The organism is Flagellimonas rhodophyticola, from assembly GCF_049332665.1.
Taxonomy (GTDB): Bacteria; Bacteroidota; Bacteroidia; order Flavobacteriales; family Flavobacteriaceae; genus Flagellimonas.
Genome location: NZ_CP186326.1, coordinates 752,230 through 809,122 on the forward strand (window position 1 = coordinate 752,230; position 56,893 = coordinate 809,122).

Below are 56,893 nucleotides of genomic sequence, written 5' to 3' on the forward strand. Positions count from 1 at the left end.
GTAGATTACCATGGTGTTTTCATTCAAACCGTTTTCGTCCATATAGTCTAGCAATCTACCGACATTGTCATCTACAGAGGAAATGCATGCCAAGTAGTCCTGCATATAACGTTGGTACTTCCAGACCATTTTTTCTTCAGAGGTCATGGACGGCCAATTTTCCTCAAAGTCCTTACTTATAGCGTCTAAAAAAGGCTTGTATTGGGCTTTTTGCTCCTCAGTGGCTCGATTGTATATATTAGTAAATGCATTGACCAAATCTGGCACCTCTGGAGTCACATCACCCATATTGGCAATTGTTTCCGGCCAGACCTTAGTATCATAAACATACTTCATATGGGTCAACAAATTCATTTCTGCGATTTTGGCCGCTGATCCTCTATTGTTATAATCATCAAAAAGAGTGGCAGGTAAAGGGAATTCTTTCCCATAAAACTCCTTGAATTTTTCTGGAGTTGGCCACCAGGGGCGATGGGGTGCCTTATGCAAATACATCAACATAAAAGGCTTGTCGGGATTTCGTTTTTTGTCCAACCAGTTCAACGTAAGGTTGGTTATAATATCAGTGGCATAACCAGTAATTGTGGTGTCACCTCGTTGGGAAATAAAATCAGGATTGATATAATTTCCTTGTCCGGGTAGGATCATAAAATCATCAACCCCCTTAGGGTTGTTACCAAAGTGAAGTTTGCCAAACATGGCAGTTTCATAACCCGCTTTTTGAAACAATTGGGGGAAAGTCACTTGCGTAGTGTCAAAAGGCATAAGATTATCCACCTTGCCATTGATATGGGTATGCTTCCCGGTTAAAATGGTAGCTCGTGATGGCGCGCAAATGGAATTAGTGACACTTGCATTTGTAAAAACGATGCCTTCCTTCCCAATTCTATCAATATTTGGGGTTTGGATTAGGTGGTCACTGTAGGCACTGATAGCTTGATAGGCATGATCATCGGACATTATAAAAATAATGTTCGGTTTTTCCTTAGGAGTATCTTGCTCTTCTTTTTTCTTTTCTGCACAAGAAACAAATAGAATCGAAAATAGAATTAAACAAATTGATTTTGATTGGAAGTTCATTTATCGAATGGTTTGAAATTAAAAGGTACAAATTGTTTGTTAGACACCATAACTAAGGGCTTTTCCGTAACTTGCGTGCACCTTAGCGATGATTTTATAACAAGGAGTCTCTATTGAACCCACTTAAACGGCTTTTTAAACAGACTTTTATCTATGGCTTGGCAACAGTCTTGCCTAGGGTGATTTCTTTTTTCTTACTTCCACTGTACACTTCTGTCTTTGTAAATGCTGCTGGATATGGCCAGTATACCAATATATATGCTTGGATAGCAATTTTCAATGTGTTTTTGGCCTATGGGATGGAAACTACTTTTTTCAGATTCTACCATAAAGGAGAAAATAAGAGAACAATTATTTCCACCTCCTTGATTTCATTGCTGGGATCTTCATTGCTCTTTTTGGTGTTGGCATTGTCTTTAAAAGAGACCCTGGCGAGCATTACCAACATCAATGCGGATTACATAAAATTCACCACATATATTTTGGTTTTAGATGCCTTGGTCATTATTCCTTTCGCTTTACTAAGAGCACAGGAAAAGCCCATGAAATATGCCGTTTTAAAAAGCATCAATGTCATTATAAATCTGTCTTTCAATGTTTTTTTCTTGCTAATACTTCCCAAAATAGCCCAAGAAAACCCAGAAGGATTCTTTACTGGCATTTATCAGGAAGGTTGGGAAATCCAATACATTTTTGTTTCCAATATCATCGCAAGTGGAATCACATTACTCTTATTGCTGCCCACCTATTTTAAAGTATCCTATAAATTTGATGCCAAAGTTTGGAAGCAGATGCTGAAATATGCTGGACCTGTTATGATAGCAGGGATTGCATTCACAATTAATGAGGTGCTCGATAAAATTTTATTGACCGAAATATTACCATCCAATATTGCCGAGTCTGAAGTGGGTAAGTATGGAGCATGTTACAAGTTGGCCCTTTTTATGACCTTGTTCGGAACTGCTTTTAGAATGGGTGTGGAGCCGTTTTTCTTTAGTCATGCCAAAACTGAAAAACCGCAAAAGACCTATGCGCAGATTACGAATTACTTTGTAATTATTGGTTCTGTTATTTTACTGGGCGTGGTCGTTTTTGTTGATGTACTGGGAAAGCTTTTGATTCGGAACGAAGTTTATTGGGAGGCGCTTCACGTAGTGCCGATTATCTTATTAGGCAGTTTTTGCTTAGGAATTTATCACAACCTTTCTGTATGGTATAAAGTTACTGACCAAACTAAATTTGGAGCATATATTTCCTCAATAGGCGCTTTAATTACATTGATTATGAACATCGCTTTGATCCCAAAAATTGGATATATGGCTTCAGCTCTGGCAACATTGGCTGCGTACGGAAGCATGATGCTCATGTCCTATTTTTTTGGAAGAAAGTATTACCCAGTTCCATACAACATGCGTAAGATTATTTTTTATCTATCCATTTCTATTATTTTTTCTGCACTTTCCTTCTACGTTTTTCACAGAAATTTAATAGCTGGCAGCCTCCTACTTTTGTTATTTTTGACATTAGTTTACAAATTGGAAGGAGATAAACTAAAGTCTATATTTCTACAGCGTGAAAATTAAAATCATAAACAAATCGGGGCATCAATTACCCCATTACGAAACTCCTGCTTCTGCAGGAATGGATTTAAGAGCAAACATTAAAGAACCCATAACCATAAAGTCTTTAGAAAGAACTATTGTGCCCACTGGACTTTTCATGGAACTTCCAGTCGGATATGAGGCTCAAGTGCGCCCTCGAAGTGGCCTGGCGGCCAAAAAAGGAATTACCGTTTTGAACGCCCCGGGAACCATTGATGCGGACTATCGTGGAGAAGTAGGGGTTATTCTGGTCAATCTATCTAATGAAGATTTTACCATCGACAACGGGGAACGCATAGCCCAAATGGTGATTGCCAAGCACGAACGCGCAGAATGGGTTCAAACTGAAGTTCTTTCGGAAACCGACAGGGGAGCAGGTGGATTTGGCAGTACTGGAGTACAATAAAACTAAACACTAAATACGTTATACTAAAAAGCTTATGAAGATAATAGTACCCATGGCGGGAAGAGGTTCTCGTTTAAGACCACATACATTAACAGTTCCGAAACCTTTGATTCCGGTTGCTGGAAAACCAATAGTGCACAGATTGGTAAGCGATATTGCCAAAGTTTTGGGAGAACAAATAGAAGAAGTAGCCTTTATTTTGGGCGACCCAGCCTTTTTTGGAGATGATGTGGTGGAAAGCTTAATGCAACTAGCAGAAAGCCTAGGTGCAAAAGGATCCATTTATAGACAAGATGAGCCTTTGGGCACGGGACATGCGATTATGAGTGCCAAGGAATCCTTAAGTGGGCCGGCAGTCATTGCATATGCAGACACTTTGATTCGAGCTGATTTTGATTTGGACAAGTCCGCTGACAGCGTTATTTGGGTCAAACAAGTAGATAGGCCAGAAGCTTTTGGTGTAGTGAATTTAAACGAGCAAAATGAGATTGTTGAGCTAGTAGAAAAGCCACAAGAGTTTGTTTCCGATCTGGCGGTGATAGGAATCTACTATTTTAAGGATGTAGGGGTGCTTAAAAACGAATTGCAGTATGTTTTGGACAACCAAATCATTAACGGTGGAGAATACCAAATCAATGACGGCATAAAACGGATGATGGAAAAAGGCATGAAATTTGTCCCAGGTAAAGTTGATGAATGGATGGATTGCGGAAACAAAAATGTTACGGTGGAAACTAATCAGCGCATGCTCAACTTTTTGGAAAAAGATGGAGAGGGATTGATAGCTGGCTCAGTTAAAAAAGAAAATGCCAACATCATTGAGCCTTGTTTCATAGGCGAAAACGTAGTGTTAAAGAATACTACGGTTGGACCATATGTTTCCGTTGGAGCTGACACCGTATTGGAAAATTCCACTGTAAAGAATAGTTTAATACAGAGTAAGAGCAAAATTACAAATGCCAATTTGGATAATGCCATGATTGGTAACCATGTAGTTTTTGATGGTAATTTTGAGACCATCAGCATAGGGGATTATTCAGTGTTGGAATAGATTAAAATTATACTCCCCAAAAAGGAGAACTTAAATTGAAATGAAAAAGACAATAGGCACATATCTGTTTATACTAATGTTTTCCTTGTGGACTTTTGCGCAAGAAGAGGAACAAAGTGCCGAGGTTTTTTTAGAGGAATACACCGATGAATTTCAAGAGAGTTTCTTCGAAGCGCTTAAGCAAAAGGGAATCCAAAACTACGATAGGGCCATCAAGCTGTTTTTGGAGTGTAAAAAGTTAGATTCTCTTAGCAGTGTAGTCGACTATGAACTTGCCAAAGCCTATTTTCTTGACAAGAAATATATTCAGGCCGAAGAATATGCCATTGAAGCATTAAATGCCGAACCAACGGATTTCTGGTATTTGGAAAACTTGGTAAATATTCTGGAAAAGCAAGGGAGTTCGGCGGAGATCATCCAACAACATATTCCGTTTCAGACGCAGAAATTAAAGGAGAATCTTGCCGTAATTTATTTCAAAAAGAAGAAATATCAGGATGCCTTAAAACTGTTGAGCGATTTAGGGGACTCTAATTTTGCCCTTGAGTTAACCTTGAAAATAAAAGACTCACTTCAACAAGGCAAAAGAGAAACGCAACCCGTAATCGCCAAAGAAACGGCTAAGGCCGAAGACCCTATTGGTCAATACAAGAATCAGATAGAGAGTTTGTTGGCAAAATCCGACTTTGGGCAGATGGAATCCGTGTCGAAAGAAGCTTTGGACTCATATCCGCTGCAACCCTACTTCTATTATGCGTATGGGACTTCTTTAAACAGAAATTCACAATCCGTGAAGGCGGTGGAGGTTTTGGAAAGCGCTCTGGATTATTTGCTTGATGATGATATAATGGCCAATAAGATATTCAAGGAATTGTCAAAAGCGTATACGGCAATAGGAAACACATCCAAAGCGCAAGAATATTTGAATAAAGTTAAGCCCGGTCTGTAATGAAAGCACATAGAATATATAAAATTAAGGCTCCCATATTTTTGCTTTTGATCATGTTGGTTTTTGGTTCATGCAAATCCACTAAATCAATTACTGGTGGTGAAATCGATGAGCGGATGTCGGCTAAACGAATTATAGAAAACCACTATGCCAATCAAATTGATTTTAAAACCTTAAGCGGGAGGATTAAGATTGATTATTCGAATGGAAAGAGCGAGCAAGGTGTTAGCGTCAGCCTGCGTATGGAAAAAGATAAGGTTATATGGATCAGTGCTCCTCTTGGAGTTGTCAAAGCACATATTACACCTGATAGGGTATCCTTTTATAACAAACTGCAAAACGAATATTTTGACGGGGACTTTAGCTATTTAAGTGAACTATTAGGAACCGAATTGGACTTTGATAAAGTTCAAAGCTTGTTGTTAGGTGATGCCATACTGGACCTAAGAGAAAGAAGATATATTTCGGGGACTAATGAAGGAAATTACCAACTAAAACCTAAAAAGGCACATGAACTTTTTAAGATCTTGTTTCAATTAGAACCAAGAAACTTTAAGGTTGCCGCTCAAGAAATTGCACAGCCTGAAGAGAATAGACAGCTAAGCACTAAATATACCTATCAGGATATTTCTGGAAAAGCGCTGCCAGATAAGATAGACATCGTTGCTTTGGAAAATATGGACCGGACAACAATTGGACTTAGCTTTAAGAACATGGAATTGAATAGAAACTTGAATTTCCCTTATAAAATTCCAAAAGGGTACGATGAAATTATATTAAAGTAATATGATAAATAGATTTTCATATTGCCTTTACTATCTGATTTTTATCAGCTTAACAGCTAATCCCATATTTGCCCAAACTAGTGAGCAAAAAGCTTTGGAAGCCAAACGCGAACGTTTGCAAAAAGAAATAAAGGAAATTAACCGATTGCTTTTTACAGAAAAGAAAGAAAAGGGAAATGTTCTGGACCAAATGGATGCTTTGGACCAAAAAATAAATGTCAGGCAAGAGCTAATTCGTGTTACGAATCAACAATCGAATCTTCTCAATAGGCAAATCAACGTTAATATCCGAACTATTAGCAAGCTTCGGGAAGACCTTAGAATCTTGAGGGAGGATTATGCAAATCTGATTCAAAAATCCTATCAAAATAAATCCCAAAGTAGCCGATTGATGTTTTTATTATCTGCCGAAAATTTCTTCCAGGCGTTTAAAAGACTTCAATACATGGAGCAATATGCAAAACATAGAAAAAAGCAAGGGGAGGACATTATCGTAAAGACCGACGAATTAGCTGCTCTGAACAAGGATTTGGTCGCTCAAAGAAAATCCAAAGAACGTTTGTTGTCTGATAATCGTAAGGTCAAAAATGAACTGTTCAAAGAAATTGAATCGCAAAAAGTGCTCTTGAGGAGTATTCGACAAAACGAAACAAAGTATACTGCGGCAATTGAACAAAAAAGAAAAGAGGCCCGAAAAATTGATCGCGAAATAGAGCGATTAATCAAGAGCGCTATAGCAAGCACCAATAAAAGGGCGGGGAAGTCCGGCAGAACCAAATTCGTTTTAACTCCCGAGGCACAATTGGTGGCCAACAACTTTTCGGCAAACAAAGGGAAACTCATTTGGCCAGTTGAAAAAGGTGTTAAGAGTCAAGGATATGGGGTGTATGCAGACAAACTTTATCCCGGAATAAAACATAGAAATAATGGAGTTACCATAGCCACAGATGAAGGTAGCCAGGCCAGAGCTATTTTTGACGGAGAAGTTATTGCTATAATTTCTGTTCCAGGTGGCGGTAGGGGAGTAACAATAAAACATGGGAACTATATAAGCGCATACTATAATTTATCTAAATTGTATGTCAAAAAAGGAGATAAAGTAGCTGCAAAAGAAGTGATTGGAGACATATATACCAGTCGGTTTAATGGAGCAACAAAGCTCAAATTTTATCTGTATCAGGATGCGAATCGACTCAACCCTGAGGAGTGGATTTACCAACTTTAAAATATGAGAAACATAACAGATTTACAAGGAACCTTTGAATTGCACAATGGAGTTCATATGCCTTACTTTGGTTTAGGGGTATACCTTTCTAAGGATGGGAATGAAGTGACCAATGCAGTCAAAGAAGCGCTAAACCACGGATATCGCCATATCGACACTGCATCTATATACAACAATGAGAGTGGTGTGGGTGCTGGAATTAGGGAAAGTGATGTTGACCGGAAGGATGTTTTTGTGGTCAGCAAGGTTTGGAACGGTGATCAAGGTTATGATTCAACGTTAAAAGCTTTTGATGATAGTTTGAATCGATTAGGGCTGGATTATCTAGATCTTTATCTGATTCATTGGCCCAAGGAGAAATCTAAGGACACCTGGAAGGCCATGGAAAGACTTTATAATGAAAATAGGATTCGTGCTATAGGTGTGAGCAATTTTATGCAACACCATTTGGAAGATCTATTGACCGAGGCGAACATTGTTCCTATGGTGAACCAAATGGAATTTCATCCCTATTTGGTGCAGCAGGATCTGATAGATTTTTGTCATGGAAAAGGGATTCAATACGAAGCATGGTCTCCGATGATGCAAGGCAATGTGTTTGATATTCCTCAACTGAAGGATTTAGCCGATAAATACAAAAAGACAGTTGCCCAAATCGTACTTAGATGGGACCTTCAGAAAGGGGTAATTACCATTCCAAAATCGTCCAAAAAAGAACGAATTATTTCCAATGCAGACATTTTTGATTTTGCATTGGATAAGGAAGATGTAAAACTGTTGGATAGCCTAGATAGAGCCCAACGTTTTGGGCCTGACCCAAATAATTTTGACTTCTAAGAAGTAAATAAAGCCTTAAGTTCTGTTGCTTTATTCGGCTCCATTTTACCTGCAAGTACCAAACTGAGTTGTTTTCTTCGAAGAGCTCCAGCAAAACGCTCTTTTTGAAGATCCGTTTCAGGTTCTAGTTGTGGCACTTCTGTAGGGGTGCCCGATTCATCCACAGCTACAAAAGTATAGATGGCTTCGTTTGCCTTGGCGCGCTCTCCAGTAAATCTATCTTCCATCCAAACATCAATATAAATTTCCATTGAAGTTTTAAACGCCCTAGAAACAGAAGCTTCAACAGTGACTACACTGCCCAAGGGTACTGAACGGTTAAAAGCAACATGGTTTACAGAAGCCGTGACAGTAATCCTTCTACTGTGTCTTCTTGCTGCAATACTAGCGGCCCGATCCATGCGAGCTAAAAGCTCACCGCCGAATAAGTTGTTCAAGGGATTGGTCTCACTCGGTAATACCATATCTGTCATTACAGTACGTGATTCGCTTGGATTTTTCGCGCTCATAAGATTTGAATTTTGCGCAAAGATATTGAAGTGGATACTGGTTTTAAAGAAAGAAATACTATTTCTCAGATAGCAACCACGCATCAGGAGATTCGGTGCGCTTTACCCTTCTAAGGAATTTTAGAGCTTCCTTTGGGTTCTCAAAGCTGTCATAAGCCACTTGGTGCAGACCAAATTTATTGGTGCCCAAATAAAAAGCATTAAACCCTTTTTTCTTGAGTTGGGCCACCTTCTTTTCAGCATTTTGTTCAACTCTGAATGCACCAGCGATTACATGATGTTTGCCAAGCTTTTTCTTGGTGATTTTGATGTTCAATGCTGGAAGTTCCAAAGGAGCGCTTTCAAAAAATGTGGCTTCCTGAATTAAGCGCGAAACTTCTTCTTGGGCATCTTGCTGAACCGTTACTTGTTTTTGTTGAAGCTCATCATAAGCTCTATATGAGGTAGAGCCCAATGAAATAGCAAGTAAGATAACAGCGGCATACTTTAGCCAAGGTCTGAACGAAGATTCTTCCCGCTTTTCTGGGGTAATAATAAATGGAACCTTTTCCTCAAGTTCTTCTACTTCCTCTTTTAAAACTTCTCGTTGAATCGGGGTGGCGGCAAATGCTGAAAGGCCAAATGAAGAGGTCAAAAAATTGATTTTATTTTCTGGCTCAAACTGAATTCTATGATCTCGGTTGAGAGATAACTTGCCTATACCAAAAAGTTCAATGCTTTCACCCTGTTCAAGTCTTTTCTTCCATGACTCCGCCACATTTTCCACCTCTTCCAAAAGCTCTTCATAGCCAAGATGTTTTTCCTTGGCGATATGTGAAACCAATAAGCCATCATTCTTGGAAAGTTGTGCATTAAAGGAAACAGTTTTGGTTGGTGGAATCAATGTATTGGTCACCGAATCAAGTTCTGCGGATTTTCCATGTGCCAGAAAGGCCCCAAAACCGGGAACTACGACACAATTATAATCGAAGAGTAATTTTTCTATATAGGATTCCATGCGCATTGCCACAAATATTGGAAAAAAACCTGCATCACAAAATAAGAGCTGTCACTTTTTATTAACATTTGAAATTCTGTATTTTGTGAACAACTACAATCCCAAATCGAAATGTCTGAACCTGAAATTATTGCAGCGCTCCGACTGCAGGCTATTCCAAATATTGGAGATATTACCGCCAAGAAATTAATTGCCCATTGTGGGAGTCCAAGTGCAATTTTCAAGGACAAACTACATCACCTCATAAAGATTGGGGGTATTGGGCAAATAACCTTAAAAGGATTATATGACTCTGCGTATTTGGAAGAAGCTGAAGCTGAGTATGAATATATCCAAAACAAGAATATCACACTTTCATATTTTGAAGACCAGGATTATCCCGCATTTCTGAAGCACTGTGTCGATGGACCTATACTGCTTTTTACCCGCGGGAAAATCAACTTGGAGACTAAGAAAATTATTAGTGTGGTGGGGACCAGAAATATTACGAGTTACGGCCGAGGCTTTTGTGAAGACTTTATTGACCAAATAGCTCCATTGGATCCCATTATTGTTAGCGGATTTGCCTATGGAGTGGATATAACGATTCAGAAATTAGCCATGAATAAAGGCCTGCAAACCATTGGTTGTTTGGCACACGGACTAAACCAAACTTATCCGAAAGCTCATAAAAAATATGTCTCAAAGATTGAGGGAAATGGAGGTTTCTTGACAGAATTTTGGAGTACTAGCAATCCGGATCGTGAAAACTTTTTAAAACGAAACCGCATTATCGCCGGACTTAGTAAAGCTACTATTGTTGTTGAATCGGCAGAAAAGGGTGGTAGTTTGGTCACTGCAGATTTGGCCAACGGGTACAACCGAGATGTTTTTGCTGTTCCGGGTAGAACTTCCGATACATATAGCAAGGGATGTAACGACTTAATTAAACACCAAAAAGCACAAATGTTGACTTCAGCAGCAGAATTGATCTATCTTTTAGGATGGGAATTGGAATCAAAAAAAGAAAAAGAAACCATTCAGAAACAACTTTTTCCGCAACTTGATAAAACAGAACAGTCTATCTATTCGTACTTGCAGATGAACGGGAAACAGTTATTGGACACCGTTGCTTTGGAATGTAATTTGCCAATTCACAAAACATCCTCTACACTTTTTACTTTGGAAATGAAGGGAGTGGTTAGACCATTACCGGGTAAACTGTTTGAAGCGATTTAGTATCCAAGTTTACCTCGTACCCTTTCCAAGACGCCATCAGCAATTTTCTTGGCTTTTTCAGCCCCAATGGCCAAGGCCTCATCCACTTCTTGTAAATGGTTCATGTAGTACTCAAATTTTTCACGGGGTTCGGCAAACTTTTCCAGAATTACTTCGTAAAGTGCCTGTTTGGCATGTCCGTAACCATATCCACCAGCAAGATAATTTGCACTCATTTCCTCAATTTGCTCCTGAGAAGCTAAAATCTTGTACAAGGCAAAAACATTATCTCCTTTAGGGTCCTTCGGTTCTTCTATAGGAGTACTGTCCGTGACAATACCCATGAGTTGCTTGCGTAATTTTTTATCAGGTTGAAAAAGGTTGATGATATTACCCTTACTCTTGCTCATTTTTTGTCCATCCGTACCTGGAACGTACATGGTATCTTCCTGTACCTTGGCATCAGGAAGCACAAAAGTTTCACCCAACTGATTGTGGAACCTTGATGCTACATCACGGGTCATTTCCAAGTGCTGTAGTTGATCTTTGCCTACCGGAACAATATTGGCATCGTACAACAAAATATCAGCTGCCATTAGCATTGGATAAGAAAACAAGCCAGAATTTACATCAGCCAATCGATCCGCTTTGTCCTTAAATGAATGTGCAAGGGTAAGTCGTTGGTATGGAAAAAAACAGCTGAGGTACCATGCCAGTTCTGTAACCTGTGGAACATCGCTTTGACGATAGAAAACGGTGTTTTCAACATCAAGTCCAAAAGCCAGCCATGTGGCTGCTGTAGCATAGGTGTTGTTTCTTAATTCTTCGCCATCTTTTATCTGGGTGAGCGAATGCATATCCGCAATGAAAAGAAAGGATTCATTTTTGGGATCCTGAGCCATTTGAATGGCAGGAATAATTGCCCCAAGAATGTTTCCCAAATGGGGGACGCCTGTACTTTGAATTCCAGTTAAAATTCGGGCCATACCTAATTTTGCCCGTAAAAGTAAGCATCCAAGTGGGATAAAAAAAGTAGGATGCCAGTGTTTGATTAAGTGGAAGTTACTTTTTAAAGAGGCCAGCAACAAAGAGCACAACAACAGCTCCAATAACTCCGGTTATCAAGTCTCCTACAATTCCCGAACTAATATGAATGCCCAAAACCCCAAAGAGCCAATTACCCACAACACCTCCGACGATACCTAAAATTATATTGATTAGCGCACCAAAACCACCACCTTTCATAATTTTTCCTGCAAGCCAACCTGCTGCCGCCCCAATCAATAAAGCATATAGTAATCCCATTTTTAAGATTTTATGGTTATTCCAATAAAGATATTCAAAAATTCTACTTTTGGCGCATGCTTTCTGTCTTGAAGAATATAGGATATGTTTTATACCGCATTTGGTTTTACGTGCTGGTAGCCATTCCTATTTTTATTTTCTTCCCCTTTCTGCTATTGACCACTCTTTCCGAAAAAACGTACAAGCAGTTCTTTTGGCTGGCCAGAAATTTGTGGGCTAAAACCATACTTTATGGGATGGGGTGCTTTCCTAGAATTATGCGGGAGCAAAAAATGGTAAAAGGTAAAAGCTATATGCTCGTGGCCAACCACACCAGTATGTTGGATATTATGTTCATGTTGGTAGTAAGCAAAAACCCTTTTGTTTTCGTTGGTAAGAAAGAGTTGGTAAAGATTCCTGTTTTTGGATTTTTCTATAAACGCGTCTGTATTATGGTGGACAGGGAGAGTATTAAAAGTCGGACTGGAGTCTACCGTCGTGCGCAACGTCGATTAGACCAAGGATTGAGCGTGTGTATTTTTCCTGAAGGAGGGGTCCCAGAGGAGCAAGTGGTTTTGGATGCATTCAAAGATGGAGCTTTTAAAATGGCAATAGCGCACAAAATTCCTGTGGTGCCAATCACATTTTTTGACAATAAAAAGCGTTTTTCCTTCACATTTTTAAGCGGTGGTCCTGGAATTATAAGAGCAAAGGTTCATCGTTTTTTTGAAACTGGAATTTTGGGCGAGGAAGACAAATCCACATTGCGCGAAGAGGTTCGTGAAGTTATTTTGAAGGAACTACAGTAATCCCCCCAAAGCAACAAAGTTTTGTTAGTTTGAGTCTATTATGTCTTCGATAAGACCCAATAAAAAAACACCTCGCCGGAGCAAGGTGTCTAAATGATTGCATTAAAGGAGCAATCTTCCTAACCAACTTCTTTTATATACTTAAAAATTGAAACGCACACCACTATAAACACCCACGGAGAATGGTCTAAAAGAACCGGCGGTTTCGGAAAATGTATTTAGTTGATATTTTAAAACAGGCTCTAAACTCAATTGAATTTTTGAAGAAAACTCATAATTAAGCCCAACACCTACGTTGGTGCTAAAATTCACCGAGTTGGCATTATTGGCCTCCCCAACTTCGGTGACCAAATCATTGGATTCCAAAAGCACGGAATTGTCAACAAGAAAAAGAGAACTTACACCACCAATAAGATTGACACCAAACTTTTTATCAATAATTGAATAATCCAACTCCAAAGGAACTTCAATATAACCCAATCGTTGAACCATTTTTCCATCCAAGGAAGGGGTTTCGTTGGCGGCCAATTCCACAAAAGCATCATTCGCTGCAAACTGAGGGGCTTTCTCCTTGCTCTGAACTATTACAGTTCGGGAGGCTTGGCTGTAATCTATATTTTCTATCAAATCATTCGGGGAAGCACTTAATGACGATGAAAAAATCACATCATTGGTATCATAACCATAGTTCACACGGTGCACACCAGAGCGTACTTTCAACTTTTTACCCAATTCATAAGCAACTGTAAGGCCATAACTCAAATTCACATTCCCCGACTTGGAGTTAGCCGCAAAATTTGAGTGGATAGGAGAACCATTTCCTGTAGCACTAAAATAAACAGGGGCAACAGAAGGACCTACAGACCATTTTTGAGATGTATTTTCCGCAATAGCCTCTTCCTCTTGTTCCTTAATTACTTCAAAAATGGATTTCTTTTCTGGAGTACTATCTAAATCTTCATCCTTGCTTATCTCCTCAACCTTATTTTCTTGTTCATCAGCATTGTTTTCGGCAATAGCATCATCGCTTTTTGAAATTTCAAACAGACTCTCTTTTTGTGGAAGATCAACTTCTTTGCTAGTATTTTCTGAAGGAAGTTTGTCCGGATGCTCCGTTTCTAAATTTTTCAATGAAATATCGGTTTCTGCAACTTCCAAAGCTTCATTTTCAGTTTGAAGTTTTGGCTGTTGTTTAATATCGCTAGAGACAATTTCTTGTTCAGTAGTATCAAAAGAATTTAATTTCTTGCTTGAAACTGAATTCTTTTCCTGTCCGATATCTTCGTATGGTTGATTAGGATTGCCTGCCAATTGCTGTTTGGGCCGAAGACTTTGATTTTTAATTAATGCATCATCAGCATCTTTTTCAGAATTAGACTGCTCAACGGGCTCTAATTCGTTTTCATTCGAAGAATCAACGAATTGTTCAGCGTCAGGTGTTGTGAAAATTTCGGACTTTTTAGAATCTTCCGTGTTTGAATTAATGTTAGACGAATCGGTTTCCTGTTGTGTCTCAGTGATAATAATATCATTGTTTTCATTTGAACTCTCAAATGGATTTACCACATAAAACAGCAAGGCCAGCAAAGCTGCAACCCCTCCAAGTCGCCACCATATTGGAATGACCCTTTTCTTTTTCTCTTTTTTGTCCAAGGAGGCTTCAATGGATTTCCAGACGTTATCATCCGGACTTTCCTTAAAATCCTTAAATACTTCTTTGAACAATTGCTCTAAATTCTTTTTCCCCATCATTGATGATTTAAGCAATGTTTATATTTTCTTTTTCAATTTTTTCCCTCAGTATCATTTTGGCCCTTGCCAAATTTGATTTTGAGGTCCCCGTGGATGTTCCCAACATCTCACTAATCTCTTTATGACTGTAGCCATCCAAAACGTAGAGGTTGAATGTTAACCTATACTTGTTGGGCAGCTCTTGTATATATCCCAATAATGCGGAAAGACTTATATCAGCCTGTTCCGTATCAACGTCCAATTCTTCCCCTATGTTCTCGGAAACCACATTTAAGTGTTGCTCCTTTCTATATTTTTGAAGTACGGTATTCACGGTAATCCGCTTGATCCAACCCTCAAAGGAACCATTAAAGTTGAATTGGTCGATTTTATTAAAAATTGTCATAAAACTATCGTGCAGATTATCCTCTGCTTCAGTTTTATTTCGGGAATATTTGAGACACATACCGAAAAGAATACCGGAGTATTTCCGGTATAAATCGGCTTGCGCCTGTCTTTTGCCCTTTTTACAATTATGTATTAATTCTTCAAGATCCAAATGTTGGTCAATTTTGGATTGCTGATGCCTAGTTCACAGGAACCGTATATTCTATATATGTGGCGTTATCTTCATTGTCATTTCCAGAATAAAATCTAAAATGATATTCTCCAGTAAAAATCACATTGAATTGGAGAATAGCGGTCACTTCCTCTACGGCCTGAGTACAGGCTATATCGCCATCGACTATTTCAGTTCCAACTACAACCACATCTCGATCTGTATCTCCGGTTTTGACCACATCAAAACCTTCAAAAAACGTGCAACCATTGGGACGTTGGTAAGTCACCTCAATATCATAAATCTCATTCAATTCAAAAAATGCAGGCATTTGTGCTTCTACAACTCTTAAGGTTGTAAACTGAAAGTTTTGCCCATCATCCAAGTCACATGAGCTTAGAGTGGACCCCATAGCAATCACTGCAAACAAAGCAATCAACTTTTTCATCACTAAAAATCTTTACACCCTAGATGTATGGTAAAGGTAAGGGTTGCGTGAAATTACCCGTTTCTTGAAAAAGTAAGATGTTTGGTAAAAAAGTCCCGTTTAGGCGTTAACGGCAGCGATAGCTTCTTTGATTTTGGCTTCAAGTTCCTCTGATAATTCAGGGTTGTCCGCCAGCAGCGCTTTAACCGCGTCTCGGCCTTGTCCTAGTTTGGTGTCTCCGTAGCTAAACCAAGAACCGCTTTTCTTGACAATTTCGTATGCCACACCTAGATCCAGCACTTCTCCAACCTTGGAAATACCTTCTCCGTACATAATATCAAATTCAGCAGTTTTGAAAGGAGGGGCAACCTTGTTTTTGACAACTTTTACCCTGGTCTTGTTACCTTGTACGGCTCCGTCAGTATCTTTTATCTGGGTAGATCTTCTAATATCTAATCGAACGGAAGCATAAAACTTAAGTGCGTTACCACCGGTTGTTGTTTCAGGATTTCCAAACATCACACCAATTTTCTCTCTCAACTGGTTGATAAAAATAACCGTACAATGAGTTTTGCTAATGGATGCGGTTAATTTTCGTAAAGCCTGTGACATCAATCTTGCATGAAGCCCCATTTTGGAATCACCCATTTCACCTTCAATTTCACTTTTAGGAGTAAGCGCTGCAACAGAATCAACAATTACAATGTCAATTGCACCAGATCGGATAAGATTATCGGCAATTTCCAAAGCTTGTTCCCCATGATCAGGCTGGGAAATAATTAGATTATCAATATCAACGCCTAATTTTTCAGCATAAAATCGATCAAAGGCATGTTCAGCATCAATAAAGGCAGCAATACCGCCATTTTTTTGTGCCTCAGCAATTGCATGTAATGTAAGTGTTGTTTTTCCTGATGATTCTGGCCCATAGATTTCAATGACCCTTCCTCGAGGGTAACCACTAACACCCAAAGCAATATCCAGCCCTAAGGATCCAGAAGGGATTACTTCTACATCTTCAACAACACTATCCCCCAATTTCATGACGGCACCCTTTCCGTAGGTTTTGTCCAATTTATCAAGGGTCAGTTTTAAGGCTTTAAGTTTTGCTTCTTTTTCGTTGCTCATGGTTCTCGTAATTAGGAAGGCTAAATTACCATTTCTTTCTTCATGCGACAATAGCAACGCAACCTTTTTAAATTGATGTATCTAATGGGCAACTGATTCAAAAAACAATATATCGAATCGAGTTTTCGATTCAACACCACACAGCAAGGGAAATTTGCGCTATGAAAAGAAACATGGTGGTTGAAAGGGCCTCTTTTAAAAGAGGCCCTTTCTTATTTGTATCAAAGAATTGTACATTTGTCCTCATTACATTTCAGACTTTTTAAACTTAAAATATTGGTATAGCATGCAACTGTACAATACATTAAGTGCAAAAGAAAGAGCAAAACTTATAGAGGAGGCCGGCAAGGACCGGTTGACCATCTCTTTCTATCAATATGCACACATTGGAAACCCCGAAATTTTTAGAAACCATCTTTTTATCAATTGGAATGAGATGGATGTTCTTGGCCGAATTTATGTGGCCCGCGAAGGTATAAATGCCCAATTATCAGTTCCGGCTGATAACTTTCAGGTGTTTAAAGAACATCTAGATTCCATTTCATTTTTGGAAAATGTACGACTCAATATCGCAATTGAACAGGACAACAAATCATTTTTGAAACTGAAGGTCAAGGTCCGCCGAAAAATAGTAGCAGATGGTTTGGACGATGATACATTTGATGTCACCAACAAAGGCATCCATGTCGGTGCTGAAAAATTCAACGAACTTATTGAAGATCCAGATACGGTTCTTGTGGATATGAGAAACCACTACGAAAGTGAGATCGGTCATTTTAAAAATGCTGTTACCCCAGATGTGGATACGTTCAGGGACTCCTTGGATATCATTGAAGAAGACCTGTCCTCACATAAAGAAGATAAGAAGCTCGTAATGTACTGCACCGGTGGAATCCGATGCGAAAAGGCAAGCGCTTATTACAGGCACAAAGGTTTTAAACATGTGTATCAATTAGAAGGTGGAATCATTGAATATACTAGACAGGTAAAAGCCGAAAATTTGGAGAACAAATTTTTAGGGAAGAATTTTGTTTTTGACCATCGCCGGGGAGAACGCATATCAGAAGATGTCATTGCCAATTGCCATCAATGTGGAAAACCGTGCGACACCCATGTAAACTGTGCTAACGAAGCTTGTCATTTACTTTTTATACAATGTGAAGAATGTTCCGAAGCGATGAATGAGTGCTGTTCTCAAGAATGTAAGGAAATCCATGCATTACCCTACGAAGAGCAAAAGAAGTTGCGCAAGGGCAAACACGCGAGCAATAAAATTTTCAAAAAAGGTCGTTCAGAGGTACTTAAGTACAAAAAGTAACATTTCATGGCTGCCTCAAATTGTGCTATATTTACCACAAGTAATTTTATGAACCCTTTTTAAGAAAATCTAGCACATTTTCTTAAATCAAGATAAAAAATATGGGATGTAGCAGTTGTTCAACCGGCAAGGATGGACAACCGCGGGGTTGCAAGAACAATGGTACTTGTGGCACAGATGGTTGTAATAAGCTAACGGTCTTTGATTGGCTTTCCAATATGTCGTTACCCACCGGTCAAAATCCATTTGATTGTGTTGAGGTACGTTTCAAAAACAGCAGAAAAGAATTTTTTAGAAATGCGGACAATCTCCCATTAGCAATAGGAGATGTGGTTGCCACCCAAGCTAAGTCAGGTCATGATGTAGGTATAGTCACCCTTACCGGGGAGTTGGTCAAGGTGCAAATGAAGCGAAAGAAAGTAGCTCATGACGATGAGGCCTTACCAAAAGTATACAGAAAGGCATCACAGCGCGATATTGACATCTGGCAAAAATGCCGAGACAAAGAACCTGAGATTCAAAAGCGGTCGCGGGAGATAGCCATATCGCTTAAACTCCAAATGAAATTGAGCGATGTGGAATTTCAAGGAGATGGTTCCAAAGCAACTTTCTATTATACGGCCGAAGAAAGAGTGGATTTTAGGCAGTTGATTAAAGATATGGCAAAGGCCTTTAATATCAGGATTGAAATGCGTCAAATAGGATACCGCCAAGAAGCACAGCGTTTGGGAGGAATTGGGTCTTGTGGGCGTGAATTATGTTGCTCTACATGGCTAACTGACTTTAGATCAGTGAGCACGGCATCCGCCAGATACCAGCAATTGGCATTGAATCCACAAAAATTGGCTGGCCAATGCGGAAAACTAAAATGCTGTCTCAACTACGAGTTGGATATGTATTTGGAAGCATTAAAGAATTTTCCACCACAAGACAGTAAACTTAAGACAGAAAAGGGGATAGCTTTTTGTCAAAAAGCGGACATTTTCAAAGAAACTCTATGGTTTTCCTATAAAGACGACCCTGCTTCATGGCACGCATTGGATAAGGACCAGGTCCTGGAAATTTTAGAGATGAACAAGAACAATGAAAAAATTGCCAGTCTAGAAGAATATGCCCAGACCAATGTTAGCGAGGAGAAAATGGCTTTTGAAAATGTAGTAGGTCAAGATAGTCTTACCCGATTTGATCGTCCCAAGAAAAAGAAAGGAAACAAGAAAAGAAGAAAAAACAGACCCAAAAAGCCTTCTAATGCACAATAAACTCCTCCTTCTTTTGGTTGTTATGTGGAGTATGGTTTCATGCAATGATAACTTGGTCTTTTCTGAATTCAAGGCTATGGAAAATGGAAAATGGGACATGGCCAAACCAGTAAATTTTGAATTTTCATCTTTAGACTCAGTGCAGCCACACAACGTATTCATCAATGTCAGAAACGACAATACATTTAAATTCAGCAATCTCTTTTTGATTACCGAACTTGAATACCCAGATGGTGAAACGTTTAAGGATACCCTGGAATACAAAATGGCGGAACCAACAGGTGAGTGGTTGGGCAAAGGCTTAGGGAGCATTAAAGAAAACAAACTTTGGTTTCAAGAAAACATCGTTTTTCCCAATTCAGGCGTATATAAACTGAATATTATCCATGCCATGCGAAATAATGGAGATGTGGACGGGCTCCGTATTCTAGATGGTATTACCGATGTTGGCTTGGAAATAGAAAAAAGTATCCGTTAACAATGGCAAAAACGAAAAAGACAGAACAGAAGAGTTTCTTTGTATTTATAAAGTGGTTTTGGATTCTCTTCGGATCAGGGGTTTTGTTGGCTATGTTGATTTTTCTATTGGCTGCTTGGGGAGCATTTGGGGAAATGCCAACATTTGAGCATCTAGAAAACCCCCAAACAAACTTGGCCACCGAGCTTATTTCTTCGGATGGGGAAACACTAGGTAAATATTTTTTGGATGACAACCGAACTTGGTTGGATTATAAAGATCTTCCTGAAAATTTGGTGAATGCATTGATCGCTACAGAGGATGCTAGATATTATGACCATGCAGGAATAGATGCAAGGGGGACTTTAAGAGCTTTTGCTTTTCTTGGAACCAAAGGTGGCGCCAGTACAATTTCACAGCAGTTGGCAAGGCAGTTGTTTGTTGGAAGAAAAGCTCAAGATTGGAGACGGTATCTTCAAAAAGTTAAAGAATGGGTTATCGCAACCCGATTGGAGCGCAATTATACCAAAGAAGAAATCATAGCCATGTACTTCAACATCTATGATTTTGGGAATAACGCTGATGGAATTCGTTCAGCAGCAAGAGTTTATTTTGGGAAGGAACCCATGGAATTGCGAACAGAAGAAGCAGCCATGTTGGTTGGCATGTTTAAAAACTCTTCCTTTTACAATCCAAGGCCGCATAGAAATCCTGTTGGGACAAAAAACAGAAGAAATGTGGTTTTGTCTCAAATGGCCAAATATGGATATCTCCCTGAAAAGGAAAAAGATTCGCTCCAAAAACTGGAACTGAACCTAAATTATAGTCCAGAATTACATAACGAAGGTCTTGCCACCTATTTCAGAATGTATATGCAGCGTTGGTTGAATGGCTGGGCTAAAAACAATCCAAAACCGGATGGAGAGCGCTATAACATTTATCTAGACGGGCTAAAGGTTTATACCACTGTTGATTCTAGAATGCAGAAAAATGCGGAAGAAGCCGTTCGGAAACACATGAAGAATTTGCAAGCCGAGTTTTTCCATCAAAATACTCCAGAGCGGAATCCAACGGCCCCATTTTTGGATTTAACCAAAGGAGGGATTGATACCATTATGCGTCGTGCCATGAAACAATCTGGAACATGGAAAAGTCTTAAAAGATTGGGTAAATCAGATAAAGAGGCCGAAGAGTTCTTCCATCAGAAAAAAGGAATGACCGTATTTGATTGGAATAGTGATTCTTTTGATAAGGACACTATCATGACACCTATGGATTCTATACGTTACTACAAAACCTTTTTAAGAACTGCAATGATGTCTATGGAGCCGCAAACAGGTCATGTAAAAGCTTGGGTAGGTGGTGTAGACTACAAACATTTTCAATATGATAATGTGCATCAAGGGACAAGACAAGCGGGGTCAACTTTTAAACCCTTTGTTTATGCAGCTGCGATTGATCAGTTGCGTTATTCTCCATGCGATTCTTTACCTGACAACCAGTACTGTATAGAGCCATTAAAGCACGGAAATATGGAGGCATGGTGCCCCAAAAATTCGGATGGAAAATACTCGGGAAAAAACTTGACCCTAAAGCAGGCTTTGGCGAATTCCGTAAATACGGTAACGGCGCAATTGATAGATAAGGTGGGCCCAGGCTCCGTTGTAAACATTGCAAAAGACATGGGAATTTCGAGAGAAATGCTTGAAGTACCTGCGATAGCATTGGGTGTTCCAGAAGTTAATGTCTATGAAATGGTTGGAGCTTTTGGAACCTATGTTAACCAAGGGGTCTATGTAAAACCGGTCACGGTAACCCGTATCGAAGATAAAAATGGCACTGTGCTGTACGAATATGTGCCAGAGACAAAAGATGTACTTAGTAAAGATGTAGCCTATGCCATGGTGAACTTAATGGAAGGTGTTACACAAGGTGGCTCTGGAACAAGATTAAGGCACTCTTTTGCCAAGAACCAGACAGTTTACAAGGATATCATTACTGGATACCCTTATGAATTGAATAATCCAATAGCAGGTAAGACCGGGACAACACAAAATCAAAGTGATGGTTGGTTTATGGGCATGGTGCCTAACCTAGTTACTGGGGTTTGGGTTGGGGGCGAAGAAAGAGCAGCTCACTTTAAAAGTATTTTATACGGTCAAGGAGCATCAATGGCGTTGCCTATTTGGGCCTTGTATATGAAAAAGAATTATGAAAATGAGGAATTGGGAGTATCTAAAGATGCATTTGAAGAGCCTGAGGAAATGTCCATTAATATCGATTGTACCAAAGTTTTAAAAGAGCTTAAAGAAGAACAGGACACCGAAGATGACTTAGAAGAGGACATAGGATTTTAACCAGATTAATGTCTAAAAGAATAAGCCCCAAAGTTGCATTTTGCACTTGGGGCTTTTTTAATTAAATCGTAATTTCAAACAATCAGAAAACACATCAATAAATGATTAAAAAAACAGTTTCCGGTGTAGAAAAAGCGTTGGAAGGAGTTGCGGATGGAATGACCTTTATGCTAGGTGGATTTGGGCTTTGCGGAATTCCGGAAAATGCAATTGCGCAGTTGGTAAAAATGGGAATCACTGACATCACCTGTATTTCAAATAATGCGGGGGTGGATGATTTTGGGTTGGGTCTATTACTTCAAAATCATCAGATAAAGAAAATGATTTCATCCTACGTAGGCGAGAATGACGAATTTGAACGTCAAATGCTAAGCGGGGAGTTGGAAGTTGAACTTACCCCCCAAGGAACTCTAGCAGAAAAGTGTAGAGCTGCACAAGCAGGATTCCCTGCTTTCTATACTCCTGCAGGCTACGGAACTGAAGTGGCCGAAGGAAAAGAAACACGGGAATTTAATGGAAAAATGTATGTGCTTGAACCCGCATATAAAGCCGACTTCTCATTTGTAAAAGCTTGGAAGGGAGACGAAGCTGGGAATTTGATTTTTAAGGGAACCGCAAGAAATTTCAACCCCTGTATGTGCGGAGCAGCTAAAATTACAGTGGCTGAAGTGGAGGAATTGGTACCCGCTGGAACCTTAGATCCAAATGCGATTCACATACCCGGAATATTTGTTCAACGTATTTTCCAGGGTGAGAAATATGAAAAAAGAATAGAACAACGAACCGTAAGACAAAAAGGATAATTTATGCTGGATAAAAACGGAATCGCAAAGCGAATTGCAAAAGAAGTCAAAGATGGGTATTACGTAAACCTGGGGATTGGAATCCCGACTTTGGTCGCCAACTTTGTTCGAAACGATATAAGCGTTGAATTTCAAAGTGAAAATGGGGTATTAGGAATGGGTCCATTTCCATTTGAAGGAGAAGAAGATGCCGATATCATCAACGCCGGAAAACAAACAATAACGACCCTGCCCGGGGCATCTTTTTTTGATTCTGCCACCAGTTTTGGAATGATTCGAGGGCAACATGTTGACCTTACCATCTTAGGTGCTATGGAAGTGGCGGACAACGGGGATATAGCCAATTGGAAGATTCCTGGTAAAATGGTCAAGGGTATGGGAGGAGCAATGGACCTGGTTGCTTCAGCAGAAAATATTATCGTGGCCATGATGCACACCAATAAGGCCGGACAATCGAAATTGTTGAAACAATGCTCGCTGCCATTGACAGGTGTAGGTTGTGTAAAGAAAATAGTTACCAATATGGCCGTTTTAGAAGTAACCGAAGATGGATTTAAACTTCTGGAAAGAGCTCCAGGTGTTTCAGTGGAAGAAATTATTCAAGCAACTGAAGGTAAACTTGAAGTTAGCGGGGATATTCCAGAGATGCAGGTTTAGCAGAATTGTTGACCAATATCGAATCTTGCCACGGATTTTAAGGATAATTGAATAAGAGCTGATAAATGTGTAAAGATTCAGTCAAGCATATATGTTTTTCCTACCTAAATAAATATGCAGAGAAGGATATAGAAAGCATTGAGCAGATGTTTGCCGACAATATTGTTTTGCGTGATTGGAAAATTAGTGTAGTTGGAAAGGAAAAAGCGCTGATGGAAACCCGCAAAAATTTCGAGACGGCGGAATCAATACAAATAGAAATCCTTTCAACCTATGGAAATACTCATACCGTTGCGGCAGAATTGAAAATTACCGTTGATAATATCGAAGAACTTTATGTAGTTGATGTTATTACGGTCAATTCTGAGGGTAAAATCGAAGCCATAAGAGCGTATTTGGGAAGAGGTAATGATTAATCCATATAATCTTAATATTAAAACAGTATGTTATTGAGCTTTGTCCTTCACCATTTAAGGTCTTTTTCTTACAACAAAATCCAATAGTTACACAACAAACATTTTTTAATGTAATCCGTTGTATTTAGTTTTGATATTATAGAATTTTTTCCCAAATTAACACCATTAAAATCAACAACATGGCACCCCAATTTAACCAGTCTTCCTTGGATGATACCGTCCAGGTTTACAGAAACGACTTTTTTACAGGATTTATACTATTGATTAAAAAGCTATTCATGCTTTAATACCTATAAAACCTAACTAAACTGCGAGCCGAACATGATGTTTGGCTCTTTTTTTTTGTTTAATTTGAATGGTTAAACAGAATTATGGAATTAAAGCTTCAACCATGTGTTATCACCGACCTGGAAAAGTTGGTAAAGATTTCCAAGGAAACCTTTATTGATGCTTTTGAAAAGGATAACGACCCCGAGGACTTCGCTTCATACATTCACAAAGCTTTCAACAAAGAACAGCTTCTTTCCGAAATGGAAAACAAGGATACGGAGTTCTACTTTGTTTTTTTTGGCCAAGAACTCATTGGGTATTTAAAACTGAATAAGGCATCGGCCCAAAGCGATATTAAAGATGGCCAATCCCTAGAACTAGAGCGAATATATGTTATGCGGCAATTTCAAGGAAAGGGTGCTGGAAAATGGCTGCTTGATCAAGTAATACAAATAGCAAGAAGGGCAACATTGAGTTACATATGGCTTGGCGTTTGGGAAAAGAACGAAGCCGCCATCCGATTTTACCTTAGACACGGTTTTCAACAGTTTGGAACCCACCCCTATTATATTGGGAAGGACAAACAAACCGATTTTCTTATGCGCTTAGACCTTTAAAAAGGTATTCAAAAACATGGTATCTCCTTGTGCTTGGAGCTTTAATGCAATGGAGTTTTCATATGCGGCATGCATCAAAAGCGAAATAGCCATGGCGTTGGACTTTGTTAAGCTATTCGTCCTGTAAACCACATCGCGTATCGTGGAGAAACTCACGTTGGTTCTCGAGGCTATGTTGGCATAATCGTTCTTGGTGACATTTCTGCGCAAAGTGGTTGAGAGTTGTTCACTGATCGGTTTCCCAAAATCTTCTTTGGAAAAGACTCTATCAACTTTAATAACAAGACCTAAATTTTTGATGGACCCCATATTGATGTTTTTGTTGTTTATCAATTAATGTATCGGGGTCAAATCCTATTTTCTATATTTGGTTTGTAACCCAATTACAGAAAACGGTATTTTTGCTGCGCAGATTCGAATATACGAAAAATAACTACATATTATAAGAAAATTATGCGGGCGATTAAGCAGTTGAGACGTAAAAAAAGTATGAACCAATCCCAATTGGCAGAGGTAGTTGGAGTTAGCCTGCGCACCATCCAGAATTACGAGAAGAAAGATGCAAATATTCCCACTAAAAATCTTGCCAAAATAGCCGCGCATTTTGACATGAGCATTCCCGAACTGTATTTACAAGAAGTTAATGAAGCAGGAGGAACTTATGCTAAGAGAAAAACGTTTATCAGACACGGGTGCGTTTTTTACCCTTTGGATGGGGACAAGTATTTTGTTCAGATACCCTTGGTTTTGGTAGATCGACAAAACAACTACATCGAAAGTTTGGCCGAAAGCCGATTGGGCAATAGCCCTTTTAAATCAGGATTCATTGTTGAATTTTTAGAGGAGGACCCATACAAGGCTTTTGAAATTTCAGGAGACTCTATGAATGATGGTACTATACATTCAATTCCAAACAAAACCATCGTGCTTGGGGTAAAAACCAAGAAGGAAGTCTTTATAAAGGAAATAAATGCCTTTGTAGACAAAACATATATTCTAGTTTGCAAAAACAGGATTATTTGCAAGAAGATAACAGGGTATAATGGATCACAAGATACCATTCAATGTCAAAATTTGAATATCGCCCCAGAATATCAAGATTTTGACCTACCCCTTTCCGATATCTTGGAAGTCTTTAGAATTGTAAAAAAACAGCTGTAGCAATTAGATGCTATTCAATATGCCAGCGGCTTGATCAAGAATATTTTCAGTTTTTGCAAAGCAGAAACGGAGAAACTTTTGATCATAATTAGCACCGCAAAACACAGAAATAGGAATGCTGGCCAGTTTATGCTCCAGAATGAGTCGTTTTGCAAAATCCATGTCTTTCTCTTCTGTAATATCCGAATACTCCAAAAGCTGAAAATATGTTCCTGCCGTGGGTGCTATCCTAAACCGAGAACCCTTGATGGCGTTTAAAAAATAATCCCGTTTTTGTTGGTAGAAATTTCCCAAGCTTAAATAATGTTCTGGATGTTTTAAATATTCCGAAAGCGCAATTTGAATTGCATGGTTTACCGAGAAGACATTAAACTGATGTACTTTTTGAAATTCTTGCATCAGTGATTTGGGTGCCACGCAATATCCCATTTTCCAGCCTGTGACATGAAAAGTCTTTCCAAAAGAAGAACAAATAATGCTTCGACTGGCCAAGTCAGCATATTTGGCAGCGCTCTCATGTTTCTTTTCGTCAAAAACAATATGCTCATAAACCTCATCGCTAAGCAATAAGATGTTACTTCCTTTGAGAATCTCCTGAAGTTGCAGCATATCACTTTCAGACCAAATTGCTCCTGTAGGATTGTGAGGAGTATTGATGACAACCATTTTGGTTTTTGGTCCGATGACCGATTTAAATTTGGCCCAGTTCATTTCAAACGCGGCACCTTCAAGGTCAACCGGAACAACCTTGCCTCCAAAAAGCTCGATGGCTGGTTCATAACTATCATAGGCCGGTTTAATAATCACAACTTCATCTCCTGGATGAACAAAAGCCGAAATGGTGGTAAAAATGGCCTGGGTAGCTCCCGCAGTAACAATAATTTCAGATTCAGGATGATAATACCTTCCGTATAACTGCTCAATTTTCTCCGAGATGATTTCCCGAAGAGCAAACACGCCTTGCATAGGAGCATATTGATTATAGCCCTTTTTAAAAGCCAGATCTACCAATTCTAAAAGCCTTGCGTCAGGCTCAAAATTTGGAAACCCTTGCGAAAGATTTACGGCATTGTGCGCATTGGCCAATTGTCCAATGGTGGTAAATATGGTTGTGCCAATATTGGGCAATTTTGATTCAGTTATATTCATGAACAGTATGTCTTTCTAATGATTCAAGGACCTTTTGCAAGCAAGCATCCAGATTCTTTTTCACATCGCTCTCCCAAAATCGAAATACGGTATAGCCCATTTCCTTTAGGGCTAGATTTACCTCTTGATCCCGTTGAATGTTACGTTCAATTTTTGGAATCCAGAATTCACGGTTGGTCTTAATTTTTTGTTTTCGCTCCTCCCAGTTGTAACCATGCCAGAATTCACCATCGATAAAAATTACCGTTTTATACTTATTCAGAGCGATGTCAGGTTTGCCCATGAGTTTTTTGTAATCGACACGATAGCGATAGCCAGCGGTCCAAAGCGCTTTGCGAAATGCTAGTTCGGGCTTGGTGTTTTTACCACGGATTTTACCCATGATTTTCGAACGCTCTGGGGTTGTATAAAACCCCGACTCCTCATTAAAACGAGGGACTTTGATGCGCTCTTCAGGATATTTTTTTGACATGGTTGAAGATTATCTCCGAGCTTTGTTTACAATTTCAAGTTTGTATCCAACCCCGTGGACATTGATAATATTTATACCATTGTCATCTTTAAACTTCTTTCTAAGTTTTGAAATAAACGTATCCAAGCTTCGACCTACGAAAACACCCTTGTTTTCCCATACTTCTTTAAGAAGAAAATCGCGTTTTACTACCTGGTTTTGGTTGTTGTTCAAGATTTGCAATACCTCAGCTTCTTTAGAAGTCAATTGAATACTTAGGTTGTTTTTAACCAACTCTTTTTGACCTTTGTAGAATTTGTAATCCCCAATAGTTTCAAATGAGAGGGCTTCATGCAACGTGATATCCTGCTTCTTATTGGTCCAATAGAGCAATGACATACCCATTATCCCTAGAAGAATCAAGGCATACCATGAGGCACCAAAATTCAATCCCATTAATGAAACACTTTCCTTGAAAGACACATTTATCGAATAACACTTCAATGGGAGATTTCGTCCTTGGCAAGGGATGATATTTTTTTCTTCGTTGTCGGATACCGAATAGCTATAGGATACTTCTTGGTTGGTACAGTCAATTACTTCTACTAGATATTCATTGGGAAGATTCAAGGCTGTCAAATTCTTGTCGATTGCGCTGACAAGACTATCAGGAGTAATGGACAGTTCTGTCTGAAAAGATAATTGGAAATTGTTCTTAGGAGATTCGGTAACAGGCAACACCAAAGAAGTGGAGTCATTGTTTTGCAGAAGTAATGAGTTCCCTGTATTTCTTAGCGCAACTTTGACCAAACTTGATATGGTTTTATCATTCCCATTACCGGAATAACCGCTTATTAATAAGGAAAGCACTACTAAGAATAGCGCACAAAATAAATAAGTAACAGTTTTCATGTTTATAGACCTCAGGATACGAAAAATTGCACTTTTTTGCACTTCATTTACATTTTATTCACGACTCCGGAGCAAGCCGAGTCTAGATTTGTCCAAAAAACAGGACAATGAAAAAACTCATCATCTTATTGGTAGGCATTGGCGCTATTTCTATAGCGCAAGGACAAGGTACTATAAAAATCGACACAGCAAAAAGTGTGATTAAGTGGAAGGAATCCAATCTCTTTAAGTTTAACCAACATTATGGAACGGTTAACTTCTCGGACGGAGAAATTTCTATGAATGAGAGCGGAATATCTGGAGGAATGTTTGTTGTGGATATGAACAGCATCAAGAATACCGATGGTAAATACAATGAAATGCTGGTTTCCCATCTTAAGCATCAAGATTTTTTCGCTGTTGAGAAATTTCCAGAGGCTAAATTGGAGATTCACCAAATAAGATATGGGGATAATGGGGAGATGGAAATGGATGCTTTGTTAATGATAAAAGGAATTTCCCGATTAATAAAATTCAGTTCCACAATGGAAAAAGGACCCAATAAAGCTGTACTTAAATCAAGATTTATAATTGATAGAACCCGATGGGGAGTAAGTTATGAATCCAAAGGAATTGTTGGAAGCGTCAAAGATGATATCATTTCTGATGCTATTGAATTTGAGGTAATCGTAGTTATTCAACTTCGAGGATGTTGATTGCTGAAAGTTAGAACATTAAAAAAACCCAACCTCCATTTGGCGCTTGGGTTTTTCAACACGTTATTTCCGTTAAGGAATATTATCCTTTTACACTTGCAGAAAGATACTCTCGATTCATTCGAGCAATATTTTCTAGAGAAATACCTTTAGGGCATTCTACCTCACAGGCGCCGGTGTTGGTGCAATTTCCAAAACCTTCCAAGTCCATTTGGCGTACCATGTTCTGTACACGATCAGCTGCTTCTACCTGACCTTGCGGCAACAAAGCAAACTGAGATACCTTTGCCGAAGTAAACAGCATAGCACTCGCATTTTTACAGGCAGCTACGCAGGCACCACAGCCAATACAGGTCGCAGCATCCATTGCAGCATCTGCAACATGTTTTTCAATAGGGATTGCGTTGGCATCCACAGGTCTTCCAGAAGTGTTTACAGAAATGTAGCCTCCTGCCTGCTGTATCCTATCAAAGGCACTGCGATCAACAATTAGATCTTTAATAACAGGAAATGCCTTTGCTCTCCAGGGTTCAATTACAATTTCGTCACCGTCATTAAAGCTACGCATGTGGAGTTGACATACGGTAATCATGGTATCTGGCCCATGGGGTCTACCGTTTATTTGTAATGAGCAAGTACCGCAAATACCTTCACGGCAATCATGGTCAAATTCGATAGGTTCTTCTCCTTTGGAAATCAACTCTTCATTTAAAATGTCCAACATTTCTAAAAAGGACATATCACTTTCCACACCGTTCAGGGTATAATCCACCATTTGACCCTTAGCAGAAGCATCTTTTTGTCTCCAAATCTTTAAGTATAATTTCATAGCTTTTATTTGTAAGAACGTGTTTTTAGTTTGATGTTTTCATAAACCAAATCTTCTTTGTGGAGTTTTGCTGCGCTTGGCTCTCCCATGTATTCCCAAGCAGAGACAAATTTGAAGTTTTCGTCATCACGTAACGCTTCTCCTTCTGGAGTTTGGTATTCTTCTCTAAAGTGTCCGCCACAAGATTCTTTACGTTCCAAAGCATCTTTTGCAAAAAGTTCTCCTAACTCTAAGAAGTCAGCAACCCTTCCTGCTTTTTCAAGCTCTTGGTTTTTACTATCAACACTGCCTGGGATTTTTACATTTTCCCAGAAGTCTTTTCGTAACTCGGCAATCTCCTTTATAGCCTCTTTCAATTCTTTTTCATTACGGGACATTCCGCATTTGTTCCACATGATTTTCCCCAATTTCTTGTGGTAATAATCCACAGAATGGATTCCCGTGCCAGACATAAGTTTTTCCATACGATCCCTTACATCTTTTTCAGCAGCGTCAAACTCTGGAGAATCTGTAGGGATGGCTCCTGTTCTAATATCATCGGATAAATAATCTCCAATGGTATATGGTAACACAAAATAACCATCTGCCAAGCCCTGCATTAAAGCAGAAGCACCTAAACGGTTGGCGCCATGATCACTAAAATTGGCCTCACCGGCAGCATAGCAACCCGGAATTGTAGTTTGAAGGTTATAATCTACCCAAAGCCCACCCATGGTATAATGTACCGCTGGATAAATCATCATAGGGGTTTTGTATGGGTTTGCATCTACTATCTTCTCATACATCTGAAAAAGATTACCATACTTGGCTTCTACTATTTTCTCCCCTAGCTCTCGAATCGTATTGTTATCTGGGTCTTTCATCCCAGAGGTCAGTGCTTTCTCTTTTCCATAACGCATAATTGCCGAAGCAAAATCTAGGAACACTGCCTCTCCGGTTTTATTCACACCAAAACCAGCATCGCATCTTTCCTTTGCTGCTCTTGAAGCAACATCTCGTGGTACCAAGTTTCCAAAAGCAGGATAACGTCTTTCCAGATAATAATCCCTTTCTTCTTCGCTTAATTGGACAGGCTTTAATTTACCCTCTCTAATTGCTATGGCATCTTCTTTTCGTTTAGGAACCCATATACGGCCATCATTTCTAAGAGATTCTGACATCAAAGTCAGTTTGGATTGATGATCTCCAGAAACCGGGATACATGTTGGGTGAATTTGGGTAAAACATGGGTTAGCAAAGAAAGCACCTCTTCGGTGTGCTCGCCAAGCTGCCATTACATTAGCTCCCATGGCATAGGTAGATAGAAAAAATAGGTTTCCGTAACCTCCAGTCGCCAATACCACTGCATGTGCCGAATGTCTTTCAATCTCACCGCTAACTAAGTCTCTGGCAATGATTCCTCTTGCTTTTCCGTCCACAAGAACCAAATCCAGCATTTCATGGCGCGTATGGGATTTTATTTTACCTCTTTGAATTTGTCTGTTCATGGCGCCATAGGCTCCCAAAAGCAATTGTTGACCAGTTTGACCCTTTGCGTAAAAGGTTCTGGAGACCAAAACACCACCAAAAGAACGGTTGTCCAATAGACCGCCATATTCACGGGCAAAAGGAACACCTTGGGCAACACATTGGTCAATAATGTTGGTGGAGACCTCAGCCAAGCGATACACATTGGATTCACGGGAACGATAATCGCCTCCCTTTACGGTATCATAAAACAAACGGTAAACGCTATCCCCATCTCCTTGATAATTTTTTGCTGCATTCACACCTCCTTGAGCTGCAATGGAATGTGCTCTTCTTGGAGAATCTTGATAGCAAAAAGTCTTTACATTATAACCCAGTTCGGCCAAAGTGGCTGCCGCAGAACCTCCTGCCAAACCAGTACCTACAACTATAATATCAATATTACGTTTGTTCGCAGGGTTAACAAGGTCAATTTCATTTTTATGCTTGGCCCATTTATCGGCCAATGGCCCTTGTGGCTCTTTAGAATCCAATATGCCCATAATTAATGTGTTATTGGGTTAAGGTGGTGATACAATGCAATAAAGGCAAAACCTAAAGGAATGATCACTGAAAAGATTTTTGTAAATGTTTTTATTGCAGGAGTATATTTATTGTTCACTCCCATACTTTGGAACGAAGATGAAAAGCCATGCCATAGATGAAGGCTTAACAAACCAAATGATAAAACGTAGAGAATGGTTCTCCAGAAAGGAGCAAACTTAACTACTGTTTCTTCATGGTATCGCGTTGGGTTTTCAGGAAGAACCTCTACGTATTTATAAGCCATTTCGTGCACCCAAAAATCATAGAAATGCAGCACTAAAAAAGCAAGTACCACCAATCCGGAATAAATCATATTTCTTGACACCCAAGGAGCGTTGGCACTACCTTTATATTTTACATAGTTGACTCCTCGTGCGCTTTTGTTCTGAATTTCCAACACAAAACCCATAACAAAATGAACAATAACGCCAGCTATCAGAATTGGCTGCATAATATATTGTATCAACGGGTTATATCCCATAAAATGGGACCAAGAGTTAAAGGTTTCTGGGTCAATTACCGAGGTGATGTTGATGACAAAATGTTGTGTAAGAAAAACAACCAAAAAAAGACCCGAAAGTGCCATCACTACTTTCCGGGCAATCGAAGATTTTATCAATCCACTCATTAGTGCTGGTTTTACCTACAAATTTACGGCACAGGAGAGTTATTAACAAGCTTTGAATATTTTAAAGCGGGTTATTTAGACTGATTTTAAGCAGGCCTAATATGTATAAGACTAATTTCATCAAAAGATTTTTGTTAATAGGTATATTGGCAAATGTTATCTTTTAAAATTTCTATGGTAAGGTCAAATCTGCAAATTTTATCCGATATTACTGCTTAATATTTAACTTGACCTTGTTAGGCATGGACATTGCAATTTTATCGGTTAGTTTAAATGTGCATTCTACTCGGCGCATTGTTGAGGAGGCACAAAATGCAGGTCATTATGTAGAATTGATAGATCATACCAAATGCTCTGTCAAATTAGGTGAAGGGAAACCCCAAATTTATTTGGGAGAAGAAAATGTGACCGACGAGTTCGATGCAATTATCCCAAGAATTGGAGCTAAGGTGACCAGGCATGGAGCAGCCATTGTAAAGCAATTTGAAATGAACAATATATTTAGCACAGCTAGGTCTCTTGGAATTACCCGAGCTAGAAATAAAGTTCGCACTTTACAGATTATGGCTCGGAAAGGAATTCCAATTCCAGAGACACTTTTTTCCATTAATCCAAATAACATTGGTGAGCAGATTGAATTATTGGGAGGCCCCCCAGTAATTATTAAGTTACAGGAGGGTACTCATGGCAGCGGAGTCATTTTGGCGGAAACCAAAAAATCCGCTAAATCGATTATTGACACCTTTTATAAAATGGACACCAGTATTTTACTTCAAAAGTATATTGAAGAGGCGAACGGTGAAGACATCCGAATAATTGTTGTGGGAAATAAAGTCGTAGCAAGCATGAAACGCATCAGCGACATAGATGATTTTAGGTCCAATGTTCACAGGGGAGCAGATACACAAGCAATCAAACCTACAGCCAAAGAACAGTTTATAGCACTAAACGCTACTAAGTATTTGGGACTGGGTGTAGCTGGGGTGGATTTGATGCGTTCAAAAAAAGGTCCAGTTTTGATTGAAGTAAACGCATCACCCGGACTGCAAGGTATTGAGGGTGCTACCGGTATAAATGTAGCCAAGCATATTATTCAATTTGTGGAAAAAAATGGTCGCAGAAGCAGAAAATAAGTCGATAACCATAAATGGCGAAGTCATTACCCCAGGGCAAAATGGCTTGGTTCGTATGAGTATTTCAAGATTGCCCACCGGGACACTTATTGACATTCCTGTACATGTTTTTAATGGAAAAAAGGCTGGTCCTACAGTTTTGGTTCAGGCTGGATTGCATGGTGATGAGATCAACGGTGTTGAAACATTAAGACGAATGCTGCAAGAGAATGTGTTCAACATTAAAAATGGAGCTGTTATCGTCGTTCCAATCTTGAATATTTTTGGCTTTATTCATTTCTCACGCGATGTTCCAGATGGGAAGGATGTCAACCGAAGTTTTCCTGGAACAAGAACGGGTTCACTAGCAAGCAGAATGGCACACACCTACACCTCCGAAATTTTACCACAGGTAGATTTTGGTATTGATTTGCATACAGGTGGAAGTCAACGACACAATTTTCCGCAGATTAGATATTCCGCAGAAGACATTAAGAGTAAAGAATTGGCTGAAATTTTTAACGCACCTTTCTATTTTGCTTCACGACAGATTAATGGTTCTTTTAGAAAAACCACTTTTAAAATGGGAATCCCGACTATTGTTTATGAGGCTGGAGAAAGTATGAGGTTCGATGAAGATTCCATACAAACAGGAATTACAGGTATCCAAAATGTGCTCACCGAATTGGGAATGCTTTCCAAGAAAAAGGTTTCAAGGCAAAAACCATCAGTACACTTAAGCAGAACTCGATGGATTCGAGCTCCGAGGGCTGGCATGTTTGTTCCTGAGGTTAAGAATGGAGAGCAAGTTGCTAAAGGGCAAACATTAGGGTTGGTAACCGACACCTTTGCCAAAAAAAACAAAAAGATAAAGGCACCCTTTGAAGGATATGTGTTTTGCATAAATAATCAAGCAGTGGTCAATCAAGGAGACGCACTGTTCCATATTGGAAGTTTAAAAACTAAATCAAACCAGTGAAAAAATCAATATTTGTTTCGGGAGTGCTTTTTGCTGCTTCCCTTGGATTTTATCTTGGATGCAAATCCAAAGAGAATGAATCAGTAACGCTTTTTGAGGAAAATAGCACCGCATGGTTCATTGATGGAAACTCAAAATGGAATTTTGAGAATAATGAACTAATCGGAGTAGCTGACAGTACTACGGGTTTTGTGATTACCCATGATAAATACCGAAATTTTGAATTAAGTTTGGAATTTAAACCTGACAGCACCATTAATTCTGGGGTGTTTGTGCAGTGTGCTATACCAGAAATGTCTGCCACTGGTTGTCATGAACTCAATATTTGGGATTTACACCCAAATCAGAATTTTAGGACGGGATCCATAACAACCAAAGTAGAACCTTATGAAATCGTGGAAACTTTAAATGTTTGGAACACCTATAAGGCAGTTACACAAGAAGGAAGCATTAAAGTTTTTGTGAACAACATACTTACTTCGAGTATGGAAAAAGATACTTTGTTGGAAGGTCATATTGGACTTCAGGCAATGGGCAATGGAACCATAAAATTCAGGAATATTAAGCTTAAAGAGAAATAGGAAAACAATAGTTTACCTAAACCAATTCCTTTTGCTTTTCAATTTTGGCAAGGCTCCAAGCAACGGCTTCTTCCAAATCTGAAAACTGTTTAATGGAGTTTTGAAAGAACATGCGCTCCAAGACAAGACTAGCAAAACTGCCTTTTGTGTTACCGACAACAGAATAAAAACTAAGTTGATGGCGGTGTTTATAGAACTTGGCCCAATCAGAAGGTACTACATAATACTTATTGATGCGATTTGAGATATACGCAATAGGTTTGTCTTTTCCTATGACCTCGTATGCTGCGTCAATAGCTTTTTTTGCCATATTCCAGTTTAGGGTGACGCCTTCTTTCATCTCAGAAATGACCAGATTGTCAAAAAAGTAGAATTTCCCGAATTCAAATTCTCTTATCTCCCGTATTTTTTTAAATAAATCTATATCCGTAACACGCTTCATAATAGGGGACTGTATTTCAGACAGCAATGGTAAATATATTAATAATCTTGATTTTTTCTTGCAAGGAAAAGCTTGCAGGCGAAAGTAAAGTTCCCGAATTTTTGTACTACAAAACTTATTTTTTTAGTGTCATTTCAAAGATTGGGGTAAAATCATTGTCCACAGTCTGTATCAAAAAGAGGGATTCGGCGTTTTTTTCAGAATTTCTAGTTCCATCACCAAAAAAAGCATCAAAAAGGAAAAATCCGTCTACGTCCAGTGTAAAAGAGTTTTCCCTAGTGAAGCCAGATCGGACTTTTTCAAGATCAAGATTCCAAGTAGCATTTCCCTGATATACGGTGTCATTTCTAACAAAATCAAAATTCACGGTTCTTTTATTGAAAACAAAAGTTCCCAGAATGCCGGTCTCTTCAACAACCTCATTTGAGGAAATACCATTTGCAGGCGACTCTGGATATATGGATTTTATTTCAGAAATGGTCCAAGAGCCTATTAGGGAGTCATATGCTTGTTCTTCATCTTTACTGCAGGATACACTTAACAAAAATGCCAAACTAAGTGCCAAATACTTTTTCATGGAAATGAGAGTTTCATTTATTCAGGCCACTTTGATGAAGATGCCAAATTCCCAATCGGTTGCTTAAAGGTGTTTAAAGTTATTTCTCCATATGCTTTAACTGAATGCCCAAAGCCTTGGTGGACAATTGCACTTCTAAAAGTGATAAAAGTAATGAGATGATCAAAACGATAAGACTTGCCCCAAAAATGATGTTGGCCCAAATATTTTGTTCCACATAGATGAGAAACATGGTAATTACAGCAAATAAAAAACTTATGATTGCAGCGGCTTGCATATTTTTAATAATGCCAAGTCTTTTTTGTAATTGCTCTATTTGTTTTTTTACTGGAGAGGTAGCATCTTCCAAATATTGTTTGTGCAATTGTCGAATTAGGGCAGCAATGGCCAAATAGCGCGCATTGTAAGCCAACATGGTCAATGAAATGGCCGGAAATAAAAGCGCAGGAATACTAAGTGATAATTGCATTTATTCTATTTTAAATTCAATTTTTTCAGTAGCGCCGTTTGCAGTAATCTCAATCATGTAATTTCCTTGGGGCAAATAGGTTTTTCCATTTTTCGCAACCTCCAATTTCATCTTATTCTTTTTGAGGAAATTACTTTTTCCCTTTTTGGAAAAGGCAAGATCATAAGACAATATATTCAATCCTTTATCGGTCTCCATTTCTGTAGCACTTACTACAGTTCCATCTAAAGTTGTCACCTTGGTGGTGCAGGCTCCGGTTTCGGAACAATAGAAAGTGACATCCAAACCAGGTGTAGTCGGTTTGGCCCATGAACTCCATGCGTTACCCCAATTTTTGGAATGTTTGATATTTTCTACATCGAAAACAACCAAATCCTTCGAAGTCACATCCGCTTTTATTTGTTGAAGTGCGGCTATATCGGCTTTATAAATACTTCTTCCATGGGTGCCGACCAACAGGTGTTTTGCCTCAGGCTGAATGACCAAATCATGTATAGCGACATTGGGGATCCCATTTTGAAACAGTTCCCAAGATTCACCTCGATTAAAACTAACATACAAACCATTGTCTGTCCCTACAAACAGCAGATTTTCATTTTCAACATCTTCTACAAGAGCGTTTACCGGAGAGGTTGGAATATTACCAGAGATATTCTTCCAACTTTTTCCATAATCTTCACTTACATATATATAAGGAGTAAAATCGTCCCAGCGATAACCATTCAGGGTCACATAAATCCTTTCCTTTTTATGCTTTGAAGCGACTACTTCACTTACCCATAAATCTTTTGGAAACGAATCAGAAATTTTCTCCCAACTGCCCCCTGCATTTTTTGAAACCTGTACCAATCCGTCGTCACTTCCCGTATAAATCAAACCAAATTTAAATGTGGATTCTGATATTGTGGTTATGGTTCCGTAGGCTACATTTCCTTTTTTACCACCTTGGGTCAAATCATCGGAAATTGCCTCCCAATCATCGCCTTGGTTTAAAGAGCGATGTAATTTGTTGCCTCCTAAATACAAAATATCCTGATTATGTTGGGATAGCAATATTGGCGTCTGCCAATTGAATCTATATGGAGATTCACCTAATTCATGTTTAGGCTGGATGTACTTTTGACTTCCATCCTCAAGATTCAATCGATAGTAATTACCAAACTGAAACCCAGTATAAACAATATTAGAATTTCTGCTATCGATTTGCACTTGCATACCATCTCCACCCATAATCATCTTCCAAGGATTTTTTCCTGTTTGATGCCAATGCCGATTTTCCTCGCTATTATGAGCCCCTTTCCAAACACCATTGTCTTGAAGGCCACCATATACATTATAGGGCTCTTCATGATCTATATTGATTGCGTAAAACTGGCCGACAGTTGGGGAATTATTCTTCATCCAATTATCTCCATCGTCGTAAGAAATATTCACCCCACCATCATTTCCATTGATTAAATGACCTGACTTGTTTGGATTTATCCAAAGTGCATGATGGTCTGCATGCACATTTTCTTTTCCTATGGAAGTAAAGGTATTTCCACCATCTTCCGATTTAATTAAAGGCACTCCTGCCAAGTAAATGTGGTCTTTGTTATTGGGGTCTACCCGAATTTGGGCAAAATAATATCCATAGCTATAGAAAAGATCATCGATATAGTTCTCGTTCATTTTTTTCCATGAGGAACCAGCGTTATCGCTACGATATACTTCCGCCCCAATTACCGGAGTGTCAAACAAAAGGGAATTTGCATTGTCCAAATATTTGGCGAGGTCAACGGGTTTAACGGAACCACTTCTTACCATCTGTTTTACGTTTTCAGCGCGGTACTTTTCCTGGAATCCATTGGTTTTAAGGTAGTCATTCAATTTTTTATCCTCCAGAGAAAGGAAAGCGGCATTGCTCATAGATTTAAAATCTTCCTTGGAAAGACCGTCCTTTTTCGTTTCAGACTTTTTATCCCGTCTAAACTGATTATCATGAACCGCATAAACGGTGTTATCATCAAATACAGCCAACCCTATTCGGCCTACACCTTCTCCAGCAGGAAAACCGCTTTCTTCTGAAGTGACCAAAGTCCAACTTGCTCCTCCATCAACACTTTTATAGATGCCGGAAGAAGCACCATTGCCTGAAAAATTCCAAGCCTTTCTGTCTTTTTCCCACGCAGCTGCATATTGGATATTAAAATTTTTGGGTGAATGAGCAACATCAATAATTCCCGCAGCATCATTCACATGTAAAGTTTGTGTCCAGGTGTTACCTCCATCCATGGTTTTATAGACGCCCCTTTCTTGATTTGGAGAGTACAAATGACCAGTAACCCCAACAACAATATCATCGGGATTATCTGGATTGATCAATATTCTACCAATATGGTGTGAATCGGACAAACCCAGGTTTGTCCATGTCTTTCCATTGTCCGAAGATTTTAAAATACCGATACCGGCATATGAAGAACGAGACGAATTGTTTTCGCCTGTTCCAACCCAGATGGTTTTTGCATTCCAGTCTACGGCAATGTCTCCAATATTTTGTGTGTTCGAATTGTCTAAAATCGGATTAAAAGAAATTCCATTGGAAGTTGTATGCCACAACCCACCTGAAGCATAGGCAACATAAAACTCGGTTGGGTCATTGGGATTTACTTCTAAATCCACCACACGACCACTCATAACAGAAGGACCGATATTTTTTATTGGAATGTTTTTCACCAAAGAAGTTTGGGCCATTTTGGATTTTTGGTCCAAGGCTTTCATCACCTGGTCCGCGGAGGTTGCGACTTGTTGAGCAATTGTGTTTTGGACAACTAAAACGAAGCAGAAAAACAAAAATTTATTCATGGAAATATGGGTTAAATTCTCTTTGTCAAGGTATGAATAACTAGTGGTTAGGACAAACTGATAAAACCGAATAGTTCAATTAAAATGATTGACATAATCCAGATTTGTTAAGATAAATTTTACCACATTCATAAAAAAATGCTTATTTTTTTAGAATTAACCATTTAAACTATAAATATGGAAGAGTATTTACCGTTGATTATTCAACTTGTTTCGGGTGCCCTTGGAGGTAATCTAGCTGCAAAATTATTGCCAAAACTGAATCTTGGAACGCTTGGAAATTCCATTTCCGGAATACTTGGTGGAGGATTGGGAGGATATCTTTTGGGTATGCTCGGTCTAGGCACTGATGGCGGAATGGATGTATCCGGAATTATTGGAAGCATTGCCGGTGGTGGAGTTGGCGGCGGAGTTATTATGGCCATAGTGGGTGCTATAAAAGGAGCAATGTCCAAGTAGTTGGGTTTATACAAAGTATAAAGGAGCCATAATGGCTCCTTTTTTTGTTTGTGGCCGATAATCAAATTTTTACATTTGAAACAAATAGTTTATCTCAATGAAGTATTATCAAATTGACCAACAGCTTTTCATCAAAAACCGTAAAAAATTCATGGCACAAATGAAGCCTAAAAGTATTGCGGTGTTTAATTCCAATGATATTTATCCAATCAGTGCAGATAGTACGATGGCCTTTGAACAGCATCGAGATATTTTTTATTTGAGCGGGGCAGATCAAGAAGAGACCATTTTGTTGCTTTTTCCCGATGCCCTAGATAAAAAGCACCGCGAGATTTTATTTGTTCGTGAGACCAACGAACATATTGCGGTTTGGGAAGGGGCAAAGCTTACCAAAGAACAGGGAACACAAGTTTCTGGCATTGAAACGATATATTGGTTGACAGATTTTGACAAGGTGTTTTTTGATTTAATGACGGAAGCAGAAACTATATATTTCAATACCAACGAGCATTATCGTCAGGCAGTACAGACTCAGACCCGCGAAGATCGGTTTATAGAAAAGTGCAAAAAGGATTATCCTGCCCATCAATGGTCAAAAAGCAATCCCATCCTTCAACAAATCCGAGGAATAAAAGAACCAGAGGAAATAGCCTTGATGCAACAAGCTTGCAATATTACCGAGAAGGGATTTCGAAGAATATTGGGATTCACAAAACCAGGTGTCTGGGAATATGAAATGGAAGCTGAGTTCTTGCATGAATTTGTACGGAATCGATCTAAAGGTTTTGCTTATACCCCCATTATTGCTGCTGGCAACAATGCCAATGTGCTGCACTATATTGAAAACAACCAACAACTAAAGGATGGGGATTTGATTCTTATGGATTTGGCCGCGGAATATGCCAATTACGCCAGCGATATGACCAGAACCATTCCCGCCAATGGACGTTTCACGGATAGACAAAAAGCGGTATACAATGCGGTTCTTCGAGTTAAAAATGAGGCAACCAAAATGTTGGTGCCAGGGGTGATTTGGGCTGAATACCACAAAGAAGTGGGACACATCATGACTTCGGAATTATTGGGACTTGGTTTATTGGATAAGGCCGATGTGCAAAGTGAAAACCCCGATTGGCCCGCATACAAAAAATACTTCATGCATGGGACGAGTCATCATATTGGTTTGGACACACACGATTATGGTGAGCTAAAAACCCCAATGAAACCAAATATGGTTTTCACTGTGGAACCTGGAATTTATATTCCCAATGAAGGCATGGGCATACGTTTGGAAGACGATGTCGTCATACAAGAAAAAGGTGAACCGTTTAATTTAATGAGGAATATTCCAATCGAAGCTGAAGAGATTGAGGAATTGATGAATTCATAATGCACCCTTTAAGACAACATATTCAAGAATTGATTCAACTTACCGATGAGGAATTTGATGTTGTCTTAAGTCATTTCGAACCAATTAGGAAACGCAAACACCAATACATAGTTCAAGAAGGTGATTTTGTGAACAAAGAATATTGGGTAATCAAGGGGTGTTTAAAAAGTTGCTTCTTTGATGATGACGGAAAGGAACATATCCTTCAATTTGGAATGGAGAATTGGTGGATTACTGATTATGAATCTTTCATTAAGAAAACGTCGTCAAAAATTGCAATAGATTGTATTGAAGATTGTGAACTTTTGTTCATCTCTTATGAAAATCGGGAGAAGTTGACGGCCCAAATGCATAAAATGGAACGGTTTTGGGCCAAAAAGAGCAAATATGGCAGAATAGCGCTTCAAAAAAGAATTTTATCCCTTCTAAAAAACTCGGCTAAAGAACGTTATAATCTTCTTTTAGAAGAATATCCTCAACTTTTTCAACGAGTCCCAAAAAAATTGATTGCTGCCTATCTTGGCGTTTCTCGAGAAACATTAAGCCGACTGTCCTCCTAAAATCGAATTGGTTTTTGTGACATATGTCACGCAGAATCTGTGACTTACCTCCTTCATATCCTTACTGAAGTGTTTGAACTTTGTATGGTAATTAAAAATTAAAATATGCCATACGTAAACATTAAAGTTACCGATGAACAGGTGACAACACAGCAGAAAGGACAATTGATAGAAGGAGTAACTCAATTGCTTGTGGATGTTCTAAACAAGAATCCACAAACCATACATATCGTCATTGACGAAGTACCCATGGGAAATTGGGGATATAATGGGAAACAATACACAGGAACAAAAAGAACAACAAAATGAAAAACCTAACAGTAATAATTACTGGTGCCTCAACAGGAATTGGTAAAGAAACGGCCAAATACTTTTTAGATAAAGGGTGTAATTTGGTTATGAACTCTTCAAATGAAGCGAATCTTAAAGCCGCATTTGAAGCTTTGGGCTCTCCCTCAAATGCAATCTATTTTGCTGGTGATGTTAGTAAAAATGAAACCGGAATTCAATTGGCAGCCTTGGCTCTTGAAAAGTTTGGAAGAATTGATGTGTTGATTAACAATGCAGGAATTTTTTCGCCAAAACCTTTTTTAGAAGTCACTGAGAATGACCTTGACCATTTTTGGAAAATTAACCTTTTGGGAACTTACTTTACATCCCAGGCGGTAGTTCCACAAATGATAAAACAGCAGGAAGGCTCCATTATCAACATCGGAACCGTTTTGGTTGATCATGCCATTGGCGGATTTCCTGCAACTGCACCACTTACCAGTAAGGGGGCCATTCATGCTTTAACCCGACAGTTGGCCGCTGAATTTGGAAAGGACAATATTAAAGTGAACACCATTGCTCCCGGTATAATTAGAAGCCCATTACAAGGTAAAATGGGTGTGGAAGATGCAGATAGTTTATCCGGGCTTCATTTGTTGGGTAGGATTGGAGAGGCCAAAGAGGTTGCCGAAGCGGCCTACTATCTGACTACGGCAGATTTTGTAACCGGCGAGACCATAAACATAGCTGGAGGACATACAGTAGGACATTCAATTTAAACACATAAGATGATGTACAAAGAAAATAGAAGAGAAATAGAGCAGCTTATTACTGATTACTTTCAAGGGATTTTCAACGGAGAAGCTGATAAACTAAAAAAGAGCTTTCATGATGACCTTTACCTTTACGGAGATATTAATGGCGAAGATTATCTAAAAAGCAAAGATGAATATATTGAAGGGGTTAAAAGTAGAAAAAGCCCGAAAGAATTGGACGAGGAATTCAAAATGAGGATAATTGGGCTGGATGTTTTAGGGAAGGTTGCCATGGCAAAAGTTCATGTGCCTTTCTCTGGGTACAACTATTATGATTATCTGTCCATGGCCAAAATAAATGATAAATGGATCATTGTAAATAAAATTTTCACGAATGTGAATTAAGGCTTGACTTATTATTTTAGATTATGTTCAAAGCGGTTTGCGTATTAGCAAGCCGCTTTCGGTTTTGCATACTTTTTCCATTTATCATTATACCAAAAAGAAGAAGGGACATTACAGGACTTAGCAAAAAACCTCCTTTCCTTGTTAATTGAAAAAAGCATACCGTAAATCTATATAGCATATTCACCAATTTTGTCTCAATGGCTGAAACGGAATACCCGTAATTTGGGTGTCCTAGAACAATTTTGATTTATGAATCAATAAATCGGGGCGATACAATAACATTCCTAATTTACGCTATGGACTTCCTAATAGAATTGGTTTACTTTTTGTCGAATAATCGTTTTGTATTTCTTATGGTCGCGGTAATGCTAATGCTGTTGATGCGATTTGCGACTAAATTAAAGGAACTTTCAAATTTTAAGAAGAAGGCACTAACTAAAGGGTCCTCGATGTTGCTTTTAATCACATTACTAGTATTCATATTTGGTTCAGATTTCGCGAACAAGCTGATCTATGACCATGGCCAATTTGGAGAAGGAATTGTTATTGAGAAAAATGAAACAGGTGATATGTATAATCAAGAACCTGTGATACGATATGAAGCTTTGATTAAAACTACCAAAGGAAAAACTGTGCAAACAAGTTTTGATAGTGATGATTTCAATTTATACCCCGATTCAGATAATACAAACCGCTATCCCGATATCGGATTACCATTTACGGTAAAACATCTTGAAGGAAATCCGAAAGTGTTCATTATTGTTACCGATGACGATAGTTCTTATGGCGCGAACTTGCGTTGCGCAGACTTATTGAAAAACCTGAAAGCCGCCAAAAGTAAACTGGATTTTAACCCAGACGATGATGCGTTCAAAAAACAGTATCGGGAATACAACGAAGCTTACCTTTCAAGCGGATGCGGTGAGTTGGAAAATAAGGATGCGACAAGTCAATTTTTAAATGGACAAAAAATCACTAATAGTTCTCTGAAAGAATCTACCTTACCCAATAATGATTTTATAGAAGATTTTTTGCTTAAAAAAGCGACTTCAATCAAGAGACCATGGTTCCCAACAAAATGGAATCTGCCTAAAAACACACAGCCTGCTTTTATTTCAGAGGGAATGATAGGCCATCTTTTGCCCAAAATAGTATTAGAAAAGCAATCTTTTCTTACCAGTAAGAAGGAAATATTTCATTTTGCAAAACTGTCGGAAGTGGATATCGACGCTATTGGGAATGGATTTCACAAACCCGAACATTGGGCTTCAAAATTTAACACACCCATTTATTCTTATAAGCTCAGTGGACCAATTTCTTTGCTTTTGATCAAAAAAGATAAAAGTCAACTAGTTGAAATAGATGCTATTGAAGGGAATAGTTTTTTCACTTTTTACCCCCGTCAACATGCTGTCGGCCATCTGGATGAAGCTCTTGTGCCGATTGTTTACAAAGCTGAAGTCCCAGGCAATATTGATTTTGTTACGTATATTTCTCCTAACGCTTTAAAAGCGATTGACATTTCCAAAGTTGTGCTAAACTTGGAGTCTATTTCCTATGGAGACGCAGACTATCCTGGTACTTTAAGTATAACCGAACTAGACTTAAATGGAAATGGGGAATATGATATTATCAGAATCAAAGATGACTTTAAGGATTTAGTCACTCCTGGTGAAGATGGAGGAGAGAGTTTTTCTGGCGATTACATTTTGGTTTATCTTGAAAACGACTGGTATTTGAGTTCTTATCGAGTCACCGGTCTTGATGGAAAAGAGGGATACTAAAATCTACTTCTTCTGACTTGAATTAATGTTTCCTAATACAAAAACCACCAAAGCTGGTAATACCCACCCCATATGGTACTCCCTTAAGGGAATCCAAGAAGCAAAAGAGGCAATTGCATCTCCATGACCAATGCTGCCTATGAAATCAGGGATACTAAAAAATATTGTGGTTCCAATGACCCATTTAAAGATTTTTGGGGATGCATATGCGTTTGGGACAACATTCAACAAAATCAAAACAATGGTAATAGGATAGATAAACATAAGTGCCGGAATGGCCACGGCAATAATATAGCCAACATTAAATTGCCCCATTAATACACCCAGAACACAACCAATGACCGCGGTTATTCGATAAGCCAATTGGGAGTTATTGAAACGACCTTTAATGAAATCTGCAGTTCCTGTTATGATACCCACCGCCGTGGTAAAACAAGCCAAGCTTACCAAAATACTCAATCCTAAATTAGCGGTGTTCCCCAATGTTTTTATGCTGATTCCACTCAAAAGTGAAGTGCGTGAGATATCGACATCAAAAGAATTATGGAACAAAGCACCGGTAAATATAAGACCTGCATAAACAAGGAATAATCCGAGTCCGGCCAACCAGCCTGCCTTTCGAATCAGACTTTTTTTGGTTTCATAAGAAGCCGATGTGTCCTTCAGATTTATTGAAATAATAATAACGCCACCTACAACAACGGCACCAATGGCATCAAAAGTTTGATAACCTTCCAGGATGCCATGTGTAAATGCACTCTCGAATTGTATGGTCCCAAAGTTGAATTCCATATTAAAAATGGTAGCTCCTATTATTAATAGGAGTACAATTAGAATACCTGGCGTAAGGAACTTGCCAATCACATCTAAAATCTTGGAACGGTTTACAACAAAAACATAGACTAGTACAAAGTAAATGATACTTGTTAACAGATATGAAGAATCCCCAATCGGTTGGATAGCCATTTCATGTGTTACTGAAGCCGTTCGTGGTGATGGTAATGCAATGGAAATAGCATAAACCATATAGCAATAAACCAAACTAAATGTTGGAGATACTTTTTTCGCAAAATCAAACATGGTTCCCTGAAGTTTGGCATGCGCCAAAATTCCCAAAATGGGAATTAAAACAGCCGAAAGACAAAACCCAAAAGCTACCAGCCACCATAAATCACCTGATTTAAAACCTAACTGTGGTGGAAGAATAAGGTTTCCTGCGCCAAAGAATAATGAAAAAAGTGCGAAGGCGGTTACGGCGATAGTTTTTTTACTCATAAACTGTTAATAAATTTTTGATAAGATAAATCTAAATACTATATTCCATTCGCGTATTACAACGAGTGAAAACAACTTTTTAACGATTATTGTGCATTTCATCGAAAAATGAGCTTTCGACAAAAGTTTTTGAAATAAAAAGTTATCAACATCCGTTGCTAAAATAGAAGGTCTAATATAAATATTAAGAATATAAAATAGAATTACAGAAAATTAGGCATTTTCGATCCCCAAATCGTACCAATGCTCCACCCAAACAACACCGACTTATGAAATCATCCACTACTATCTCCCATGGCAACAAACTATCTTCCATTTTCTGCAACTTATTCGGACACCATTATGTAGTGTCCAAAAAAGTTACAAAACACATTAAAGAATACAAATGTCTTCATTGTCAAAAACAAGTTACCACTGATGTAAGTGGAAAACTTTCCGCTTTGACACCACAGATGCAAGATATTAACAGCACATTAGAAGATATGTACCGCAAAAGACAGAGCAGACATGTTCAACATGTAGCCTAGTCTGTTTGTGATTCTCTAAAATATTCAAGCTTATCCCGAAGATTAAGAAAGCTGATCGTTCTATTCAGTCGCGTGCCCCAAGACCGTTTAGTAAGAAAGCACTTGTTTTCGGGATTTTTTTATTCTGTGAATGAATTCCAGCCTTGAGCAGTTAAGGCAATTTTAGTATCCCCTCGAGTAATCAAATGAGCTCCTTCTGCTTTATCCGTTATATGTCCAATTACTGTCAAGTTAGGATTGGCCTTTATTTTTGGAAAATCAGATTGTTCTATAGTGAAAAGTAACTCATAATCTTCGCCGCCACTCAAAGCTATGGTAGTCGAATCCATCTTAAACTCTTCGGAGGTGGAAATCACAGTGGGGTCCAATGGTATTTTATCTTCAAAAAGATTGCAACCAACCTCACTTTGCTGACACAGATGCAAAATTTCTGAGGAAAGGCCATCACTAATATCAATCATAGCCGTCGGCTTAACCTCTAATTTTTCAAGCAATTCAACAATGTCTTTTCGAGCTTCCGGTTTCAACTGTCGTTCCACGATATAAGAATAGGGTTCCAAATCTGGCTGACTATTTGGATTTACCTTATACACCTCTTTCTCTCTTTCCAAAACTTGAAGGCCAAGGTAAGCGCCACCAATATCCCCTGTGACTACCAAAAGGTCGTTGGGTTTAGCACCGCTTCTTAATGCGATTTTCTTTTCCTCAACTACTCCAATAGCGGTTATACTGATTAGCATTCCTTTGGTTGAAGAGGTGGTATCTCCACCGACCAAATCGACATTGTACATTTTACAAGCAAGAGCGACTCCAGCATAAAATTCTTCCAGAGCTTCCAAAGGAAAACGATTCGAAACAGCCATGGAAACAGTTATTTGAGTAGCCATGGCATTCATGGCATAAATATCCGATAGATTAACTATTACAGATTTATACCCCAAATGCTTTAACGGCATATAGCTAAGATCAAAATGCACACCTTCAACTAAAAGATCTGTAGAGATTACTGCCTTCTTGTCTTTGAAATCCAAAATAGCAGCATCATCCCCAATCCCATAAACAGAGGAGTCCTGATTCAATTCAAAATTTTGGGTCAGGTGTTGGATCAATCCAAACTCTCCCATGTGTTCCAAGGCTGTCCGTTGAGGACTTTTATCTTCTAGCATTCGGCAAAAATAACTAGGATAATTATAAGTTGTATCTTTAATAAAAACTTAAAATTGCTATACCATGCCAAGATTTGTTTTTCAAATGGTTCTTGCAGCATTCGTATTTCTTGGATGCTCTAGCGATGATGGCACCTCCAATAATCAAGGAAACGGAAATAACAATGGCTCCGGAAACGGGGGTGGAAACTCTGGGATTAATATTGGAACCGGTGATGTCACCCGAAACGCCACCCCTTGTCAAAGTGGAATGGCAGATATTTACCCTTGCAACGGATATGATCTTTTGTTTCAAATGGATTTAGGGGCATTTGGCGGAAACTCTGGCAATGATATTTGGGGGTGGACTGATCCAACAACCAATAACGAATATGCCATAGTAGCTATGGATAATGGCACATCCTTTGTGGATATCACCGACGAAGCAAATCCCGTGTATTTAGGAAAATTACCAACGGCAACAGTTTCAAGCGGTTGGCGGGATGTAAAAGTTTATGGGGATTTTGCTTTGATCGTTGCGGAAGCAAGTAATCATGGCATGCAGATTTTCGACCTTAAAAAATTGCGAAATGTATCTAATCCTCCTCAAGAATTTAGTTCAGATGCGCGATATACAGGAATTGGAAATGCCCATAATGTTGTGGTGAACGAGCTAAATGGTTTTGCATACCCAGTAGGAACAGCCCGAAACGATGCATTTAACGGTGGGGTACATTTTATAGATATTCAAACTGCAACAAGTCCAAACGGGGTCGGAGGTTACGGCACTAACGGATACACCCATGATGCCCAAGTGGTTACCTATAATGGACCAGACGCAGATTATGCTGGACGTGAAATTTTTATAGGGGCCAATGAAAGCTTTATTGCTATTGCAGACATTACGGACAAATCAAATCCTCAGCAGATAAGCACATTTACATACGGTAATATTGGCTATACACACCAAGGATGGTTCACTGAAGATCAGCGCTATTTTATTCTTGGAGACGAATTGGATGAAACAGATTTTGGATTCAATTCCCGCACCTTGGTTTTTGATATGACAGATTTAGATAGCCCGCAATTACATACTACATATATTGGCCCAACAAGTGCGATTGACCATAATGGATATGTGGTTGGAGATGAATTCTTCCTGGCAAACTATACCGCTGGAATGCGGGTGCTGGACATTTCAGACATTGAAAATGAAAATATTACCGAGAAGGCTTTCTTCGATACTTACCCTTCAAGTAATGTTGCACAATTTGATGGAGTTTGGAGTGTTTACCCATTTTTTAGCAGTGGTAAGATTATCGTGAATGACATCAATTCAGGATTATTTGTTCTTCAGAAATCGAATTAGGTCTCGTGTGATGAAAAAATTGCTTAGCATTTTTATATTGATTTTTCTGATATCGTGTAGCAATGACGATAACCAATCTCCTGAGATGGATGAAACAACTTTTTTAGGAGAGGTGGACTGGATCAAGAGCTACGGGGGGTCAGGGGAAGATACTGCTCAGTCCGTAATTCAAACCAGTGACGGGGGTTATGCCGTTCTAGGTTTCAGCAATAGTATTGATGGAGATATTGTTGGGAAAACCACCAACGTAAATGATTATTGGTTGTTAAAACTGAATGCCGAAGGCGACCTTTTATGGAATCAAACTTATGGCGGAAGTAAGGACGACAGAGGACAATCCGTAATTCAAACTTCTGACGGAGGATATGCCATTGTGGGGTATGCGATGAGTGATGATGGCGATGGAAGTAACAATGAAGGCTTTCATGACAATTGGATTCTTCGACTCGACAATAATGGGAATGTTCTATGGGAAAAGAGCTTTGGTTTTTCTGGGCACGACCATTCCTACGATGTAGTGCAAACAGATGATGGCGGATTTTTCTTTTCAGGCTTTTTAGATGTTACTTCGTCCGGGGGAGATGGCAACAATGGTAAAGGAAATTACCTCACACGTCATGGTGTCGGTGAGTTCTGGGGCACAAAACTGGATGCTGATGGAAATCTGGAATGGAGAAGATATTTTGGAGGCACAAACAACGATCGTTCTTATGGAGTTTTGCAGGCTGATGATGGCGGATTTGTTATGGCAGGATCTTCGGAAAGTGACGATTTCGACATTACCGACTCCAAAGGAAGCTATGATTTTTGGGTGGTTAAAGTAAGCAGTACAGGAGAGATGCTTTGGCAAAAATCTTTTGGTGGTTCAGGAATAGACAAAGCTTATAGTATAGCCAAAACCAACGATAACTCTTATGTGATTGCAGGCAACACTTTTAGCACCGACACCGATATTTCAAAGAATAATGGAGAGTCGGACGTTTGGTTGATCAAAATTGATGATAGTGGAAACCTGGCTTGGGAAAAAAACTATGGCGGAACTGCTTTTGATGCTGCCCGAGGATTAAACCTGACTTCAGATGGAGGTTTTGTCATTGCAGGAAATTCTAAAAGTACTGATGGTGATGCGACTGAGAATTCTGGTGAAAATGACCTTTGGATAATTAAAACGGATTCCGAAGGAAACATTGAATATCAAGAAACCTTTGGCGGGTCCGGTTTGGACTATGGTTTTGATGCCATTCAAAACACTGAAGGAAACCTTATTCTAGTTGGGGAAACAGCCAGTGATGACTTCTCGGGGCTTCAATCAAAAGGATTGATAGATTTAGTGATTATCAAAATAAAATAAGCCCCACTCTTTCCATAGATAACCCCTATTGGATTATTCGTTATTATAATGTTAGGAAATGTGGTAAAACCCTACTTATACCATATATTTGTAAGCTATTTAGAATAAATCCAAGTAAGAATGATTAAAGTTTCAGAAACAGCCAGACAAAAAGTGGTAACCATGATGACCGAAGAAGGTTATGATGCTTCTACAGATTTTGTGCGTGTGGGTGTAAAGAGCGGTGGTTGCAGTGGTTTGTCCTATGAATTAAAATTTGATAAATCTACGACAGAAACCGATAAAGTTTTTGAAGATAACGCAGTACGAATCATTGTGGACAAAAAGAGCTTTTTATACCTAGTCGGAACCACTTTGGAATATTCAGGTGGACTGAACGGGAAAGGGTTTGTTTTCAATAACCCTAATGCACAGCGAACTTGCGGATGTGGGGAAAGTTTTTCACTATAAATTGTTAATTGACCTATGGTCATTGATCGATTGAAAGTATGGCTTATACAGAAGAAGAATTAAAAAAAGAACTAGAAACCAAAGAATACGAGTATGGTTTCTATACAGATATTGAATCCGATACGTTTCCAAAGGGATTAAACGAAGATATTGTTCGTGCAATTTCCAAGAAAAAGAACGAACCAGAGTGGATGACGGAGTGGCGTTTGGAGGCGTTTCGTATTTGGGAACAAATGGAAGAACCGGAGTGGGCAAATGTCCATTATGAAAAACCTGATTTTCAAGCAATAAGCTACTATTCTGCTCCAAAATCAGCAGATCCCAATAAATCCTTGGAAGATGTAGACCCCGACTTATTGGAAATGTACCGAAAACTGGGAATTTCTGTAGATGAGCAAAAAAGATTGCAGAATGTAGCCGTTGATATTGTGGTAGATTCTGTTTCAGTAGCAACAACCTTCAAGAAAACATTAGCGGAAAAAGGGATTATCTTCATGCCTATTTCTGAAGCGATTCAAGAACATCCAGAATTGGTCAAGAAGTATATGGGAACCGTAGTTCCAAAAACAGATAACTTCTATGCAGCCTTGAATTCAGCGGTATTTACCGATGGTTCATTCTGCTACATTCCAAAAGGCGTGCGTTGTCCAATGGAGTTATCCACATATTTTAGAATTAATGAAGGAGGTACAGGTCAGTTTGAGCGCACCTTGGTCATTGCAGATGAAAACAGCTATGTCAGCTATTTGGAAGGATGTACCGCACCATCAAGAGATGAAAATCAATTGCATGCGGCAGTGGTAGAACTTATAGCTTTAGATGATGCAGAAATCAAATACTCGACTGTTCAGAATTGGTTCCCTGGAGACAAAGAAGGAAAAGGTGGTGTATATAACTTCGTGACAAAGCGAGGTTTGTGTGAAACAAATTCCAAAATTTCATGGACCCAAGTTGAGACAGGTTCGGCCGTAACTTGGAAATACCCATCTTGTATTTTAAAAGGAGATAACTCTGTAGGGGAGTTTTATTCAATTGCGGTTACCAATAACTTTCAACAAGCAGATACAGGGACCAAAATGGTTCACTTGGGTAAAAACACAAAGAGTACCATTATTTCCAAAGGAATTTCCGCAGGGCAATCCCAAAACAGCTACCGAGGATTGGTACAGGTCAATAGCAGGGCTGAGAATGCTCGAAACTTTTCACAATGTGATTCGTTGTTGATGGGCAATAAATGTGGAGCACATACTTTCCCATACATCGAAGCCAAAAACAAAACAGCCCAGATAGAACATGAGGCGACAACCAGTAAAATTGGTGAAGATCAAATTTTCTATTGCAATCAAAGAGGCATCGATACTGAAAAGGCCATTGCCTTAATTGTAAATGGTTTTAGCAAAGAGGTCTTGAACAAACTTCCCATGGAGTTTGCTGTAGAAGCCCAAAAATTATTGGAAATCAGTCTTGAAGGCTCAGTTGGATAACCATTTCTTTAAACCGAAGAAGATGAAAAAAATAATAGCATCACTTTTAATAATAGGCACTTTTTCATGCAAACAAGCAAAAAAAGAAACTGCCACTGACGAAAAGATAGTTGAGGTTGTTAAGCCCGAAGTCAAGCTGTATACATTTAGCGGTGGAACGGTAGTTGCAAACAGATTGGAACTTTTTTCGCAGGATACTACCTATACAGGTCAATCAAAAGAATTTGCAGATGCATTTTATGTGATTAGTCATCCAAAAGGAAATTTAATGTGGGATGCCGGACTTCCAGAAGGTTTAGTTGGTCAGCCCGAACCATTTACAGCCCCAGGTGGAGCCTTTACTGTTTCTCGAAAAGATTCCGTAGCCAATCAGTTAGCTAGTATTGGTCTTAAGGTTGAAGATATTGATTACATCACTTTTTCGCATACTCATTTCGACCACACCGGACATGGTAATGTGTTTTCAGGCTCTACTTGGATCGTTCAAGAAGCAGAACTCGATTTTGTTGCCAACGAAGAAGCACAAGAAAACAGGGCTGATAACTATAATGCCATTAAGGAATTAAAGAATATCCAAAAAATTAATGGTGATCACGATGTTTTTGGAGATGGAAGTGTTGTCATAAAATCCATGCCGGGGCATACACCAGGTCATCAGGTGTTGTATTTGGATTTAGGTGAGCATGGACCGTTACTTCTTTCAGGAGATATGTACCACTTTTATGAAAACAGGGAGCACCAAAGAGTGCCAATTTTTAATACCGATGTAGAACAGACTAAGGCCAGTATGTTAGCTTTTGAAACCTTTGCAAAAGAAAAAGGAGCAAAAGTGTACTTACAGCATGCCAAAGGTGACTTTGAAAAATTACCAAAAGCACCCAACTATTTAAAATAATATTGAAGAAGAACACAATGTTAGAAATCAAGAATTTACACGCAAGCGTAGAGGATAAAAAAATATTGAAAGGTATCAACCTTGAGGTAAATGCAGGAGAGGTTCATGCCATTATGGGCCCCAATGGATCTGGTAAAAGCACACTCGCTTCCGTCATAGCCGGTAAGGAAGAGTTTGAAATCAAAAAAGGAAACATAATCCTTGAAGGAGAAGATTTGGAGGAATTGTCTCCAGAGGAAAGAGCGCATAACGGAATTTTTCTTTCATTTCAATATCCAGTTGAAATCCCAGGGGTATCCGTTACCAATTTTATGAAAACGGCAATCAATGAATCTAGAAAAGCAAGAGGGCTGGAAGATATGCCAGCAAACCAAATGCTGAAACTGATTCGTGAGAAATCGGAAATGTTGGAAATTGACCGAAAGTTTTTGTCCCGCTCCCTTAACGAAGGGTTTTCTGGAGGAGAGAAGAAAAGAAATGAAATCTTTCAAATGGCCATGTTGGAACCCAAGTTGGCGATTTTGGATGAGACAGATTCAGGATTGGATATTGATGCCCTCCGTATTGTGGCTAATGGGGTCAACAAACTTAGGGGAAAGGATAATGCAATAATTGTCATTACCCACTACCAAAGATTGTTGGAATACATTGTGCCGGATTTTGTGCATGTTTTACACGATGGAAAAATTGTGAAGTCAGGAACTAAGGAGTTGGCTTTAGAATTGGAAGAAAAAGGATACGACTGGATAAAGCAAGAAACGGTAGTTTAATGCCAATTGATGTAAAATGGATTTAAAAGATAAATTACTTTCTTCTTTCATAGCATTTGAGAACAATGTGGATTTGGACCACCCTGTGCACGAAGTTCGTTCAGAGGCCATCAAGAACTTTGAGGAAAAAGGTTTTCCTTCCAAGAAAGAAGAAGCTTGGAAATATACCTCACTGAACAGTCTTCAAAAAATAGACTTCAGTGTTTTTCCAAAAGAAGAAAATACCCTGGATTATAAGGATATCAAAAAGTATTTCCTTCACGAAATAGATACCTATAAAATTGTGTTTATTGACGGCGTATACAGTTCATATCTATCAGAGACTACCCATGATGGTGTGGACGTATGTTTGATGAGCTCTGCTTTCAGCAAACCCATGTACCGTCAGATTATAGAACTTTACTTTAATAAAGTGGCATCCAAAGATGAGTCGTTGACCACCTTGAACACTGCTTTTAGCAGGGAGGGAGCATACATCTATATTCCGAAGAACAAAGCTCCCAGAAAACCTGTGCAGATTATCCATTTTGCAACAGGAAACGAGGCCTCATTAATGCTACAGCCGAGGAACTTGGTAGTGGTTGAGGAAAATGCAGAAGTACAAATAATAGAACGCCATCAAAGTTTAACCGATAACGAAGTGTTCACTAATTCTGTTACGGAAATCTTTGCTGCCAAAGATGCCATTGTCGATTATTATAAAGTTCAAAACGACCGGGATAGTGCATCATTGATTGACAATACATACATCTCTCAAAAGGATAACAGTGTTGTTCGCGTACATACCTTCTCTTTTGGAGGGAAATTGACACGAAATAACCTCAACTTTTATCAAAACGGAGAACGAATTGATTCTGTTCTTAAGGGAGTTACCATTCTGGGTGAAAAACAGCATGTAGATCACCATACCTTGGTGCATCATGCACAGCCCAATTGTGAAAGTCACCAAGATTATAAAGGTATTTTTGGAGAGAAATCCACGGGAGTCTTTAATGGAAAAATTATTGTAGATAAAATTGCCCAAAAGACCAATGCTTTCCAGCAGAACAACAATATTCTTATTAGTGATAAGGCTACAATCAATACCAAACCACAGCTAGAAATTTTTGCCGATGATGTAAAGTGTTCTCACGGCTGTACCATTGGACAGTTGGATGAAGACGCATTGTTTTATCTACAATCTAGAGGTATTCCCAAAAAAGAAGCAACAGCTTTAATGATGTATGCTTTTGCCAACAATGTTCTGGAAAGTGTTCGCATACCAGAGCTTAAAGCTCGCATCAACAAGATCATTGCCAACAAACTTGGCGTTCGTGTTGGTTTTGAGCTCTAAGAAATCTATACAACTAAGACAAGATTACTGCTTTCATGGTGCAATCATCGTTGGACATACAAACAATTCGTAAAGACTTTCCCATTTTAAACCGAAAGGTAAATGGAAAGCCTTTGGTATACCTTGACAATGCCGCAACTTCGCAAACACCCCAGCAGGTAATCGATGCGATTGTTGAATATTACCACGGGTATAATGCCAATATTCATAGAGGAGTGCATACCCTTTCCCAGGAAGCAACAGATGCGTACGAGGCTGCACGTCATAAAATCCAGCACCATTTTAGCATTGCAAAATCGCATGAAGTTATCCTAACTTCGGGGACTACCCATAGTATAAACTTGGTGGCCAATGGTTTTTCTTCTTTTTTAAAGAAGGGAGATGAGATTTTGGTTTCTGCCATGGAGCACCATTCCAATATTGTGCCTTGGCAAATGTTGTGTGAGCGCACAGGTGGAGTATTAAAAGTAATTCCCATGAACCAAAATGGGGAGTTGATTATGGAGGAATACCATGCCCTTCTTTCAGAAAAGACCAAGCTGGTTTTCTGTAATCATGTCTCTAATGCACTGGGAACAATAAACCCTATTGAAGAAATTATTGAGGCCGCGCACAAAGTTGGGGCTGCCGTTTTAATTGATGGCGCACAAGCTGCGGCCCACATAAAACCAGACCTACAAGCTTTGGATGTAGATTTCTATACAGTTTCTGCGCACAAAATGTGTGGTCCAACGGGGGTTGGAATATTGTATGGAAAAGAGGAATGGCTGAAAAAATTACCTCCATATCAAGGTGGTGGTGAAATGATTGAAGAGGTTACCTTTGAAAAGACCACTTATGCCGATTTACCACATAAATTTGAAGCAGGAACTCCAAATATTTGTGGAGGAATAGCTTTTGGAGCAGCTTTGGATTATATGAATTCTATAGGGTTTGAAGCTATTGCACAATATGAAGATGAACTGATTCGATACGCGACTGATGAGCTGTTGAAGATTGATGGATTGCGAATTTATGGAACGGCAGCGCAGAAGACTTCAGTTATTTCATTTAATATA

General features: G+C 39.0%; 60 protein-coding genes (2 of these 60 running past the window's edge). 38 read left to right on the forward strand and 22 right to left on the reverse strand.

The features are described 5' to 3' along the window. Positions 1-1,080 carry the 5' portion of a sulfatase family protein gene (locus tag ACOKFG_RS03380; protein ID WP_298792939.1) on the reverse strand. 558 nt of this gene lie to the left of the window's left edge, so 1,080 of the gene's 1,638 nt are visible here — the first part of the coding sequence; its start codon is at positions 1,078-1,080; its stop codon lies beyond the left edge, outside the window. Between the two features lie 113 nt (positions 1,081-1,193). Between ACOKFG_RS03380 and ACOKFG_RS03385 the strand changes: the two genes are divergently transcribed. From ACOKFG_RS03385 to ACOKFG_RS03415, 7 genes are read left to right on the forward strand one after another with little or no spacing between them, the layout of a single operon-like run. Then, positions 1,194-2,663: an oligosaccharide flippase family protein gene (locus ACOKFG_RS03385; protein WP_298792941.1), complete on the forward strand. Its 1,470-nt coding sequence runs from the start codon at positions 1,194-1,196 to the stop codon at positions 2,661-2,663. After that, a complete protein-coding gene (gene dut / locus ACOKFG_RS03390) occupies positions 2,653-3,087 on the forward strand; it encodes a dUTP diphosphatase (RefSeq protein ID WP_298792943.1) in 435 nt (144 codons plus the stop codon). Before ACOKFG_RS03385 ends, dut begins: the two co-directional genes overlap by 11 nt. 34 nt (positions 3,088-3,121) lie before the next feature. Continuing rightward, entirely contained in the window at positions 3,122-4,138 is a 1,017-nt protein-coding gene (locus ACOKFG_RS03395) for a sugar phosphate nucleotidyltransferase (RefSeq protein WP_298792945.1), read from the forward strand. A 40-nt stretch (positions 4,139-4,178) separates the two neighbouring features. After that, positions 4,179-5,087: a hypothetical protein gene (locus tag ACOKFG_RS03400; RefSeq protein WP_298792947.1), complete on the forward strand. Its 909-nt coding sequence runs from the start codon at positions 4,179-4,181 to the stop codon at positions 5,085-5,087. After that, positions 5,087-5,872, forward strand: a complete 786-nt coding sequence (locus ACOKFG_RS03405; RefSeq protein WP_298792949.1) for a DUF4292 domain-containing protein — start codon at positions 5,087-5,089, stop codon at positions 5,870-5,872. Before ACOKFG_RS03400 ends, ACOKFG_RS03405 begins: the two co-directional genes overlap by 1 nt. A gap of 1 nt (position 5,873) precedes the next feature. Next, complete coding sequence (locus tag ACOKFG_RS03410) at positions 5,874-7,097, forward strand: peptidoglycan DD-metalloendopeptidase family protein (RefSeq protein WP_298792951.1); 1,224 nt, start codon at positions 5,874-5,876, stop codon at positions 7,095-7,097. A 3-nt stretch (positions 7,098-7,100) separates the two neighbouring features. Continuing rightward, positions 7,101-7,934 carry an aldo/keto reductase gene (locus ACOKFG_RS03415; protein WP_298792953.1) on the forward strand — a complete coding sequence of 278 codons (834 nt, stop codon included), beginning with the start codon at positions 7,101-7,103 and terminating at the stop codon, positions 7,932-7,934. Here ACOKFG_RS03415 and ACOKFG_RS03420 read toward each other — a convergent pair. Beyond that, positions 7,931-8,443, reverse strand: a complete 513-nt coding sequence (locus tag ACOKFG_RS03420) for an acyl-CoA thioesterase (RefSeq protein ID WP_298792955.1) — start codon at positions 8,441-8,443, stop codon at positions 7,931-7,933. The two genes, ACOKFG_RS03415 and ACOKFG_RS03420, sit on opposite strands and share 4 nt — an antisense overlap. 58 nt (positions 8,444-8,501) lie before the next feature. Continuing rightward, entirely contained in the window at positions 8,502-9,446 is a 945-nt protein-coding gene (locus tag ACOKFG_RS03425) for an SPOR domain-containing protein (protein WP_422861856.1), read from the reverse strand. A 105-nt stretch (positions 9,447-9,551) separates the two neighbouring features. Here ACOKFG_RS03425 and dprA point away from each other — a divergent pair, with 105 nt between their 5' ends. Continuing rightward, the gene (gene dprA, locus ACOKFG_RS03430; RefSeq protein ID WP_422861857.1) at positions 9,552-10,658 is read left to right on the forward strand and encodes a DNA-processing protein DprA; all 1,107 of its coding nucleotides are present in this window, start codon (positions 9,552-9,554) and stop codon (positions 10,656-10,658) included. On the opposite strand, the gene trpS is transcribed toward dprA, so the two are convergent. Together trpS and ACOKFG_RS03440 are read right to left on the reverse strand one after the other, a co-directional pair. Beyond that, positions 10,655-11,623, reverse strand: a complete 969-nt coding sequence (gene trpS / locus ACOKFG_RS03435) for a tryptophan--tRNA ligase (protein WP_298792961.1) — start codon at positions 11,621-11,623, stop codon at positions 10,655-10,657. The genes dprA and trpS overlap by 4 nt on opposite strands. A 76-nt stretch (positions 11,624-11,699) precedes the next feature. Further along, positions 11,700-11,942 (reverse strand): GlsB/YeaQ/YmgE family stress response membrane protein, encoded by a 243-nt coding sequence (locus ACOKFG_RS03440; protein WP_136467862.1) that lies wholly within the window; start codon positions 11,940-11,942, stop codon positions 11,700-11,702. A gap of 56 nt (positions 11,943-11,998) precedes the next feature. Here ACOKFG_RS03440 and ACOKFG_RS03445 point away from each other — a divergent pair, with 56 nt between their 5' ends. Further along, complete coding sequence (locus ACOKFG_RS03445; protein ID WP_298792966.1) at positions 11,999-12,730, forward strand: lysophospholipid acyltransferase family protein; 732 nt, start codon at positions 11,999-12,001, stop codon at positions 12,728-12,730. Between the two features lie 141 nt (positions 12,731-12,871). On the opposite strand, the gene ACOKFG_RS03450 is transcribed toward ACOKFG_RS03445, so the two are convergent. From ACOKFG_RS03450 to recA, 4 genes are all read right to left on the reverse strand, one after another. Next, the gene (locus tag ACOKFG_RS03450; protein WP_422861858.1) at positions 12,872-14,482 is read right to left on the reverse strand and encodes an outer membrane beta-barrel protein; all 1,611 of its coding nucleotides are present in this window, start codon (positions 14,480-14,482) and stop codon (positions 12,872-12,874) included. 7 nt (positions 14,483-14,489) lie between these two features. Beyond that, positions 14,490-15,020 (reverse strand): sigma-70 family RNA polymerase sigma factor, encoded by a 531-nt coding sequence (locus ACOKFG_RS03455; protein ID WP_298792969.1) that lies wholly within the window; start codon positions 15,018-15,020, stop codon positions 14,490-14,492. A gap of 28 nt (positions 15,021-15,048) precedes the next feature. Next, positions 15,049-15,468, reverse strand: coding sequence for a hypothetical protein (locus ACOKFG_RS03460; protein ID WP_298792971.1), 420 nt, complete (start codon positions 15,466-15,468; stop codon positions 15,049-15,051). A gap of 99 nt (positions 15,469-15,567) precedes the next feature. Further along, complete coding sequence (recA, locus tag ACOKFG_RS03465) at positions 15,568-16,575, reverse strand: recombinase RecA (protein ID WP_298792973.1); 1,008 nt, start codon at positions 16,573-16,575, stop codon at positions 15,568-15,570. Positions 16,576-16,861: 286 nt separating this feature from the next. On the opposite strand from recA, the gene ACOKFG_RS03470 reads away from it, so the two are divergent. The 8 genes from ACOKFG_RS03470 to ACOKFG_RS03505 all read left to right on the forward strand — a co-directional run bounded on the left by ACOKFG_RS03470 (position 16,862) and on the right by ACOKFG_RS03505 (position 24,729). Further along, positions 16,862-17,893 (forward strand): rhodanese-related sulfurtransferase, encoded by a 1,032-nt coding sequence (locus tag ACOKFG_RS03470; RefSeq protein ID WP_298792975.1) that lies wholly within the window; start codon positions 16,862-16,864, stop codon positions 17,891-17,893. Between the two features lie 101 nt (positions 17,894-17,994). Continuing rightward, positions 17,995-19,152: a regulatory iron-sulfur-containing complex subunit RicT gene (locus ACOKFG_RS03475; RefSeq protein ID WP_299171193.1), complete on the forward strand. Its 1,158-nt coding sequence runs from the start codon at positions 17,995-17,997 to the stop codon at positions 19,150-19,152. Further along, entirely contained in the window at positions 19,142-19,630 is a 489-nt protein-coding gene (locus ACOKFG_RS03480) for a gliding motility lipoprotein GldH (protein ID WP_422861859.1), read from the forward strand. The genes ACOKFG_RS03475 and ACOKFG_RS03480 overlap by 11 nt, the downstream gene beginning before the upstream one ends. A 2-nt stretch (positions 19,631-19,632) precedes the next feature. Continuing rightward, complete coding sequence (locus ACOKFG_RS03485) at positions 19,633-21,966, forward strand: penicillin-binding protein 1A (protein ID WP_422861860.1); 2,334 nt, start codon at positions 19,633-19,635, stop codon at positions 21,964-21,966. Positions 21,967-22,067: 101 nt separating this feature from the next. After that, positions 22,068-22,769: a CoA transferase subunit A gene (locus ACOKFG_RS03490; RefSeq protein WP_299171200.1), complete on the forward strand. Its 702-nt coding sequence runs from the start codon at positions 22,068-22,070 to the stop codon at positions 22,767-22,769. Positions 22,770-22,772: 3 nt separating this feature from the next. Further along, a complete protein-coding gene (locus ACOKFG_RS03495; RefSeq protein ID WP_298792984.1) occupies positions 22,773-23,426 on the forward strand; it encodes a CoA transferase subunit B in 654 nt (217 codons plus the stop codon). 65 nt (positions 23,427-23,491) lie between these two features. Then, positions 23,492-23,842 carry a nuclear transport factor 2 family protein gene (locus tag ACOKFG_RS03500; RefSeq protein ID WP_298792986.1) on the forward strand — a complete coding sequence of 117 codons (351 nt, stop codon included), beginning with the start codon at positions 23,492-23,494 and terminating at the stop codon, positions 23,840-23,842. Between the two features lie 371 nt (positions 23,843-24,213). Further along, complete coding sequence (locus ACOKFG_RS03505) at positions 24,214-24,729, forward strand: GNAT family N-acetyltransferase (RefSeq protein WP_298792988.1); 516 nt, start codon at positions 24,214-24,216, stop codon at positions 24,727-24,729. On the opposite strand, the gene ACOKFG_RS03510 is transcribed toward ACOKFG_RS03505, so the two are convergent. Further along, positions 24,718-25,038, reverse strand: coding sequence for a hypothetical protein (locus tag ACOKFG_RS03510; protein WP_298792990.1), 321 nt, complete (start codon positions 25,036-25,038; stop codon positions 24,718-24,720). The two genes, ACOKFG_RS03505 and ACOKFG_RS03510, sit on opposite strands and share 12 nt — an antisense overlap. A gap of 144 nt (positions 25,039-25,182) precedes the next feature. Between ACOKFG_RS03510 and ACOKFG_RS03515 the strand changes: the two genes are divergently transcribed. Further along, entirely contained in the window at positions 25,183-25,890 is a 708-nt protein-coding gene (locus tag ACOKFG_RS03515; RefSeq protein WP_298792991.1) for a helix-turn-helix domain-containing protein, read from the forward strand. Positions 25,891-25,893: 3 nt separating this feature from the next. On the opposite strand, the gene ACOKFG_RS03520 is transcribed toward ACOKFG_RS03515, so the two are convergent. From ACOKFG_RS03520 to ACOKFG_RS03530, 3 genes are read right to left on the reverse strand one after another with little or no spacing between them, the layout of a single operon-like run. Beyond that, positions 25,894-27,039: a methionine aminotransferase gene (locus tag ACOKFG_RS03520; protein WP_298792993.1), complete on the reverse strand. Its 1,146-nt coding sequence runs from the start codon at positions 27,037-27,039 to the stop codon at positions 25,894-25,896. Further along, positions 27,026-27,511, reverse strand: a complete 486-nt coding sequence (locus ACOKFG_RS03525) for a very short patch repair endonuclease (RefSeq protein WP_299171219.1) — start codon at positions 27,509-27,511, stop codon at positions 27,026-27,028. Before ACOKFG_RS03525 ends, ACOKFG_RS03520 begins: the two co-directional genes overlap by 14 nt. A 9-nt stretch (positions 27,512-27,520) precedes the next feature. Beyond that, positions 27,521-28,402, reverse strand: a complete 882-nt coding sequence (locus ACOKFG_RS03530) for a helix-turn-helix domain-containing protein (RefSeq protein WP_298792995.1) — start codon at positions 28,400-28,402, stop codon at positions 27,521-27,523. Between the two features lie 107 nt (positions 28,403-28,509). Here ACOKFG_RS03530 and ACOKFG_RS03535 point away from each other — a divergent pair, with 107 nt between their 5' ends. Then, positions 28,510-29,097 carry a YceI family protein gene (locus ACOKFG_RS03535; RefSeq protein ID WP_422861861.1) on the forward strand — a complete coding sequence of 196 codons (588 nt, stop codon included), beginning with the start codon at positions 28,510-28,512 and terminating at the stop codon, positions 29,095-29,097. Positions 29,098-29,179: 82 nt separating this feature from the next. On the opposite strand, the gene ACOKFG_RS03540 is transcribed toward ACOKFG_RS03535, so the two are convergent. Genes ACOKFG_RS03540 through ACOKFG_RS03550 form a run of 3 tightly spaced genes read right to left on the reverse strand, consistent with a single transcriptional unit; the run spans position 29,180 to position 32,606 of the window. Then, complete coding sequence (locus ACOKFG_RS03540; RefSeq protein WP_298792999.1) at positions 29,180-29,926, reverse strand: succinate dehydrogenase/fumarate reductase iron-sulfur subunit; 747 nt, start codon at positions 29,924-29,926, stop codon at positions 29,180-29,182. A gap of 5 nt (positions 29,927-29,931) precedes the next feature. After that, positions 29,932-31,935 carry a fumarate reductase/succinate dehydrogenase flavoprotein subunit gene (locus ACOKFG_RS03545; protein ID WP_422861862.1) on the reverse strand — a complete coding sequence of 668 codons (2,004 nt, stop codon included), beginning with the start codon at positions 31,933-31,935 and terminating at the stop codon, positions 29,932-29,934. 2 nt (positions 31,936-31,937) lie between these two features. Next, positions 31,938-32,606, reverse strand: coding sequence for a succinate dehydrogenase cytochrome b subunit (locus ACOKFG_RS03550; RefSeq protein WP_298793003.1), 669 nt, complete (start codon positions 32,604-32,606; stop codon positions 31,938-31,940). 242 nt (positions 32,607-32,848) lie between these two features. Here ACOKFG_RS03550 and ACOKFG_RS03555 point away from each other — a divergent pair, with 242 nt between their 5' ends. The 3 genes from ACOKFG_RS03555 to ACOKFG_RS03565 are packed head-to-tail and all read left to right on the forward strand — an operon-like array spanning position 32,849 to position 35,278. Further along, positions 32,849-33,739: a RimK family alpha-L-glutamate ligase gene (locus ACOKFG_RS03555; RefSeq protein ID WP_298793005.1), complete on the forward strand. Its 891-nt coding sequence runs from the start codon at positions 32,849-32,851 to the stop codon at positions 33,737-33,739. Next, positions 33,717-34,697, forward strand: coding sequence for a M14 family metallopeptidase (locus tag ACOKFG_RS03560; RefSeq protein ID WP_299486915.1), 981 nt, complete (start codon positions 33,717-33,719; stop codon positions 34,695-34,697). Before ACOKFG_RS03555 ends, ACOKFG_RS03560 begins: the two co-directional genes overlap by 23 nt. After that, positions 34,694-35,278, forward strand: a complete 585-nt coding sequence (locus ACOKFG_RS03565) for a 3-keto-disaccharide hydrolase (protein WP_422861863.1) — start codon at positions 34,694-34,696, stop codon at positions 35,276-35,278. The genes ACOKFG_RS03560 and ACOKFG_RS03565 overlap by 4 nt, the downstream gene beginning before the upstream one ends. A 16-nt stretch (positions 35,279-35,294) precedes the next feature. Here the strand turns inward: ACOKFG_RS03565 and ACOKFG_RS03570 are convergent, their stop codons facing one another. The 4 genes from ACOKFG_RS03570 to ACOKFG_RS03585 form a co-directional block, all read right to left on the reverse strand. Further along, positions 35,295-35,720: a hypothetical protein gene (locus tag ACOKFG_RS03570; RefSeq protein ID WP_422861864.1), complete on the reverse strand. Its 426-nt coding sequence runs from the start codon at positions 35,718-35,720 to the stop codon at positions 35,295-35,297. A 115-nt stretch (positions 35,721-35,835) separates the two neighbouring features. Next, the gene (locus tag ACOKFG_RS03575; protein WP_422861865.1) at positions 35,836-36,297 is read right to left on the reverse strand and encodes a hypothetical protein; all 462 of its coding nucleotides are present in this window, start codon (positions 36,295-36,297) and stop codon (positions 35,836-35,838) included. A 79-nt stretch (positions 36,298-36,376) separates the two neighbouring features. Continuing rightward, positions 36,377-36,766, reverse strand: a complete 390-nt coding sequence (locus tag ACOKFG_RS03580) for a DUF2721 domain-containing protein (RefSeq protein ID WP_298793015.1) — start codon at positions 36,764-36,766, stop codon at positions 36,377-36,379. Beyond that, entirely contained in the window at positions 36,767-39,610 is a 2,844-nt protein-coding gene (locus tag ACOKFG_RS03585) for a glycosyl hydrolase (protein WP_422861866.1), read from the reverse strand. A gap of 177 nt (positions 39,611-39,787) precedes the next feature. Between ACOKFG_RS03585 and ACOKFG_RS03590 the strand changes: the two genes are divergently transcribed. The 7 genes from ACOKFG_RS03590 to ACOKFG_RS03620 all read left to right on the forward strand — a co-directional run bounded on the left by ACOKFG_RS03590 (position 39,788) and on the right by ACOKFG_RS03620 (position 45,236). Then, positions 39,788-40,069 (forward strand): hypothetical protein, encoded by a 282-nt coding sequence (locus ACOKFG_RS03590; RefSeq protein ID WP_298793019.1) that lies wholly within the window; start codon positions 39,788-39,790, stop codon positions 40,067-40,069. Between the two features lie 97 nt (positions 40,070-40,166). Beyond that, a complete protein-coding gene (locus ACOKFG_RS03595; protein WP_298793020.1) occupies positions 40,167-41,459 on the forward strand; it encodes an aminopeptidase P family protein in 1,293 nt (430 codons plus the stop codon). Next, positions 41,459-42,019, forward strand: a complete 561-nt coding sequence (locus ACOKFG_RS03600; protein WP_298793022.1) for a Crp/Fnr family transcriptional regulator — start codon at positions 41,459-41,461, stop codon at positions 42,017-42,019. The genes ACOKFG_RS03595 and ACOKFG_RS03600 overlap by 1 nt, the downstream gene beginning before the upstream one ends. A 105-nt stretch (positions 42,020-42,124) precedes the next feature. Beyond that, entirely contained in the window at positions 42,125-42,328 is a 204-nt protein-coding gene (locus tag ACOKFG_RS03605) for a tautomerase family protein (protein WP_298793024.1), read from the forward strand. Then, positions 42,325-43,068: an SDR family oxidoreductase gene (locus tag ACOKFG_RS03610; protein WP_298793026.1), complete on the forward strand. Its 744-nt coding sequence runs from the start codon at positions 42,325-42,327 to the stop codon at positions 43,066-43,068. The genes ACOKFG_RS03605 and ACOKFG_RS03610 overlap by 4 nt, the downstream gene beginning before the upstream one ends. Before the next feature lie 9 nt (positions 43,069-43,077). Beyond that, positions 43,078-43,449, forward strand: coding sequence for a nuclear transport factor 2 family protein (locus ACOKFG_RS03615; protein ID WP_298793028.1), 372 nt, complete (start codon positions 43,078-43,080; stop codon positions 43,447-43,449). Positions 43,450-43,748: 299 nt separating this feature from the next. Further along, positions 43,749-45,236, forward strand: coding sequence for a hypothetical protein (locus ACOKFG_RS03620; RefSeq protein WP_298793030.1), 1,488 nt, complete (start codon positions 43,749-43,751; stop codon positions 45,234-45,236). Positions 45,237-45,239: 3 nt separating this feature from the next. Here the strand turns inward: ACOKFG_RS03620 and brnQ are convergent, their stop codons facing one another. Then, on the reverse strand, positions 45,240-46,511 hold the full coding sequence (gene brnQ / locus ACOKFG_RS03625) for a branched-chain amino acid transport system II carrier protein (protein WP_298793032.1): 1,272 nt from the start codon (positions 46,509-46,511) through the stop codon (positions 45,240-45,242). A 269-nt stretch (positions 46,512-46,780) separates the two neighbouring features. On the opposite strand from brnQ, the gene ACOKFG_RS03630 reads away from it, so the two are divergent. Next, complete coding sequence (locus ACOKFG_RS03630; RefSeq protein ID WP_298793034.1) at positions 46,781-47,038, forward strand: hypothetical protein; 258 nt, start codon at positions 46,781-46,783, stop codon at positions 47,036-47,038. Between the two features lie 119 nt (positions 47,039-47,157). Here the strand turns inward: ACOKFG_RS03630 and thiL are convergent, their stop codons facing one another. After that, positions 47,158-48,204: a thiamine-phosphate kinase gene (gene thiL, locus ACOKFG_RS03635; protein ID WP_298793036.1), complete on the reverse strand. Its 1,047-nt coding sequence runs from the start codon at positions 48,202-48,204 to the stop codon at positions 47,158-47,160. A gap of 64 nt (positions 48,205-48,268) precedes the next feature. Between thiL and ACOKFG_RS03640 the strand changes: the two genes are divergently transcribed. From ACOKFG_RS03640 to ACOKFG_RS03675, 8 genes are all read left to right on the forward strand, one after another. Beyond that, positions 48,269-49,552, forward strand: coding sequence for a choice-of-anchor B family protein (locus ACOKFG_RS03640; RefSeq protein WP_299486898.1), 1,284 nt, complete (start codon positions 48,269-48,271; stop codon positions 49,550-49,552). A 10-nt stretch (positions 49,553-49,562) separates the two neighbouring features. Then, on the forward strand, positions 49,563-50,903 hold the full coding sequence (locus ACOKFG_RS03645) for a hypothetical protein (RefSeq protein ID WP_298793039.1): 1,341 nt from the start codon (positions 49,563-49,565) through the stop codon (positions 50,901-50,903). 120 nt (positions 50,904-51,023) lie between these two features. After that, on the forward strand, positions 51,024-51,353 hold the full coding sequence (locus ACOKFG_RS03650; protein WP_298793040.1) for a HesB/IscA family protein: 330 nt from the start codon (positions 51,024-51,026) through the stop codon (positions 51,351-51,353). A 38-nt stretch (positions 51,354-51,391) separates the two neighbouring features. Continuing rightward, on the forward strand, positions 51,392-52,837 hold the full coding sequence (gene sufB, locus ACOKFG_RS03655) for a Fe-S cluster assembly protein SufB (RefSeq protein WP_298793041.1): 1,446 nt from the start codon (positions 51,392-51,394) through the stop codon (positions 52,835-52,837). 22 nt (positions 52,838-52,859) lie between these two features. Beyond that, positions 52,860-53,732 (forward strand): N-acyl homoserine lactonase family protein, encoded by an 873-nt coding sequence (locus tag ACOKFG_RS03660; protein WP_298793042.1) that lies wholly within the window; start codon positions 52,860-52,862, stop codon positions 53,730-53,732. A 17-nt stretch (positions 53,733-53,749) separates the two neighbouring features. Next, entirely contained in the window at positions 53,750-54,502 is a 753-nt protein-coding gene (gene sufC, locus ACOKFG_RS03665) for a Fe-S cluster assembly ATPase SufC (RefSeq protein WP_298793538.1), read from the forward strand. Between the two features lie 16 nt (positions 54,503-54,518). Continuing rightward, a complete protein-coding gene (gene sufD, locus ACOKFG_RS03670) occupies positions 54,519-55,835 on the forward strand; it encodes a Fe-S cluster assembly protein SufD (protein ID WP_298793043.1) in 1,317 nt (438 codons plus the stop codon). Between the two features lie 35 nt (positions 55,836-55,870). Continuing rightward, positions 55,871-56,893, forward strand: partial view of a cysteine desulfurase gene (locus ACOKFG_RS03675; protein ID WP_298793045.1) — the 5' portion only. Its footprint extends 204 nt past the window's final position; only the first 1,023 of its 1,227 coding nucleotides appear in the window; its start codon is at positions 55,871-55,873; its stop codon lies beyond the right edge, outside the window.

Bases quoted from the DNA above. Each gene is read 5' to 3' on its own strand.
- ACOKFG_RS03395 (WP_298792945.1), top strand. From the start codon at position 3,122: ATGAAGATAATAGTACCCATGGCGGGAAGAGGTTCTCGTTTAAGACCA.
- ACOKFG_RS03400 (WP_298792947.1), top strand. From the start codon at position 4,179: ATGAAAAAGACAATAGGCACATATCTGTTTATACTAATGTTTTCCTTG.
- ACOKFG_RS03405 (WP_298792949.1), top strand. From the start codon at position 5,087: ATGAAAGCACATAGAATATATAAAATTAAGGCTCCCATATTTTTGCTT.
- ACOKFG_RS03410 (WP_298792951.1), top strand. From the start codon at position 5,874: ATGATAAATAGATTTTCATATTGCCTTTACTATCTGATTTTTATCAGC.
- ACOKFG_RS03415 (WP_298792953.1), top strand. From the start codon at position 7,101: ATGAGAAACATAACAGATTTACAAGGAACCTTTGAATTGCACAATGGA.
- ACOKFG_RS03420 (WP_298792955.1), bottom strand. From the start codon at position 8,443: ATGAGCGCGAAAAATCCAAGCGAATCACGTACTGTAATGACAGATATG.
- ACOKFG_RS03425 (WP_422861856.1), bottom strand. From the start codon at position 9,446: ATGCGCATGGAATCCTATATAGAAAAATTACTCTTCGATTATAATTGT.
- dprA (WP_422861857.1), top strand. From the start codon at position 9,552: ATGTCTGAACCTGAAATTATTGCAGCGCTCCGACTGCAGGCTATTCCA.
- trpS (WP_298792961.1), bottom strand. From the start codon at position 11,623: ATGGCCCGAATTTTAACTGGAATTCAAAGTACAGGCGTCCCCCATTTG.
- ACOKFG_RS03440 (WP_136467862.1), bottom strand. From the start codon at position 11,942: ATGGGATTACTATATGCTTTATTGATTGGGGCGGCAGCAGGTTGGCTT.
- ACOKFG_RS03445 (WP_298792966.1), top strand. From the start codon at position 11,999: ATGCTTTCTGTCTTGAAGAATATAGGATATGTTTTATACCGCATTTGG.
- ACOKFG_RS03450 (WP_422861858.1), bottom strand. From the start codon at position 14,482: ATGATGGGGAAAAAGAATTTAGAGCAATTGTTCAAAGAAGTATTTAAG.
- ACOKFG_RS03460 (WP_298792971.1), bottom strand. From the start codon at position 15,468: ATGAAAAAGTTGATTGCTTTGTTTGCAGTGATTGCTATGGGGTCCACT.
- recA (WP_298792973.1), bottom strand. From the start codon at position 16,575: ATGAGCAACGAAAAAGAAGCAAAACTTAAAGCCTTAAAACTGACCCTT.
- ACOKFG_RS03470 (WP_298792975.1), top strand. From the start codon at position 16,862: ATGCAACTGTACAATACATTAAGTGCAAAAGAAAGAGCAAAACTTATA.
- ACOKFG_RS03475 (WP_299171193.1), top strand. From the start codon at position 17,995: ATGGGATGTAGCAGTTGTTCAACCGGCAAGGATGGACAACCGCGGGGT.
- ACOKFG_RS03480 (WP_422861859.1), top strand. From the start codon at position 19,142: ATGCACAATAAACTCCTCCTTCTTTTGGTTGTTATGTGGAGTATGGTT.
- ACOKFG_RS03485 (WP_422861860.1), top strand. From the start codon at position 19,633: ATGGCAAAAACGAAAAAGACAGAACAGAAGAGTTTCTTTGTATTTATA.
- ACOKFG_RS03490 (WP_299171200.1), top strand. From the start codon at position 22,068: ATGATTAAAAAAACAGTTTCCGGTGTAGAAAAAGCGTTGGAAGGAGTT.
- ACOKFG_RS03495 (WP_298792984.1), top strand. From the start codon at position 22,773: ATGCTGGATAAAAACGGAATCGCAAAGCGAATTGCAAAAGAAGTCAAA.
- ACOKFG_RS03500 (WP_298792986.1), top strand. From the start codon at position 23,492: ATGTGTAAAGATTCAGTCAAGCATATATGTTTTTCCTACCTAAATAAA.
- ACOKFG_RS03505 (WP_298792988.1), top strand. From the start codon at position 24,214: ATGGAATTAAAGCTTCAACCATGTGTTATCACCGACCTGGAAAAGTTG.
- ACOKFG_RS03510 (WP_298792990.1), bottom strand. From the start codon at position 25,038: ATGGGGTCCATCAAAAATTTAGGTCTTGTTATTAAAGTTGATAGAGTC.
- ACOKFG_RS03515 (WP_298792991.1), top strand. From the start codon at position 25,183: ATGCGGGCGATTAAGCAGTTGAGACGTAAAAAAAGTATGAACCAATCC.
- ACOKFG_RS03520 (WP_298792993.1), bottom strand. From the start codon at position 27,039: ATGAATATAACTGAATCAAAATTGCCCAATATTGGCACAACCATATTT.
- ACOKFG_RS03525 (WP_299171219.1), bottom strand. From the start codon at position 27,511: ATGTCAAAAAAATATCCTGAAGAGCGCATCAAAGTCCCTCGTTTTAAT.
- ACOKFG_RS03530 (WP_298792995.1), bottom strand. From the start codon at position 28,402: ATGAAAACTGTTACTTATTTATTTTGTGCGCTATTCTTAGTAGTGCTT.
- ACOKFG_RS03535 (WP_422861861.1), top strand. From the start codon at position 28,510: ATGAAAAAACTCATCATCTTATTGGTAGGCATTGGCGCTATTTCTATA.
- ACOKFG_RS03540 (WP_298792999.1), bottom strand. From the start codon at position 29,926: ATGAAATTATACTTAAAGATTTGGAGACAAAAAGATGCTTCTGCTAAG.
- ACOKFG_RS03545 (WP_422861862.1), bottom strand. From the start codon at position 31,935: ATGGGCATATTGGATTCTAAAGAGCCACAAGGGCCATTGGCCGATAAA.
- ACOKFG_RS03550 (WP_298793003.1), bottom strand. From the start codon at position 32,606: ATGAGTGGATTGATAAAATCTTCGATTGCCCGGAAAGTAGTGATGGCA.
- ACOKFG_RS03555 (WP_298793005.1), top strand. From the start codon at position 32,849: ATGGACATTGCAATTTTATCGGTTAGTTTAAATGTGCATTCTACTCGG.
- ACOKFG_RS03560 (WP_299486915.1), top strand. From the start codon at position 33,717: ATGGTCGCAGAAGCAGAAAATAAGTCGATAACCATAAATGGCGAAGTC.
- ACOKFG_RS03570 (WP_422861864.1), bottom strand. From the start codon at position 35,720: ATGAAGCGTGTTACGGATATAGATTTATTTAAAAAAATACGGGAGATA.
- ACOKFG_RS03575 (WP_422861865.1), bottom strand. From the start codon at position 36,297: ATGAAAAAGTATTTGGCACTTAGTTTGGCATTTTTGTTAAGTGTATCC.
- ACOKFG_RS03580 (WP_298793015.1), bottom strand. From the start codon at position 36,766: ATGCAATTATCACTTAGTATTCCTGCGCTTTTATTTCCGGCCATTTCA.
- ACOKFG_RS03585 (WP_422861866.1), bottom strand. From the start codon at position 39,610: ATGAATAAATTTTTGTTTTTCTGCTTCGTTTTAGTTGTCCAAAACACA.
- ACOKFG_RS03590 (WP_298793019.1), top strand. From the start codon at position 39,788: ATGGAAGAGTATTTACCGTTGATTATTCAACTTGTTTCGGGTGCCCTT.
- ACOKFG_RS03595 (WP_298793020.1), top strand. From the start codon at position 40,167: ATGAAGTATTATCAAATTGACCAACAGCTTTTCATCAAAAACCGTAAA.
- ACOKFG_RS03600 (WP_298793022.1), top strand. From the start codon at position 41,459: ATGCACCCTTTAAGACAACATATTCAAGAATTGATTCAACTTACCGAT.
- ACOKFG_RS03605 (WP_298793024.1), top strand. From the start codon at position 42,125: ATGCCATACGTAAACATTAAAGTTACCGATGAACAGGTGACAACACAG.
- ACOKFG_RS03610 (WP_298793026.1), top strand. From the start codon at position 42,325: ATGAAAAACCTAACAGTAATAATTACTGGTGCCTCAACAGGAATTGGT.
- ACOKFG_RS03615 (WP_298793028.1), top strand. From the start codon at position 43,078: ATGATGTACAAAGAAAATAGAAGAGAAATAGAGCAGCTTATTACTGAT.
- ACOKFG_RS03620 (WP_298793030.1), top strand. From the start codon at position 43,749: ATGGACTTCCTAATAGAATTGGTTTACTTTTTGTCGAATAATCGTTTT.
- brnQ (WP_298793032.1), bottom strand. From the start codon at position 46,511: ATGAGTAAAAAAACTATCGCCGTAACCGCCTTCGCACTTTTTTCATTA.
- ACOKFG_RS03630 (WP_298793034.1), top strand. From the start codon at position 46,781: ATGAAATCATCCACTACTATCTCCCATGGCAACAAACTATCTTCCATT.
- thiL (WP_298793036.1), bottom strand. From the start codon at position 48,204: ATGCTAGAAGATAAAAGTCCTCAACGGACAGCCTTGGAACACATGGGA.
- ACOKFG_RS03640 (WP_299486898.1), top strand. From the start codon at position 48,269: ATGCCAAGATTTGTTTTTCAAATGGTTCTTGCAGCATTCGTATTTCTT.
- ACOKFG_RS03645 (WP_298793039.1), top strand. From the start codon at position 49,563: ATGAAAAAATTGCTTAGCATTTTTATATTGATTTTTCTGATATCGTGT.
- ACOKFG_RS03650 (WP_298793040.1), top strand. From the start codon at position 51,024: ATGATTAAAGTTTCAGAAACAGCCAGACAAAAAGTGGTAACCATGATG.
- sufB (WP_298793041.1), top strand. From the start codon at position 51,392: ATGGCTTATACAGAAGAAGAATTAAAAAAAGAACTAGAAACCAAAGAA.
- ACOKFG_RS03660 (WP_298793042.1), top strand. From the start codon at position 52,860: ATGAAAAAAATAATAGCATCACTTTTAATAATAGGCACTTTTTCATGC.
- sufC (WP_298793538.1), top strand. From the start codon at position 53,750: ATGTTAGAAATCAAGAATTTACACGCAAGCGTAGAGGATAAAAAAATA.
- sufD (WP_298793043.1), top strand. From the start codon at position 54,519: ATGGATTTAAAAGATAAATTACTTTCTTCTTTCATAGCATTTGAGAAC.